Origin of the sequence: Achromobacter sp. NPDC008082, from assembly GCF_042957345.1 — a bacterium.
In the GTDB taxonomy this organism is placed as follows: domain Bacteria; phylum Pseudomonadota; class Gammaproteobacteria; order Burkholderiales; family Burkholderiaceae_B; genus Achromobacter; species Achromobacter kerstersii_A.
This window is the reverse complement of record NZ_JBIBIB010000004.1, coordinates 57,672-112,740: the sequence shown is the minus strand read 5'-3', so window position 1 is coordinate 112,740 and position 55,069 is coordinate 57,672. Positions and strand designations below refer to the sequence as shown.

The 55,069-nt window shown below is 65.1% G+C and carries 55 protein-coding genes and 1 riboswitch (2 of these 56 only partly in view); of the genes, 18 read left to right on the top strand and 37 right to left on the bottom strand.

Features of this window, described 5'->3' with window-relative positions; genetic code table 11:
* The 4 genes in view from ACFZAI_RS16740 to ACFZAI_RS16725 are tightly spaced (at most 40 nt apart) and all read left to right on the top strand, a layout consistent with a single transcriptional unit that may run on beyond the window.
* Positions 1 to 608: the 3' portion of an ABC transporter substrate-binding protein gene (locus ACFZAI_RS16740; RefSeq protein ID WP_391567966.1), read on the top strand. It extends 451 nt beyond the left edge of the window; only the last 608 of its 1,059 coding nucleotides appear in the window; its start codon lies beyond the left edge, outside the window; its stop codon occupies positions 606 to 608.
* On the top strand, positions 608 to 1,378 hold the full coding sequence (locus ACFZAI_RS16735) for an ABC transporter ATP-binding protein (protein ID WP_391567964.1): 771 nt from the start codon (positions 608 to 610) through the stop codon (positions 1,376 to 1,378). Before ACFZAI_RS16740 ends, ACFZAI_RS16735 begins: the two co-directional genes overlap by 1 nt.
* A gap of 13 nt (positions 1,379 to 1,391) precedes the next feature.
* Positions 1,392 to 2,246, top strand: a complete 855-nt coding sequence (locus ACFZAI_RS16730) for an ABC transporter permease (protein ID WP_391567963.1) — start codon at positions 1,392 to 1,394, stop codon at positions 2,244 to 2,246.
* 40 nt (positions 2,247 to 2,286) lie between these two features.
* Positions 2,287 to 3,066, top strand: coding sequence for an SDR family oxidoreductase (locus ACFZAI_RS16725; RefSeq protein WP_391567962.1), 780 nt, complete (start codon positions 2,287 to 2,289; stop codon positions 3,064 to 3,066).
* 8 nt (positions 3,067 to 3,074) lie between these two features.
* Here the strand turns inward: ACFZAI_RS16725 and ilvB are convergent, their stop codons facing one another.
* Positions 3,075 to 4,901: a biosynthetic-type acetolactate synthase large subunit gene (ilvB, locus tag ACFZAI_RS16720; RefSeq protein ID WP_391568528.1), complete on the bottom strand. Its 1,827-nt coding sequence runs from the start codon at positions 4,899 to 4,901 to the stop codon at positions 3,075 to 3,077.
* A 93-nt stretch (positions 4,902 to 4,994) separates the two neighbouring features.
* On the opposite strand from ilvB, the gene ACFZAI_RS16715 reads away from it, so the two are divergent.
* On the top strand, positions 4,995 to 5,465 hold the full coding sequence (locus ACFZAI_RS16715; RefSeq protein ID WP_006227770.1) for an Lrp/AsnC family transcriptional regulator: 471 nt from the start codon (positions 4,995 to 4,997) through the stop codon (positions 5,463 to 5,465).
* Positions 5,466 to 5,559: 94 nt separating this feature from the next.
* On the opposite strand, the gene ACFZAI_RS16710 is transcribed toward ACFZAI_RS16715, so the two are convergent.
* The gene (locus ACFZAI_RS16710) at positions 5,560 to 6,480 is read right to left on the bottom strand and encodes a bestrophin family protein (RefSeq protein WP_391567961.1); all 921 of its coding nucleotides are present in this window, start codon (positions 6,478 to 6,480) and stop codon (positions 5,560 to 5,562) included.
* 127 nt (positions 6,481 to 6,607) lie between these two features.
* Here ACFZAI_RS16710 and ACFZAI_RS16705 point away from each other — a divergent pair, with 127 nt between their 5' ends.
* The 3 genes from ACFZAI_RS16705 to ACFZAI_RS16695 all read left to right on the top strand — a co-directional run bounded on the left by ACFZAI_RS16705 (position 6,608) and on the right by ACFZAI_RS16695 (position 9,697).
* A complete protein-coding gene (locus ACFZAI_RS16705) occupies positions 6,608 to 7,267 on the top strand; it encodes an SET domain-containing protein (protein WP_391567959.1) in 660 nt (219 codons plus the stop codon).
* Between the two features lie 470 nt (positions 7,268 to 7,737).
* Positions 7,738 to 7,890, top strand: a riboswitch (FMN riboswitch).
* 116 nt (positions 7,891 to 8,006) lie between these two features.
* Positions 8,007 to 8,720, top strand: coding sequence for a 3,4-dihydroxy-2-butanone-4-phosphate synthase (gene ribB, locus ACFZAI_RS16700; RefSeq protein ID WP_391567958.1), 714 nt, complete (start codon positions 8,007 to 8,009; stop codon positions 8,718 to 8,720).
* A 308-nt stretch (positions 8,721 to 9,028) separates the two neighbouring features.
* Positions 9,029 to 9,697 (top strand): TetR/AcrR family transcriptional regulator, encoded by a 669-nt coding sequence (locus ACFZAI_RS16695; protein WP_391567957.1) that lies wholly within the window; start codon positions 9,029 to 9,031, stop codon positions 9,695 to 9,697.
* Between the two features lie 30 nt (positions 9,698 to 9,727).
* Here the strand turns inward: ACFZAI_RS16695 and ACFZAI_RS16690 are convergent, their stop codons facing one another.
* The 6 genes from ACFZAI_RS16690 to ACFZAI_RS16665 all read right to left on the bottom strand — a co-directional run bounded on the left by ACFZAI_RS16690 (position 9,728) and on the right by ACFZAI_RS16665 (position 14,091).
* The gene (locus tag ACFZAI_RS16690; RefSeq protein ID WP_391567956.1) at positions 9,728 to 10,237 is read right to left on the bottom strand and encodes a nucleoside 2-deoxyribosyltransferase; all 510 of its coding nucleotides are present in this window, start codon (positions 10,235 to 10,237) and stop codon (positions 9,728 to 9,730) included.
* 5 nt (positions 10,238 to 10,242) lie between these two features.
* On the bottom strand, positions 10,243 to 10,812 hold the full coding sequence (locus ACFZAI_RS16685; RefSeq protein WP_391567955.1) for a flavin reductase family protein: 570 nt from the start codon (positions 10,810 to 10,812) through the stop codon (positions 10,243 to 10,245).
* 9 nt (positions 10,813 to 10,821) lie between these two features.
* The gene (locus ACFZAI_RS16680) at positions 10,822 to 11,280 is read right to left on the bottom strand and encodes a nuclear transport factor 2 family protein (RefSeq protein WP_391567954.1); all 459 of its coding nucleotides are present in this window, start codon (positions 11,278 to 11,280) and stop codon (positions 10,822 to 10,824) included.
* A gap of 137 nt (positions 11,281 to 11,417) precedes the next feature.
* Complete coding sequence (locus tag ACFZAI_RS16675) at positions 11,418 to 12,029, bottom strand: NAD(P)-dependent oxidoreductase (RefSeq protein WP_391567953.1); 612 nt, start codon at positions 12,027 to 12,029, stop codon at positions 11,418 to 11,420.
* A gap of 156 nt (positions 12,030 to 12,185) precedes the next feature.
* Positions 12,186 to 13,112, bottom strand: a complete 927-nt coding sequence (panE, locus tag ACFZAI_RS16670) for a 2-dehydropantoate 2-reductase (RefSeq protein ID WP_391567952.1) — start codon at positions 13,110 to 13,112, stop codon at positions 12,186 to 12,188.
* 46 nt (positions 13,113 to 13,158) lie between these two features.
* Complete coding sequence (locus ACFZAI_RS16665; RefSeq protein WP_391567951.1) at positions 13,159 to 14,091, bottom strand: DedA family protein/thiosulfate sulfurtransferase GlpE; 933 nt, start codon at positions 14,089 to 14,091, stop codon at positions 13,159 to 13,161.
* A 430-nt stretch (positions 14,092 to 14,521) separates the two neighbouring features.
* On the opposite strand from ACFZAI_RS16665, the gene ACFZAI_RS16660 reads away from it, so the two are divergent.
* From ACFZAI_RS16660 to ACFZAI_RS16640, 5 genes are all read left to right on the top strand, one after another.
* Positions 14,522 to 15,556: a BMP family protein gene (locus ACFZAI_RS16660; protein ID WP_391567950.1), complete on the top strand. Its 1,035-nt coding sequence runs from the start codon at positions 14,522 to 14,524 to the stop codon at positions 15,554 to 15,556.
* Positions 15,553 to 17,082, top strand: a complete 1,530-nt coding sequence (locus ACFZAI_RS16655) for an ABC transporter ATP-binding protein (protein ID WP_391567949.1) — start codon at positions 15,553 to 15,555, stop codon at positions 17,080 to 17,082. Before ACFZAI_RS16660 ends, ACFZAI_RS16655 begins: the two co-directional genes overlap by 4 nt.
* 70 nt (positions 17,083 to 17,152) lie before the next feature.
* Entirely contained in the window at positions 17,153 to 18,226 is a 1,074-nt protein-coding gene (locus ACFZAI_RS16650; protein WP_391567948.1) for an ABC transporter permease, read from the top strand.
* 10 nt (positions 18,227 to 18,236) lie between these two features.
* Complete coding sequence (locus tag ACFZAI_RS16645; RefSeq protein ID WP_391567947.1) at positions 18,237 to 19,187, top strand: ABC transporter permease; 951 nt, start codon at positions 18,237 to 18,239, stop codon at positions 19,185 to 19,187.
* 142 nt (positions 19,188 to 19,329) lie between these two features.
* The gene (locus ACFZAI_RS16640; RefSeq protein ID WP_391567946.1) at positions 19,330 to 20,610 is read left to right on the top strand and encodes an amidohydrolase family protein; all 1,281 of its coding nucleotides are present in this window, start codon (positions 19,330 to 19,332) and stop codon (positions 20,608 to 20,610) included.
* Here ACFZAI_RS16640 and ACFZAI_RS16635 read toward each other — a convergent pair.
* Genes ACFZAI_RS16635 through ACFZAI_RS16595 form a run of 9 tightly spaced genes read right to left on the bottom strand, consistent with a single transcriptional unit; the run spans position 20,585 to position 28,839 of the window.
* Positions 20,585 to 20,974: a RidA family protein gene (locus ACFZAI_RS16635; protein ID WP_391567945.1), complete on the bottom strand. Its 390-nt coding sequence runs from the start codon at positions 20,972 to 20,974 to the stop codon at positions 20,585 to 20,587. The genes ACFZAI_RS16640 and ACFZAI_RS16635 overlap by 26 nt on opposite strands.
* The gene (locus ACFZAI_RS16630) at positions 20,971 to 22,134 is read right to left on the bottom strand and encodes an NAD(P)/FAD-dependent oxidoreductase (protein WP_391567944.1); all 1,164 of its coding nucleotides are present in this window, start codon (positions 22,132 to 22,134) and stop codon (positions 20,971 to 20,973) included. Before ACFZAI_RS16630 ends, ACFZAI_RS16635 begins: the two co-directional genes overlap by 4 nt.
* Positions 22,135 to 22,138: 4 nt before the next feature.
* Positions 22,139 to 23,581 carry an NAD(P)/FAD-dependent oxidoreductase gene (locus tag ACFZAI_RS16625; RefSeq protein WP_391567943.1) on the bottom strand — a complete coding sequence of 481 codons (1,443 nt, stop codon included), beginning with the start codon at positions 23,579 to 23,581 and terminating at the stop codon, positions 22,139 to 22,141.
* A complete protein-coding gene (locus ACFZAI_RS16620; RefSeq protein WP_046804012.1) occupies positions 23,578 to 23,886 on the bottom strand; it encodes a (2Fe-2S)-binding protein in 309 nt (102 codons plus the stop codon). Before ACFZAI_RS16620 ends, ACFZAI_RS16625 begins: the two co-directional genes overlap by 4 nt.
* A complete protein-coding gene (locus tag ACFZAI_RS16615) occupies positions 23,870 to 25,027 on the bottom strand; it encodes an NAD(P)/FAD-dependent oxidoreductase (RefSeq protein WP_391567941.1) in 1,158 nt (385 codons plus the stop codon). The genes ACFZAI_RS16620 and ACFZAI_RS16615 overlap by 17 nt, the downstream gene beginning before the upstream one ends.
* The gene (locus tag ACFZAI_RS16610; protein WP_391567940.1) at positions 25,027 to 25,827 is read right to left on the bottom strand and encodes an ABC transporter permease; all 801 of its coding nucleotides are present in this window, start codon (positions 25,825 to 25,827) and stop codon (positions 25,027 to 25,029) included. The genes ACFZAI_RS16615 and ACFZAI_RS16610 overlap by 1 nt, the downstream gene beginning before the upstream one ends.
* A gap of 1 nt (position 25,828) precedes the next feature.
* Positions 25,829 to 26,695: an ABC transporter permease gene (locus tag ACFZAI_RS16605; RefSeq protein ID WP_391567939.1), complete on the bottom strand. Its 867-nt coding sequence runs from the start codon at positions 26,693 to 26,695 to the stop codon at positions 25,829 to 25,831.
* The gene (locus ACFZAI_RS16600) at positions 26,692 to 27,753 is read right to left on the bottom strand and encodes an ABC transporter ATP-binding protein (protein WP_391567938.1); all 1,062 of its coding nucleotides are present in this window, start codon (positions 27,751 to 27,753) and stop codon (positions 26,692 to 26,694) included. Before ACFZAI_RS16600 ends, ACFZAI_RS16605 begins: the two co-directional genes overlap by 4 nt.
* A 54-nt stretch (positions 27,754 to 27,807) precedes the next feature.
* Positions 27,808 to 28,839 (bottom strand): ABC transporter substrate-binding protein, encoded by a 1,032-nt coding sequence (locus tag ACFZAI_RS16595; protein ID WP_391567937.1) that lies wholly within the window; start codon positions 28,837 to 28,839, stop codon positions 27,808 to 27,810.
* A gap of 131 nt (positions 28,840 to 28,970) precedes the next feature.
* Between ACFZAI_RS16595 and ACFZAI_RS16590 the strand changes: the two genes are divergently transcribed.
* Entirely contained in the window at positions 28,971 to 29,774 is an 804-nt protein-coding gene (locus tag ACFZAI_RS16590) for a GntR family transcriptional regulator (protein WP_391567936.1), read from the top strand.
* On the opposite strand, the gene ACFZAI_RS16585 is transcribed toward ACFZAI_RS16590, so the two are convergent.
* The 3 genes from ACFZAI_RS16585 to ACFZAI_RS16575 are packed head-to-tail and all read right to left on the bottom strand — an operon-like array spanning position 29,761 to position 34,550.
* On the bottom strand, positions 29,761 to 31,482 hold the full coding sequence (locus ACFZAI_RS16585) for a hydantoinase B/oxoprolinase family protein (protein WP_391567934.1): 1,722 nt from the start codon (positions 31,480 to 31,482) through the stop codon (positions 29,761 to 29,763). The two genes, ACFZAI_RS16590 and ACFZAI_RS16585, sit on opposite strands and share 14 nt — an antisense overlap.
* Positions 31,475 to 33,532, bottom strand: coding sequence for a hydantoinase/oxoprolinase family protein (locus ACFZAI_RS16580; protein WP_391567933.1), 2,058 nt, complete (start codon positions 33,530 to 33,532; stop codon positions 31,475 to 31,477). Before ACFZAI_RS16580 ends, ACFZAI_RS16585 begins: the two co-directional genes overlap by 8 nt.
* Before the next feature lie 37 nt (positions 33,533 to 33,569).
* Entirely contained in the window at positions 33,570 to 34,550 is a 981-nt protein-coding gene (locus ACFZAI_RS16575; protein WP_391567931.1) for a Bug family tripartite tricarboxylate transporter substrate binding protein, read from the bottom strand.
* 159 nt (positions 34,551 to 34,709) lie between these two features.
* Here ACFZAI_RS16575 and ACFZAI_RS16570 point away from each other — a divergent pair, with 159 nt between their 5' ends.
* Positions 34,710 to 35,606 (top strand): LysR family transcriptional regulator, encoded by an 897-nt coding sequence (locus ACFZAI_RS16570; protein ID WP_245636238.1) that lies wholly within the window; start codon positions 34,710 to 34,712, stop codon positions 35,604 to 35,606.
* Positions 35,607 to 35,621: 15 nt separating this feature from the next.
* Here ACFZAI_RS16570 and ACFZAI_RS16565 read toward each other — a convergent pair whose 3' ends face one another.
* From ACFZAI_RS16565 to ACFZAI_RS16525, 9 genes are all read right to left on the bottom strand, one after another.
* Complete coding sequence (locus ACFZAI_RS16565; RefSeq protein WP_391567930.1) at positions 35,622 to 36,455, bottom strand: GyrI-like domain-containing protein; 834 nt, start codon at positions 36,453 to 36,455, stop codon at positions 35,622 to 35,624.
* A gap of 553 nt (positions 36,456 to 37,008) precedes the next feature.
* Positions 37,009 to 37,944, bottom strand: coding sequence for a 2-hydroxyacid dehydrogenase (locus ACFZAI_RS16560; RefSeq protein ID WP_391567929.1), 936 nt, complete (start codon positions 37,942 to 37,944; stop codon positions 37,009 to 37,011).
* Positions 37,945 to 38,091: 147 nt separating this feature from the next.
* Positions 38,092 to 39,162, bottom strand: a complete 1,071-nt coding sequence (locus tag ACFZAI_RS16555; protein ID WP_391567928.1) for an ABC transporter substrate-binding protein — start codon at positions 39,160 to 39,162, stop codon at positions 38,092 to 38,094.
* Positions 39,159 to 40,328 carry an NAD(P)/FAD-dependent oxidoreductase gene (locus tag ACFZAI_RS16550; protein WP_391567927.1) on the bottom strand — a complete coding sequence of 390 codons (1,170 nt, stop codon included), beginning with the start codon at positions 40,326 to 40,328 and terminating at the stop codon, positions 39,159 to 39,161. The genes ACFZAI_RS16555 and ACFZAI_RS16550 overlap by 4 nt, the downstream gene beginning before the upstream one ends.
* A complete protein-coding gene (locus ACFZAI_RS16545) occupies positions 40,325 to 41,710 on the bottom strand; it encodes an FAD-dependent oxidoreductase (protein WP_391567926.1) in 1,386 nt (461 codons plus the stop codon). The genes ACFZAI_RS16550 and ACFZAI_RS16545 overlap by 4 nt, the downstream gene beginning before the upstream one ends.
* Positions 41,707 to 42,048, bottom strand: a complete 342-nt coding sequence (locus ACFZAI_RS16540; RefSeq protein ID WP_391567925.1) for a (2Fe-2S)-binding protein — start codon at positions 42,046 to 42,048, stop codon at positions 41,707 to 41,709. The genes ACFZAI_RS16545 and ACFZAI_RS16540 overlap by 4 nt, the downstream gene beginning before the upstream one ends.
* Before the next feature lie 37 nt (positions 42,049 to 42,085).
* Complete coding sequence (locus tag ACFZAI_RS16535) at positions 42,086 to 42,880, bottom strand: ABC transporter permease (RefSeq protein ID WP_391567923.1); 795 nt, start codon at positions 42,878 to 42,880, stop codon at positions 42,086 to 42,088.
* A gap of 18 nt (positions 42,881 to 42,898) precedes the next feature.
* A complete protein-coding gene (locus ACFZAI_RS16530) occupies positions 42,899 to 43,780 on the bottom strand; it encodes an ABC transporter permease (protein ID WP_391567921.1) in 882 nt (293 codons plus the stop codon).
* A 1-nt stretch (position 43,781) separates the two neighbouring features.
* A complete protein-coding gene (locus ACFZAI_RS16525) occupies positions 43,782 to 44,852 on the bottom strand; it encodes an ABC transporter ATP-binding protein (RefSeq protein WP_391567920.1) in 1,071 nt (356 codons plus the stop codon).
* Positions 44,853 to 45,044: 192 nt separating this feature from the next.
* On the opposite strand from ACFZAI_RS16525, the gene ACFZAI_RS16520 reads away from it, so the two are divergent.
* The gene (locus ACFZAI_RS16520; RefSeq protein WP_391567919.1) at positions 45,045 to 45,887 is read left to right on the top strand and encodes an IclR family transcriptional regulator; all 843 of its coding nucleotides are present in this window, start codon (positions 45,045 to 45,047) and stop codon (positions 45,885 to 45,887) included.
* A gap of 62 nt (positions 45,888 to 45,949) precedes the next feature.
* On the opposite strand, the gene ACFZAI_RS16515 is transcribed toward ACFZAI_RS16520, so the two are convergent.
* Both ACFZAI_RS16515 and ACFZAI_RS16510 read right to left on the bottom strand, forming a co-directional pair.
* A complete protein-coding gene (locus ACFZAI_RS16515) occupies positions 45,950 to 47,113 on the bottom strand; it encodes an alpha-hydroxy acid oxidase (protein ID WP_054420912.1) in 1,164 nt (387 codons plus the stop codon).
* A 207-nt stretch (positions 47,114 to 47,320) separates the two neighbouring features.
* Positions 47,321 to 48,217 carry a phytanoyl-CoA dioxygenase family protein gene (locus ACFZAI_RS16510; RefSeq protein ID WP_391567917.1) on the bottom strand — a complete coding sequence of 299 codons (897 nt, stop codon included), beginning with the start codon at positions 48,215 to 48,217 and terminating at the stop codon, positions 47,321 to 47,323.
* Positions 48,218 to 48,378: 161 nt separating this feature from the next.
* Here ACFZAI_RS16510 and ACFZAI_RS16505 point away from each other — a divergent pair, with 161 nt between their 5' ends.
* Positions 48,379 to 48,687: an acylphosphatase gene (locus tag ACFZAI_RS16505; RefSeq protein WP_054420910.1), complete on the top strand. Its 309-nt coding sequence runs from the start codon at positions 48,379 to 48,381 to the stop codon at positions 48,685 to 48,687.
* 84 nt (positions 48,688 to 48,771) lie between these two features.
* On the opposite strand, the gene ACFZAI_RS16500 is transcribed toward ACFZAI_RS16505, so the two are convergent.
* The 6 genes from ACFZAI_RS16500 to ACFZAI_RS16475 form a co-directional block, all read right to left on the bottom strand.
* Entirely contained in the window at positions 48,772 to 49,680 is a 909-nt protein-coding gene (locus ACFZAI_RS16500) for an EamA family transporter (RefSeq protein WP_391567916.1), read from the bottom strand.
* Between the two features lie 41 nt (positions 49,681 to 49,721).
* Positions 49,722 to 50,780, bottom strand: coding sequence for a threonine aldolase family protein (locus ACFZAI_RS16495; protein ID WP_391567915.1), 1,059 nt, complete (start codon positions 50,778 to 50,780; stop codon positions 49,722 to 49,724).
* A 5-nt stretch (positions 50,781 to 50,785) separates the two neighbouring features.
* Positions 50,786 to 51,520, bottom strand: a complete 735-nt coding sequence (locus ACFZAI_RS16490; protein ID WP_391568527.1) for an amino acid ABC transporter ATP-binding protein — start codon at positions 51,518 to 51,520, stop codon at positions 50,786 to 50,788.
* A 33-nt stretch (positions 51,521 to 51,553) separates the two neighbouring features.
* A complete protein-coding gene (locus tag ACFZAI_RS16485) occupies positions 51,554 to 52,243 on the bottom strand; it encodes an amino acid ABC transporter permease (protein WP_054420907.1) in 690 nt (229 codons plus the stop codon).
* A 9-nt stretch (positions 52,244 to 52,252) separates the two neighbouring features.
* The gene (locus ACFZAI_RS16480) at positions 52,253 to 53,002 is read right to left on the bottom strand and encodes an amino acid ABC transporter permease (protein WP_391567914.1); all 750 of its coding nucleotides are present in this window, start codon (positions 53,000 to 53,002) and stop codon (positions 52,253 to 52,255) included.
* An 86-nt stretch (positions 53,003 to 53,088) separates the two neighbouring features.
* Complete coding sequence (locus ACFZAI_RS16475) at positions 53,089 to 54,000, bottom strand: amino acid ABC transporter substrate-binding protein (protein WP_391567913.1); 912 nt, start codon at positions 53,998 to 54,000, stop codon at positions 53,089 to 53,091.
* Between the two features lie 171 nt (positions 54,001 to 54,171).
* Between ACFZAI_RS16475 and ACFZAI_RS16470 the strand changes: the two genes are divergently transcribed.
* Positions 54,172 to 55,069: the 5' portion of a LysR substrate-binding domain-containing protein gene (locus tag ACFZAI_RS16470; protein WP_175170450.1), read on the top strand. The gene runs 35 nt beyond the window's last position; 898 of the gene's 933 nt are visible here — the first part of the coding sequence; its start codon is at positions 54,172 to 54,174; its stop codon lies beyond the right edge, outside the window.

The window sequence follows — 55,069 nt, the reverse complement described above, 5'->3', positions numbered from 1 at the left end:
CCCAGCCGCAGTCCAGCACCTGGCTGATGGCGGTGTACCTGATGCAGAAGGCGGGTGTGGCCGACAAGGTCGACATCCGTCCGCTGGGCGACCTGGCCACGATGCTGGGCGCGCTGAAGACGGGTTCGGTGTCGGCCAGCATGGCCACCATGTCCATGATGGAACAGGCCCGCCAAGAGGGCTGGGGCGTGCCGATTTTCGACGCCACCACCGAAGCCTCGTGGAATGAATTCATGGGCGGCGACGTGCCCGGCATCGCGGCGCTGACGCTGGAAGACACCATCCAGAAGCGCCCTGAAGTGGTGCAGGCGTTTGTGACCGCCATGGTCAAGGCGCAGGACTTCATCACCGCCAACAGCGCGGCCGGCATCACGGATGTGATCTACGACGACTACCTGAGCGCCTTCCCGCGCGCCGCCATCGAGAAGACGTTGGGCGTCTACAAAGACACGGTGTTCCTGAAAGACAACCTGATCACCGAAGACGCCTACAACCGCATGACGGCCATCATGGGCGACGGCCGCCAGTTCTCGAACGACGAAATCAAGACCGTGCCCTATGCCCGATGCGTAAACATGAGCTTCGTGCGTAAAGCCCGGGGCCTTTGATGATCACGCTGGACAAGGTCGGCAAGGCGTACCAGTCGCGCCAAGGCACGACGCATGCGGTGGGCGACGTCAGCCTTGCGATCGAACAAGGGGAATTCGTTTCCATCGTCGGCCCGTCGGGTTGCGGCAAGAGCACGCTCTTGAACATGATCGCGGGCTTTCTGCGGCCCACCACCGGCACGATCCGCGTGGACGGCAACGTGGTCGACGGGCAGGTGCCGCCCGCGCTGGGCTACATCTTTCAGAAAGACACGCTGCTGCCCTGGTTCAGCGTCAGGAAGAACGTGGCTTTGGGCCTGAAGTTTCAGGGCGTGGCCGCCGACAAGATCGAACGCCGCGTGGCCGAACTGCTGGAGCTCGGCCATCTCAGCGCCTTTGCCGACGCGTATCCGCATCAGTTGTCGGGCGGCATGCGGCGGCGCGTGGCGTTGCTGATGAGCCTGGCCGTTGAGCCCCGCATCCTGTTGCTGGACGAGCCCTTCGGCGCGCTGGACACGCACACCAAAACGCACCTGCACCGCGAGCTGATGGAGATCTGGCGCAAGCTGGGCCAGACCATCGTCATGGTCACGCATGACCTGGACGAAGCCATCCTGCTCTCGGACCGGGTGGTGGTGCTGTCTGGCCCGCCCAGCCGCGTGCTGCTGGATGAACGCATCCAGATTCCGCATCCGCGCGATGTCTTCACGCTGCGCGAAACGCCGCAATTCGTGGCGCACGTGCAAAGCCTGTGGAGCGTGCTGGGCCAGCAGTTCCGCGCCGCCGCCTGACCCATTTCGCACCATGATCCCGACCGAAACATCCGATTCCCTGCAGGACCAGCTGCGGCTGGACCGCCGCGCCAGCGTCGCCCGGCGCGTGCGCATCACGCTGTGGCAAGTGCTGATCCTTGCCCTCATCCTGGGCTCCTGGGAGACGCTCACGCGCATCCCGTGGTTCACGCAGAACACGCTGTTCGACCCCTTCTTCATCAGCCAGCCATCGCGCGTGGCGGTGCGGCTGTGGGAATGGCTGCAACCCGGGCCGCGCTCGGTCTGGCCCCACTTGTGGCTGACCCTGCAAGCCACGCTCGTGGGGCTGGTGGTGGGGGTAGGCAGCGGCTTCATCGTCGGCATGACGCTTAGCCGCAGCCGCTTTCTGGCCGACGTCTTCAACCCCTTCATCGTGGCGTTCAACTCCATGCCGCGCATTGCGTTCGTGCCGCTCATCACCATGTTCTTCGGCCTGGGGCTGGCGTCCAAGGTGGTGACTTCGTGGTTCGTCGTGTTCTTCCTCGTGTTCTTCAACACCTACAAGGGCGGGCGCAGCGTCGAGCGCGAACTGGTCGACTTCTGCCGCACGCTGGGCGGGTCACCGCGCCAGATCCTGTGGCGCGTACGCATCCCGACGGCCGCGGCCTGGACGTTCGCCGCCTTGCCCAACGCCATCAGCTTTGCGCTGATCGGCGTGGTGCTGGCCGAATTTGTCGGGTCCACCACTGGCATGGGGTATCTGATGATCACCGCGCTGGCCACGCTGAACGCCACCGACATGTTCGCCGCCGTGACATTGTTGTCCATCGTTGGCATCGCACTGGTTTATTGTGTGACCTGGCTGGAACGGCGGCTGCTGCATTGGGCGCCGGAGTTCCGGGAATAAGCGCTCAGGAAACATGACGGCAACAAGCGGGATAGCACCCATGACGACACTACCTTATCTGCGCAACTTCGATCTGACCGGCCAGGTCGCCCTGGTGACCGGCTCCGCGCGCGGGCTGGGCTTTTGCATTGCGCGCGCGCTGGCCGGTTGCGGCGCACGCGTGCTGATCAACGGCCGCAACGCCGCGGCGGTAGACGCCGCCGTGGCCGAGCTGGCCAACGCCGGCCTGGACGCGCACCCCTTGCCATTCGACGTCAGCGACGATGCCGACATGGAACGCGCCTTCCAGCGCATCGACGACGAGCACGGCCGGCTGGACGTGCTGGTGAACAACGTGGGCGCGCGCAACCGCAAGACCTTGCGCGACACCAGCCCCGCTGAAATCCGCGACCTTATCGATACGGATCTTGTCGCCGGCATGCTGCTGGCGAAGTTCTCCGCCGAGCGCATGGTGCGCCAGGGCGGCGGGCGTTTGATCGCCATCACGTCGGTAGTGGGTGAGCTGGCCCGCGCGGGCGATGCCGTGTATCCCGCAGCCAAGCAGGGCCTGACCGGGATGGTGCGCGCGTTGGCGGCGGAATTCGGCGGCCACCACATCACCAGCAACGCGATCGCGCCGGGTACGTTCGCTACGGAAACCAACGCCGGCATGGTGGCGGACCCGAATGTCGGCCCGCGCATCGCGGCGCGCAACCCGACCGGGCGTTGGGGCGAACCGGAAGAAATCGCCGGCGCCGCCGTGTTCTTGGCCTCACCGGCCGCGTCGTATGTGAACGGACACGTGCTGGTGGTGGACGGCGGCTTGTCGATTCAGTTCTAGCGCCCGGCTCAGGTCGTCTCGTCCTGATACCAGACGCCTTCGGCCAGCATCATCTTCTGATGCCCATGCCCGGCCGGCATCATCGGGAAGCAGTTCTCTTGCGACGTCACCGCCACGTCCAGGAAGTACGGCCCGTCATGCGCCAGGCATTCGGCCAAGGCGGCATCCAGCTTCGCCGGATCATCCACGCGCGCCGCGCCCCAGCCGAACGCACGCGCCAGCGCCACGAAGTCGGGCAATGACGCGTTGTAGCTGTGGCTGTAGCGGCCGCCGTGAATCAATTCCTGCCACTGGCGCACCATGCCCATGTAGCCGTTGTTGCATAGCACGACCTTCACAGGCGTCTCGTGTTGCATGGCGGTGGACAATTCCTGGATGTTCATCAGCACCGACGCATCGCCGCTGACGCACACCACCGTCTTGTCCGGATGCGCCACCTGCGCGCCAATCGCGGCCGGCACGCCGTAACCCATCGTGCCCGCACCGCCCGACGTCAACCAGCGATGCGGCTTGTCGAAACGCAGATACTGCGCGGCCCACATCTGATGCTGGCCCACGTCGGTTGAAACAATCGCGTCGCGATCAGCCAGCGCGGCGTTCAGGCTCGACATCAGATGTTGCGGCAAGATCGCATCGGCCGCGGGCGTGAAGCCCAGGCAGTCCTGGCGGCGCCACGTGTCGATACGCTGGAACCACGGCGCCAGCCGCGCCGCGTCCATCGGCGCATCGCCCAGCTCGGCGCGCAGCGCGCGCACCAGCGGCAGGCAATCGCCCACCAGCGCCACGTCCACGCGCACCACCTTGTTGATCGACGCCGGATCAATGTCGATATGGATCTTGCGCGCATGCGGGCAAAACTCCGACAGCTTGCCGGTGATGCGGTCATCAAAACGCGCGCCAATGCACACCACCAGGTCGGCGTTGTGCATGGCCAGATTGGCTTCGACCGTGCCGTGCATGCCCAGCATGCCGACGAATTGCGCATCAGACGCCGGGAACGCGCCCAGCCCCATCAGCGTCAACGTGCACGGCGCGCCGGTGTGGCGGACCAGGTCGGTGAAGGCCTCGCAGGCCTCGGGGCCGGCGTTCACCAGCCCGCCGCCGCCGTAGAAAATAGGGCGCTTGGCCTGCGCGATCAGCGCGGCGGCGCGGCGCACGGCCGACTGCGGCAGCTTCGGCGCCAGCTTGCCCGCCTGACGGCGCGCCCGCAGCGCGGCCAGCTTCTGCTGCGACGGCAGGCCCGGCACATCATCGTCCGCGTCGCGCGGCACCGCCAACTGCACGTCTTTCGGAAAATCCACCAGCACGGGGCCGGGGCGGCCCTGGCGGGTCAGCTCGAACGCCCGCGACACCACATTGCCCACGTCGTCCACGGCGCGGATCTGCGTATTCCACTTGGTCACGGAACGCGAGATGCCGATGGCGTCACATTCCTGGAAGGCGTCGGTGCCGATTGCGGCAGTGGCCACCTGGCCGCTGATGCACAGCACCGGGATCGAATCGCACATGGCGTCCAACAGACCCGACGTGGTGTTGGCCATACCGGGGCCGGACGTCACAAACACCACCCCCGTGCGGCCAGTGGTGCGGGCATAGCCTTCCGCGGCGTGCACGGCGGCCTGCTCATGGCGCACCAGCACATGGCGCAAGCGCGGCTCGGCGTACAGCGCATCGTAGAGCGGCAACACGGCGCCCCCGGGATACCCGAACACGGTATCGACACCGTGCGCAATCAGCGTATCGAGCAGAATTTTCGCCCCGTTTTCAACGGGGCGATCAGTGGCGGCAAGCGCGGCGGCGGCGGTGGGGTGCAGGCGATCGTTCATGCTATCTATCTTATTCGTAGCTTCGAAGAATTTTTATCTTCTTTTCCACGAATACCGGCCGTTCGGAGTAAATTTATCTTCGATTTGGAGGAATCAAAGAAAATGAACCTGGACAAGTTTGATCTGGCCATTCTGAAGGTGCTGCAAGAGAACGCGCGCGCCAGCCTGAACGACATCGGCGCGGCGGTGGGATTGTCATCCACGCCTTGCTGGAACCGCATCAAGCGCATGGAAAGCGCCGGGGTGATCCGCGGCTACACGGTCGACATCGACCCGGCCAGCCTGGGCTTCATGGACACGGTGATCGTGCACGTCACGCTGGAAAGCCACAGCGAGGAAACGCTCTATGAATTCGGCCGCGCACTGGCGGCCATTCCTGAAGTGCTGGAAGCGTTCCTGGTGTCGGGCGACTACGACTATTACATCCGCATCGCCGTGCGCGACACCCGCGACTACGAACGCCTGCTGCGCGAACAGCTCTACCGCATCCCCGGCATCCGCCACAGCAAATCCTGCTTCGTGCTGCGCCGTCTGAAGGAAACCATGCTGCCGCTGACAGGTCCGGCAGGCTAAGGGGAAGCGAAACCGGAACAGGCCAGGGCAGGGCCGGGCAGGAATACGGCCAAGGGAACAGGCTGCGCGGAAGGCGGAGCCGGCTCCCCCCATGTCATCGCAACACGAAATCCTCGGGCACCACTGCCTCGGGCAACGGGCGCACGCCCAAGCCTTCCAGCAGATCAATTTCAATCACCCGCGCCAGCGCCGACAACGGCAGGTCGTTTTCTTCCAAACCGAACGGGTCTTCAAGCTCGTCGCCTAACGCGTCCAGCCCGAAGAACGTATACGCAATGATGATGACCGCCACCGGCGTCAGATACTCCAGCGTTCCCACCAGCCCAAACGGCAGCAGCAGACAGAACAGCCATGCCGTGCGATGCAGCAGCAGCGAATACGCGAAAGGACAGGGCGTGAACTTGATGCGCTCACAGGCCGCCTGAATCGCCGCGCACTGCGCCACGCGCTGGGTCAGCCCCTGATAAAGAATGTCGCTCAACTCACCGCGCCGCAAACACGCCGCCAGATCGCGGTTGATCGCCATCAGCAGCGCATCCGGCACATTGCGAACCCCGGCCAACGTATCCAGCTCATCCTGCTGCACCCACGGACGCACGGCGTCCACCATGTCTTGCCCACGCAAGCGCGCCGCCAAGCCATAGCCAAAACCAATACAGCGCCGCACCAGCCGTTCCTGCACCGGATTCGCCGTACTGGCCGCCAACAGCACCGCGCTTTCACGCGCCAGGCTGCGCGCCTGCACAATCAAATCGCCCCATTGCTTGCGAGCTTCCCACCAGCGGTCATAGCAAACGTTATTGCGAAAGCCCATGAAGACCGACAGGGCCAGCCCGAACAGCGAAAACGGCACCGCCGTCAGATGCGCCGGCGAAAACAGCTGGCGGTGATACATCCACACCACCACACAGGACAACAACGTAATGACGATGAGCCTGGCGAGAATGCGCGGGATGATGGAGCCGCGCAACACAAAGAACAAAGCCAGCGCAGAGGGACGCGGACGGACGATCATGATAAATATCAACGAGGAACAAGGCGGCGCTCACTATACGCCTGTCATCCTGTCAAAGACGCGTCGATATAATTCTGTTTCGTCTGTTCGCCTTCTTATCGCCTAAACCCGCCTCCCACACGCCTCCATGACCACCGAAGCCACCCCGATCAAGCCCTGGCACGTTGTGCGCCGCTCCAAGCTTCACGGCACCGGCGTCTTCGCCGCCCGCAAGATCCCCGCCGGCACGCGCATCATCGAGTACGGCGGTGAACGCATCAGCGCCAAAGAAGCCGACCGCCGCCACCCCACCAACCCGGACGATCCCTTCCACACCTTCTTCTTCGCGCTCAGCTCCGGCCGCGTGATCGACGGCGGTGACAACGGCAACGACGCACGCTGGATCAACCATTCCTGTGAGCCCAACTGCGAGGCGCAGGAAGGCAAGCACGGCAAGCGCGTCTACATCGTCGCCCTGCAAGACATCCCGCGCGGCACGGAACTGTCGTACGACTACGGCCTGGTCCTGGACGGCCGCATCACGAAGGCACTGAAGGAAGGCTACCGCTGCCTCTGCGGCACCCCGCCGTGCCGCGGCACGATGCTGGCCCTGCCTAAGAAGAAGACGAAGGCAAAAAAAGAAGCCTCGGCCGAAGCGGAAGCGAAGGCAACAGAAGCCGCCGAAGAAACAAAAACTGCAAAAGTAGAAAAAGCAGCAAAGGGCGCAAAAGCGGCAAAGGGAGCAAAAGCGAAAAAAGCAGCGGATGTAAAAACCAACGCAGAAGCGACAGCCACCCCCAAAGGCTAAATAGCCCGCGAGCGAAGCGACGCGCCCCCGCGCGCAGCGTCATCACCGCCCGCAAGACACCTCAACGCCAAAAAAGGTCGCCTGCGCGACCGGCTTTGGCGACCCCGCAAGCTCTTCCCCCATCAAGCCGCTTGCCAGAAAAAGGCCAAGCAAACCACCCGCCCCGGCCCCTGTAAAGTTTCCCGCAGCGCAGTCAGGCGTGTGGGCGGGCCGGGGTGCGCGGGGCGTCGATAAGCCCGAGGGAATCTGAAGGAACCCGCCTTCGGCGGGTGACGAAGATGACGAAGGGGAAGTCCGGAGCGAAGGCTCCGGACCGCCATCGTTGCCCCGCGCACCCCGGCCCGCCCACACGCCTGACGTCAAAAGAACCCACATCCCGTCCCCGACACAAAACCCCACCCACATAACGCCCATTCCTCCCAACACCCCAGACAGGCGTACAATCCGCAAAGTCGTTAACACGACATGCAGTACGTCTTCAGGGCGGGGTGCAATTCCCCACCGGCGGTATGCCATGCAATGTGGTGAGCCCGCGAGCGCCCGGCGTCCTTCGGACATCGGGGTCAGCAGATCTGGTGAAATGCCAGAGCCGACGGTCATAGTCCGGATGAGAGAAGATGTGCCGACACAACCCCGCTTATCCGGGCGCCACACGCGCCCGGCAAGCCGTATTGCGTTCGGCTGTCGATTAGCCCTGAAACGTTTTTCGCCCCCTTAAATTTGCGAGAGCGTTTCAACCATGTCCAACCTCAATACCCCGCAGTCCCTTCCCAGCCTGGCTTCACAACCGTTCGCCGCCCGCCTGCAGCGCGCCTTGCATCATCTGCGCCTGGGCCGCCCCGTCATCCTCATGGATGATTTCGATCGCGAAAACGAAGCCGACCTGATCGTCGCCGCCGACAAGCTCACCGTGCCCGTCATGGCTCAGCTGATCCGTGATGGCAGCGGCATCGTCTGCCTGTGCCTGCCCGGCAAAACGCTAGACCGCCTGGAACTCCCCCCCATGGTCCAGCGCAACCAAAGCCGCTTCGCCACCGCCTTCACCGTCTCCATCGAAGCACGCGAAGGCGTCAGCACCGGCGTGTCCGCCGTTGACCGCGTCACCACCATCCGCGCCGCCATCTCGCCGTCGGCGCAAAGCGAAGACATCGTCAGCCCCGGCCACGTGTTCCCGTTGCGCGCCCAACCCGGCGGCGTCCTCACCCGCCGCGGCCACACTGAAGGCTCGGTCGACCTGGCCGTGCTGGCCGGCCTGCGCCCCGCAGGCGTCCTGTGCGAACTGATGAACGCCGACGGCACCATGATGCGCGGCGCCTCGCTCGAACGTTACGCCGCCCAACATGGCCTGGTCGCCCTGACCATCGCCGAACTCGCCGACCATCTGCAAAAGCTGAAAGACGGGGAAGCCACCCCCGTCGACGACGAAGTCCTGGAAATGGCCGCCACGGTCTAAGCAAGATTCGCGTCACGGACTAAGCCAGATTCGCGTAATAGGCGACATAAGCATCACGTTCGCCCCAACACGCAGCGGGGCGGCGATCGGGACCCCCCGCCATCCGCCGCCCCCGATGCCGCCCCCGATGCCACATAAGTGCGGCATCAGTGCGGCATGACAAATCCTTGAAAGGGTCATGACAATCCGAAACCATCGCGGAGAATTCACCGATGGCATAATCCGCGCTTGCGGGTGACAACTCGGATTGCCTGCTGCAAATTTTATGAGCCATTGCTCAGGTTTGATACCCGCCTTTCAACGCATCCATGACCGCCATCCCCCAGCCCCGGAAATCCCCGCGCCAACTCCGGTCCCAGCACACTGTCGACACCATTCTGCAAGCCACGGCTAGCGTTTTGGCCACGCACGGCTATGCAGGCACCAACACCAACCTGATCGCTGAAACCGCAGGGGTCAGCGTCGGCTCCCTGTATCAGTACTTTCCGAACAAGAACGCGTTGATCGCCGCGCTGCATCAGCGCCACGACAACCAGATGCTGGATGTCATTGACGACGTCCTGAACAGCAACCCCGCCGCCACGCTGACAGAGCGCGTCGCCGCCATCGTCCAGGCCATGCTGCACGCGCACCTGCTGGAGCCCGCGCTGCACCGCGTGCTGGAACGTGAATTCCCGCTATTCGATACGCCGCGTGAACACAGCCTGGCCGATCAGGACATCCACCGCCGCATGCGGCACCTGCTGGAATTGCACCGCGCCGAAATCGCGCAACAAGACCGGGACTTGGCGACCTACGTCGTGCTGCGCATCATGGAATCCCTGGTGCACGCGATGGCGCTGGAACCGCCCGCGGGTTTCGACGCCAAGCAGCTTGAACAAGCCGTGGTCGATGCGGTGATGGGGTATCTGGCGACGCCGGGCGGTGCCGCGCCACGCAAGACGAAGAAAACGCCGCGCCGCAAAACGGGCGCCTAAAAAACCGCCCGGATAAGACCGCCCCCTGATCTATCGCGCGGCGTCTTGCGCCATGCGGGCCAGGCAATCGGATGCCTTGCCCACGACGATGCGGGCGCTGCATGCCAGCATCAGGTTCAAGTTCAAGCCGAAGTCTTCCACCGTGTAGCCTTCGGCATCCACCATGCGCGATGCGCCGTCGTCCGCCGCCGCGCCCACGGCCACCTGGTCGATCAGCGATCCGGCGTGGCTGGTATAGCCCCACACCGGCTTGCCGCAGGCCACGGCATAACCGACTTCAAAGGCTGTGCCCGAATCGGGCTCGGCGCCGCGAAACGGGTTCAGGTTAGCCATCACCATGTCGGCGCGGCGAATCAACGCTACGTTTTCGCGATAGATCCATTGCGCCAGCGCCTGGCCCGCCAAGTCCTTCGGAGCCATGTTGTCCAACGGAAACAAGCCGTCAAACCCATACGTGGCGCAAAGCGCCTTGAGCCGCTGGCCATACGCCACGGCATCGGGCAGGAATACATCGAAACCCGCGAGATACACGCTGCGCATCGGGGCTACTCCGGTTCTGAAACGTTGAAGGCCTCGCCGGTGGCGAAGAACGAACCGCCGGCCAGATAGTGGACCGAACGCCGGTCGTCTTGCGGGAAGTGCCAGCGGTTCTGCGAGAACACATCCGGCGCGGCCCAAGCGGCCACGACTTCGCCGATGAACAAATCATAAGCCTGCTGGTTGTGCGGCTCGGGCACCACCTTGCATTCCAGCCAGCCCAGGCAGTCCGCCACCAACGGCGCGCCGATCTTGCTGGCCGGAAACGTGGCCAGGCCGCTGGCCTGAAACTTGTCTTCATCGCGGCCAGACTCCGACCCCACCTTCAACGTGGCGGCGGCCTGCGCGCGCGACGGAATGCACAGCGCGAATTCGCCCGATGCTTCGATGAGCTCGCGCGTGTAGGTGTGCTTGTCCACCACCACCAGCATCTTGGGCGGGCTGAAATCCAAGGGCATCGCCCACGCTGCGGCCATGACGTTTTGCGCGTCGCCATGGGCGCTGGTGACCAGCACCGTCGGGCCGTGGTTTAACAGCAGATACGCGCGGGCCAGTTCCACCGGTTCAATGTTGGGCATGGCTCGCTCTTAGAACATGCCGTTCTGGTTGGCGGGGTTCTCGGGAATTTCCTGGCTGACGTCCCAGTGCTCGACGATCTTGCCTTTTTCAACGCGGAAAATATCCACCACCGCCTGGCCACGGTCTTCCGGCGAATCGCGCCATTGGTTGTGAATCACCACCAGATCGCCCTCGGCGATCACACGCTTGATGTCGACGATGGCTTGCGGATGCTGATCGAAATAGGGCGGAAAGAAATCCACCATCGGGCCGACGCCATCGCGCATGTACGGGTTGTGCTGCACGTAGTTAGGGCTGACGTACAGGCGCACCGCCTCGTCGACCTCGCGGTCTTGGAACATCATGCGAAAGAACGCGACGACGATCTCCTTGTTCGACTGGGGCGCAGCCGCAAGCGCCGGCGCAACCGCCAGGCAGTTGGACGCGGCCAGCACACAGGCGGCCAAGGATTTCCACTTCATACGCATACAAACAACTCAGGGTGACGCCGGTTGGCGGTCTGCCAGTTTACAAACAAAAGCGCTAAATCCGGCCCAAGCGCACAATGAAAAAAGGAGCCCTTGACGGACTCCCCGGGCTCCTTTTTCCTTGCACCGCCTGCTGCTTAGTACCCGACGGTGAAGCGGCGGCGCGAATGCTTCGGCGTTTCCAGTTCATCGGCCAGGGCGATGGCGTAGTCTTCCATCGAGATCCAGCTCTTGCCTTCGTCGTCGGCCAGCAGGTAGTCATCGCCCACGCGGAACGTGCCCGTGCGCTCACCCGGTTCGAACAATGCCGACGGCGAAATGAACGTCCAGTTCAGCACTTTTTCCTGACGCAGCGTGTCCAGGAACACGACGCCCGCGCGCGCTTCGGGCTTGTAGGCGTCGGGGAATTCGGGGGTGTCGATCAACAGCTTGCCGGGCGCCACCAAGAGGCTGCCCGCGCCGCCCACCACCAGCAGACGCGGCACGCCCGCGTTCTTCACGGCGGCCAACAGCGGCTTGGCGTCGGTCGAGACAAAACGCGTGGCGCTGATGACGGCGTCGTGGCCGGTCAAGAGCGGGGTCAGGCCTTCGGGGTCGGTGGCGTCGCCTTGCTGGACGGTCAGGCCGGGCTGGGCGTTAACGTCGGCCGGATTGCGGGCAATGCCCGTGACTTGATGGCCGCGCTTGAGCAGTTCGTCCGCAACGCGGGAACCGACGCGGCCGGTAATGCCGATCAATGCAATTTTCATGGTCTTGCTCCTAGGGAGGAAGAACCGGAGCGGGCGGCGCAACATGCGCCACAACACGCCCCGGTTCAGGCAAATCCATACTATTCGGTCAAATCCGAACAAAAAACCCAGAAAATCGGAAGAGTTTTTTGCAAGTTATGCATCAATCGACCGAACTCAAGCCGCTGCGCGCTGCGCCTGATAAACCTGCAAATGCGAATACGCCACGCGCAGATACGTCGCGTCCACGCCCAACGCGCGGGCGCGGTGAACCATGTCGCCCACGATATGGTCGGCCTCGACCGGCAGCCCTTGGCGCAGATCGCGGAACATGGACGCCGTCATCGGTTGCGTGCGGTCGGTCATCAGCTTTTGCGCGGCGGCATCCGCTTCCGGACGTACGGCATGGCCGGACGCGGCGGCGACCGCTTGCGTTTCTTTCAGCAGGCCAAGCAGGATGCTGATGCCATCATCGGTAGAGGCAATCTGCCCGACCGTGCCACGCATCATGCAGGTGGCGGCGGCCAGCGTCGTCAGCATGACGTACTTTTCCCAGATGTCCTGGTGGATGTCCAGGCTAAGGCGGCTGACGTATTCGCCGCCCGCCAAGGCCTGCTCCAGCGCCACGCAACGCTCGCTGCGCGGCGCGCCGGTGCGTTCGCCAAAGACGATGTTGGCGTGCTTGCCCAGATGCACCACTTCGCCTTCAGGGCCGAGCGTGGCGTTGATCTGGCACAGCCCGCCCAGCACGCGTTGCGGTCCGAATTCGCGGTCCAGCACGTCATACTGCAACACACCGTTCATGATGGGCAGCACCGCCGTGTCAGGCCCCACGGCCGGGCGGATGGCGTCGATGGCGCTGGCCAGGTCATACGCCTTGCAGCTGAGCACGACGACGTCGTAGTGGCCTTGCAAGGTCTGCTGCGTGACCAGCTTCGGGTGCAGCGTCACGTCGCCCAGCGGGCTTTGAATGCGCAAGCCTTGCTCGCTGATGCGCGCCGCGCGCGGCTCACGCACCAGAAACGTCACGTCCGCGCCCGCCTGGGCGGCGCGTCCGCCGAAATAACCGCCCGTGCCGCCGGCACCCAAAAACAACAACCGCATTCGTCTCTCCTGTTGCCGCCCGCCTGTCTTGCGGGCTGATGTGAAATTATGCGCTTGGCGCAGCGGGCGGCGCGTGATTCTGTTCCGCCCACGCTTCAAAACCGCCACGCAGCGCCCAGGTCTTGGGATACCCCGCCGCGCGCAGGCGCGAGGCCAGCAGCGCTGCCGAGACCTCGTTCGGGCAGGCGCAATAGACCACGATGTCGGAGTCCAGCGCGTGCGCATCCAGCGCAGGCAAGGGCGCCTTCAAGTCCACGGCGATGGCGCCGGGGATGCGCGCGGCGTCGCGCTGCGCTTCGGGGCGCACGTCAAAGACCAGCGGGTTACGGCCGTTTTGCCGCCACTGCATCAGCTCGTCGACGGACACGCGGGGAATGATGCGCAGGCTGCGCAGCAGAATGCGGCGGCGCAAAAAACGCGTCAGGATATACAGCGCCAACACCGCGGCCAGCACGCCCAGCCCCATCGCGCCGTAGGTGCCCAGAATTTCGATCACGTCGTTGACGACGCTGTGGAACAGCCCGCCCAGCAGCAGCGCGGAACCGGCCCAGATCATCGCGCCCACCAGGTCGTACAGCAGAAAGCGCCGGTAGGCGGTGCCGGTCAGGCCCGCCATGACGGTGGACAACGCGCCCGCGCCCGGCAGGAACTTGCACACCAGCAAGGCCCGCACACCGATGCGCAGGTACAGGCGTTGCGTCTGGCGGATGCAGGAATCCTGCGACAAGGACATCTTGCAGATCACGCCCAGCAGCCGCGAGCCGTAGCGCCGGCCGGCCACATACCAAAGCGAGTCTGCCAGCAGGCACGCCACCGTGGCGGCGAACCACGGCACAAGCCACCCCGCCGCGCCGCCCAGCGCGCCGGCTGCAATCAGCATCGGGTAAGCCGGCACGGGCAGGCCCGCCTGTTCGACGAGCACGTTGGCGAACACCAGCCACCCGCCGTATTGCTCGAGCAGCAATTGAATGTCTTGCATGGAGTTTCCAGCTTGCCGCGCCCCGCGCGGCTTATGGCGGGATTTTAAGTGCGGCGGGCGGCGCACCAGCGGATACGCACAACGTTGACGCGGGAACTCACTGTTTCGCAGCAAGGATGTCCACGCTTTGGGACAACCCGCACCACCTTGGTGCCACGAATCCCCGCCAGGGTGCCTATAATCCTGCCCGTCCATCAGGTTTCCCCGACTTGTCGCAGGAATGCCCCATGGCATACAACTTGCTTCGCCAGGACTGGCTGCGAACCCGACCATTCGGGTGGGACGCGCCTCCCGGCGCCCCCATCCGATGACCGATCCCTCGCCTACGTTTCCGCCCGTTCGCCCCGGCACGCCTGCCGGCGACCGCGATTTTCAAACGTCTGGCCGCCATTCCCATTCTGTTTCCATCCCCCGCGAAGGAGTCACCCGCATGAAATCCTTGTCCACCCCGTCCGCCGGCGGCATCGCCCGCCGCGGCCTGCTCAAGCTGGCGGCCGCCGCCGCTGCCGGCGCGCTGCTGTTCTCGGGCGCCGTGCAAGCCCAAGCCCCCGCCAAGACCAAGGTTGCCGCCATCTACACGGTGCCGGTCGAGCAGCAATGGGTGTCGCGCATTCACAAGGCGCTGACGGCTGCTCGCGACCGTGGCGAGATCGAATACACCTTCTCGGAAAACGTCACCAACGCCGACTACGAACGCGTCATGCGCCAGTACGCGGAGCAGGGCAACAAGCTGGTGGTGGGTGAAGCCTTCGCCGTGGAAGCCGCCGCCCGCAAGGTGGCCAAGGACTATCCGCAGACCGCCTTCCTGATGGGTTCTTCGGGCAAGCCGCAGCAGCCCAACTTCTCGGTGTTCGACAACTACATTCAGGAACCGGCCTACCTGACCGGCATGATCGCGGGCGGCATGAGCAAGACGGGCAAGATCGGCCTGGTGGGCGGCTACCCCATCCCCGAAGTGAACCGCCTGATGCAGGCCTTCATCGAAGGCGCCAAGGAAGTGAACCCGAAGGCTGAATTCACCGTGACCTTCATCGGTTCGTGGTTCGATCCCCCGAAGGCCAAGGAAGCCGCCTTCGCCATGATCGACAAGGGCGCAGACGTGCTGTACGCCGAACGCTTTGGCGTGTCGGATGCCGCCAAGGAACGCGGCAAGCTGGCCATCGGCAACGTCATCGACACGCAGCCGCAGTACCCCGAAACCGTGGTGGCCTCCGCGCTGTGGAGCATGGAGCCCACCATCGACGAGGCGCTCAAGCAGGTCAAGGCGGGCACGTTCAAGGCTGATGACTACGGCCAGTACTCGCTGATGAAGCACAAGGGCTCGTCGCTCGCGCCCTTGGGCACCTTCGAAAAGAAGATTCCCGCCGAGCTGATCGCCCAGGTCGAAGCCAAGCAAAAAGCCATTCTGGACGGCAGCTTCACCGTCAAGGTCAACGACAAAGAACCCAAGTCCTCGGCACGATGAATCAAGCGCCTCTCGCCCTGCAACTGACAGGGATCACCAAGCGTTTCGGCAGCCTGACGGCCAATGACGATATCTCGCTGACGCTGCGGCAAGGCGAAGTCTTGGCCTTGCTGGGCGAGAACGGCGCCGGCAAATCGACCCTGGTGTCGATTCTGTTTGGCCACTACGTGGCCGATGCCGGCAGTATCGACGTCTTCGGCAAACCCTTGCCCCCCGGCCGGCCCGACGCCGCGCTGGCGGCGGGGGTGGGCATGGTGCATCAGCACTTCACCCTGGCCGACAACCTGACCGTGCTGGACAACATCATGGTCGGCACGGAATCGCTGTGGAAGCTGGCGTCCGGCCGCGCCAAAGCGCGCCGCCGCCTGGTTGAACTGGGCCAGCGCTTCGGCCTGGGCGTAGACCCGGACGCGCGTGTGGGCGGCCTGTCCGTCGGCGAAAAGCAGCGCGTGGAAATCCTGAAGGCGCTGTACCGCGGCGCGCGCGTGCTGATCCTGGACGAGCCCACCGCGGTGCTCACGCCGCAGGAAGTGCAGGACCTGTTCGCGACCCTGCGCGGTTTTGTTGACGAAGGCCTGGCCGTCATCTTCATCTCGCACAAGCTGGACGAAGTGATGGCCGTGTCGCGCCGCGTGGCCGTGCTGCGCCAGGGCAAGCTGGTGGCCGAACGCGACACCGCCGGCACCAGCCCCGCCGAACTGGCGGAGTTGATGGTGGGCCGCAAGGTCGTCATGCCGCGCGCCGAAGCCGTGGCCGCCGCTGAACAGGCCGCGCCCGTGGTGACCTTGTCGCAAGTGACGGTGCGCGACAGCCGCGATGGCGCCCCGCGCCTGGACAGCCTGGACCTGACCGTCCACAAACATGAAATCGTGGCGATCGCGGGCGTGGCCGGCAATGGCCAGCAGGCGCTGGTGTCGGTGTTGACCGGCCTGCGCCAGCCCAGCGACGGCACGATCCGGCTGGGCGCCGAACACGCGGCCGCGCCCACGACTCCCGCCGGTTGGACCGCCGCGCGCGTCGGCCGCATTCCCGAAGACCGTCACGGCGAAGGCATGATCGGCGACAGCCCGCTGTGGGAAAACGCCATCGTTGAAGACTTGAAGGACAAGCGCTTTGCGCGCTACGGCCTGATCCGCGCACGCGCCGGCCGCGCTTACGCGGCGTCGCTGGCCAAGCAGTTCGACGTGCGCGCGGCCTCGCTGGATGTGCGCACGCGCAGCCTGTCGGGCGGCAACATGCAGAAGCTGATCCTGGGCCGCACGCTCGCCCGCGAGCCGCGCTTCATCGTGGCCGACCAGCCGACCTGGGGCCTGGACATTGGCGCGGTCGCCTACGTGCGCGAGCAGTTGCTGGCCGCCCGCGCCCGCGGGGCTGGCGTGCTGCTGGTGTCTGAAGACCTGGAAGAAATCTTCGCCTTGGCCGACCGCATCGCCGTGCTGTGCGGCGGCAAGCTCGTCGCCGTCAAGCCGGTGGCCGAATGGACGCCCGCCACCGTGGGCCTGGCCATGACGGGAACGCGCGCATGAGGGCCAACCCCGGGCCACCCCGGGGCCGTTCCCTCCCACGCTGCTTCCCCCTCTATTGAGCATCACTCGCATGAAACTGATTCTGGAACGCCGCCCCGAGCCCAGCCGCATGGCGCTGGCCTTGGCCCCGATTGCGGCCATCCTCTTCACCCTGGCGGTCTGCACCTTGCTTGTCGCCTGGGCCGGCGCGCCGGTTGGCCGCACCTACGCGCTGCTGTTCGAAGGCGCATTCGGCTCGCGCTTCGCCTTGTCTGAAACGCTGACCCGCGCCACCCCCCTGATGCTGACCGGCCTGGCCTGTGCCGTGGCGTTTCGCGCGCGCTTCTACAACATCGGCGCCGAAGGCCAGCTGTATCTGGGCGCGCTGGCGGCCGTCGCCATCGGCGGCCTGCATGACGGCACGGGCTTTGACCTGCCGGCGCCGGTGCTGTTCGGCGGCATGATGCTGGCGGCGGCGCTTGCCGGCGCCTTGCTGCTGCTGATTCCCGCGCTGTTGAAAACCCGTCTGGGTGTGGACGAAGTGGTCACCACCTTGCTGGGCAACTTCATCGTGCTGCTGTTCGTGTCCATGATGCTGGACGGCCCCATGAAAGACCCGATGGCGATGGGCTGGCCGCAATCCGTGGCGCTCAATGGCGACCTGGAACTGGGCAAGCTGATCGAACGCACGCGCGCCCACACCGGCCTCTTGTGGGCGGCCGGTTTGGCGCTGGGCTTGTGGCTGTTGAACCGCTACACCGTGTTCGGCTTCCAGATGCGCGCCGTGGGCGCCAACGCGCACGCCTCGCGCTTTCTGGGGCTGCCGGTCAACCGCGTGATGCTCGGCACGGCGATGCTGTCCGGCGCGCTGGCGGGCCTGGCGGGCGCCATCGAAGTGGCGGGCCGCACTGGTTACGTCACGCTGGATATGTCGCCGGGCTACGGCTACACGGGTGTCGTGGTCGCCATGCTGGCTGGCCTGCATCCGCTGGGCGTGATCCTGGCCAGCATCTTTGTGGCCGGCATGCTGGTGGGCGCCGACAGCATGAGCCGCGCCATCGCCGTGCCGAACTACATCGCCGACGTCATCGTCGCCACCTCGTTGCTTGCCATGCTGGTCGCGACGCTATTTGCGCAGTACCGCCTGCGCCGCAACCGGGCTTGAGGAGCACGCCATGGAATGGATGGATCTGTTGAGTTCCTCGGCCTTCTGGGTCGCCGTGCTGCGTCTGGCGACGCCGCTGATTCTGGGCACCTTGGGCGTGCTGCTGTGCGAACGCGCGGGCGTCTTGAACCTGGGCATTGAAGGCATCATGGCGGCCGGCGCCTTCACTGGCTGGCTCGTCGTGTATCTGGGCGCGCCGCTGTATGTGGGCGTGCTGGCGGCGGCGCTGGCCGGCGCCATCTTCGGCCTGCTGCACGCGGTGCTGACGGTGCCGCTGGGCTTGTCGCAACACGTGTCGGGGCTAGGCGTAACGCTGCTGGCGACGAGCCTGTCGTATTTCGCATACCGCGTTACTTTCCCCAGCGTGAACACGCCGCCTACGATCACGCCGTTTGCCGAAATGAAATTCCTGGACGGCATTCCGCTGATCGGGCCGGTGCTGGCCGGGCAGACGCCCATGACGCTGATTGCGCTGGCCGCCGTGCCCATTCTGGCCTGGGTGCTGAACCGCACGCCGGTCGGCCTGGCGATCCGCATGGTGGGCGAAAACCCCGCCGCCGCCGAAGGCCAGGGCCTGTCGGTCACGCGCCTGCGCATCGGCGCCATCGTGGCGGGTTCGGCGCTGATGGGCGTGGCCGGCAGCTTCCTGACGCTGGCCGCGTTCAATGCGTTCTTCTTCAACATGGTCAACGGCCGTGGCTGGGTCTGCGTGGCGCTGGTCGTGTTCGCGTCCTGGCGGCCAGGCAAGGCGCTGCTGGGCGCGCTGATCTTCGCCTTTTTCGACGCGCTGCAACTGCGTCTGCAACAGGGCGGGGCCGCCTTGCCCGGCCTGCCCGAGTTACCGTATCAGGTGTACCTGATGCTGCCGTACATCCTGTCCATCCTGGCCCTGGTGGTGATGGCGCGCCGCGCTGCCTACCCGCAAGCCTTGATGAAGCCCTACCGCAAGGGCGAACGCTAGAGGGGGGCCACCCCCGAAGCGCTGCGCGCTCCCCCCTCAAGGGGGCGTCGCGACGGACCGGCAAAGCCGGCTCCGTGCGACCGCAACGAAGGCGCGCCAGTTGCTGCACCATGAACTTAGGACTTACCGAGAGGCGCTTTCCATGCTCGATCTGATTATCAAGAATTGCACGCTGGCCGATGGCCGCACGAACATCGACATCGGCGTGGCGCAAGGCCGCATCACGGCGGTGGAACCGGCGCTGAAGGCCGAGGCCGGCCAGGTGATCGATGCCGCCGGCCAGCTGGTGAGCTCGCCCTTCGTGGACGCGCACTTCCACATGGACTCGACCTTGTCGTTTGGCCTGCCGCGCGTAAACCAGTCTGGCACCTTGCTGGAAGGCATCGCGCTGTGGGGCGAACTGAAGCCGCTGTTGACGCAAGAAGCGCTGGTCGAACGCGCGCTGGCGTATTGCGATTGGGCGGTGGCGCGCGGCCTGCTGGCGATTCGTTCGCACGTGGACGTCTGCGACCCGCGCCTCTTGGCGACCGAAGCGCTGCTGCACGTGCGCGAGAAGGTCAAACCCTATCTGGACCTGCAACTGGTCGCCTTCCCGCAAGACGGCGTGCTGCGCGCGCCGGGCGCGATGGACAACCTGAAGCGCGCGCTCGACATGGGCGTGGATGTAGTGGGCGGCATTCCGCACTTTGAACGCACCATGCAGGACGGCGCCGAGTCCGTGCGCATCCTGTGCGAACTGGCGGCCGATCGCGGCCTGCGCGTGGACATGCATTGCGATGAAAGCGACGACCCCTTGTCGCGCCACATCGAAACGCTGGCCTACCACACGCAGCGCCTGGGCCTGCATGGCCGCGTCACCGGTTCGCACCTGACGTCCATGCATTCCATGGACAACTACTACGTGTCCAAGCTGATTCCGCTGATGCGCGAAGCGGGCGTTGCCGCCATCGCCAACCCGCTGATCAACATCACGCTGCAAGGCCGCCACGATACCTATCCGAAGCGCCGCGGCATGACGCGCGTGCCGGAACTGCTGGCCGCGGGCGTGCCGGTCGCCTTCGGCCACGATTGCGTGATGGACCCCTGGTACAGCCTGGGTTCGGGCGACATGCTGGAAGTGGCGCACATGGGCCTGCACGTGGCCCAGATGACGGGCCAGGACGCCATGCGCGCCTGTTTCGAAGCCGTGACGACCACGCCCGCAAAAATTCTTGGCCTGGACGAAACGGGCATCGCGGCCGGCAAGCGCGCCGACCTCGTGCTGCTGCAAGCGCGCGACCCCGTCGAAGCGCTACGCTTGCGTGCGACCCGTCTGATGGTGCTGCGCGCGGGCAAGGTGATTGCCACCACGCCGCCCGCCACCGCCACCTTGAACCTGCCGGGCCGCGCCGGCCAGGTCAGCTTTCAGACACCGGCCCGCTGACATACGCCGGCCGCTTGGCGGCCGTCACGATGATCTCCACCAGCAGCTCCGGCGCGGCCAGCTTGGCCTCGCAGGTGGCGCGGGTGGGCATCGCGTTGGGCAGCGCCCACTCGGCCCACACGCTGTTCATGCCGGCGAAGTCGCGGTCGATGTCCTTCAGCCAGATCTGCACCGACAAGAGCCGCGACTTATCGGTGCCGGCCTGCGCCAGATAGCCGTCGATCTTCGCCAACGCGTCGCGCGTTTGCGCCGCGATGCCGCCTTCCGCCGCAGACGTCACGCCCGCCACGTACACCGTATCGCCATGGATCACGATGCGGCTCAGGCGCTGGTTGGTTTCCTTGCGCACGATATCGTCATTCATTCGTCTTGCTCCTTTTTTGATAGGGAGGACGCGGTGGCCGCGTCCGAAAAACGGTCAATCCGGAATGGCGCGATCGGCATGTCCGTCGCGCCGGTCGTGATCAGATCAGCCATGATGCGGCCCACAATCGGGCCCAGCTCAAAGCCATGCGCCGAAAAGCCGAACGCGTGAAACGCGGTCTCGTGACGGCTGCTGCGTCCGATGACAGGAATCTCATCCGGCATGGCCGCCTCGATACCCGCCCAGCCCCGGTTCACGATCGCATCACGCATGTGCGGGAACAGATCACAGACCGTGCGCGCGCCTTCGGCCAGCGAGCGGAAATCCAGCTCGGTCCATTCGGCGTCGCGATCCACCCAGGCGCGCCGCCCGCCGCCGATCAGCACCGTGCCATTTGAGCGCTGCTTGAACGACAATGCGCGGCCCGTGCCCAGCACGACAGGGTCCAGAAAGTGATCCATGCGCAAGGTCACCAGCATCATCGGGCTGATGGCCAGAAGCGGCACCGGCTCGCCCCATTGCGCCGCGATGCGGTCGGCCCACGCGCCCGCGCAGTTCAACACTTGCGGCGCGGTGTAGGCGCCCGCATCGGTGTCCACGCGCCATTGGCCGTCCACGCGCGCAACGCCCTGCACGCGCACGCCTTCCAGAAAGCGCGCGCCCAGGCTTGCGGCTTTGGTGCGGAACGCCAGCGTCGTGCGATACGGATCGGCCGCCGCGTCCTCGCGTGCAATCAGGCCGCCCTGGATGGTGGGCGCAAGCGCCGGAATCATGTCCAACAAATCCTCGGCGCTGATCCATTGCTCGTGCGTGTAGCCGTGCGCGGTCATCGTCTGTAAGCGCGTCTGCAATGCGTCTACGTCGGCGGCGTTTTCGGCCACGCGCACCTGGCCGTGCTGCTCGAAACCGCAATCGTCATCCACCAGATCACCGATGCGATACCAGAGCTCGCGCGAGGCCAGCGCCAGCGGCACCTCTGCCAGATGCCGCGACAAGGTGCGCACGCCGCCCGCATTCACGCCGGACGCGTGACGGCCCACGTAGTTCTTTTCGATCACCAGGGCAGACACGCCTGCACGCGCCAGATGCAGCGCCGCCGAGCTGCCGTGCAGGCCTCCCCCGATGATGATGACTTCTGCCGACCGCGTTGCACCGGTCATGGCATTACTTTTTCAAGCGGACCACGGCCTGGCGGGAATCGTCTGTCTGCGGCAGCGACGCGAGTTCTCCCAGGGTCAGCGGCTTGGTCGGAAAGCGCAGCCGGTAGTAGCCCACTTCCTGCGTCGGCACGCCCCGTTCCTCGGCGATGATCTCGGCCACGGTCAGCCCACAGAAGCGCCCTTGGCACGGCCCCATGCCGCAACGCAGAAACGCCTTCATCTGGTTCGGGCCGGTGCAGCCCAGCTTGACCGTGTCGCGCACCTGGGCGGCGGTGACTTCCTCGCAGCGGCACACGATGGTGTCACCGGTTGGGCGTCTGAACGCGTCAGGCGCCTTGTAGAGCACGTCGAAGAACTCGCGGCCTCTCACGGCACGGGCAAGCGCAGCGCGCGGCGCCACGGCCTCGCTATCGCGTTTGGCGGCATCGATGCGGCCCAACAGATGCGCGGCTTGCAGTGCGGCCAGCCGGCCACGGTGTTCCGCCGCCAACGCGCCCGCGATGCCAGCACCATCGCCCGCCATGCCAATGCCGTCCACCGACGTCAGCCCCCATGCATCGACCTGGGGTTCCCAGCAGTCCAGCGCCTCATTCCAGCGGTGTTCCGCACCCACCGCGCGCGACAGGTTCACGTTGGGCACCACGCCCTGATGCAGCATCAGTTGCTCGGCGGGCAAGGTCTTGGTGACGCCGCCTGCCGTGTAGCGCACGCTTTGCAGCTTGCCGTCGCCCAGCGCTTCCAGTGCCGTCACGCCGCGCGTGATCGGCACCGCGGCCTTCACCGCGCGCAGCAGCTTCAACCCCTTGCCCAGATACGGCGAACGCAGAAAGCCCCACACCTTGGGCAGCGCCTGGCTCATGCGGCCGGGCGGCGTGGTTTCCAGCAGCGCGTCAAGCTTCACGCCCGCGTTCAGGTATTGCCACGCCACCAGATACAGCAGCGGGCCGCTGCCGGCCAGCACCGTGCGGTCCGCCGGCACCACGCCCGACGACTTCAGCAGAATCTGCGCCGCGCCGGCGGTGATGACGCCGGGCAGCGTCCAACCCGGAATGGGGAAGGGGCGCTCTTGCGCACCGGTTGCCAAGAGCAGCCGGCGCGCATGCACGATGCGCGCTTCGCCCGCCACCGAGTACGCCACCTCGAACCCTTTCTCGGGATGCGGCGCGGTGCGCTCGGCCACGGCCCAGACGGTGGCGCCCGGCACATAGCGCGCGCCCGACTGCTTGAACGGCCCGACAAGCGCCGCGCCATGCCAATAATCTTCGCCCAGAATGCTGCGGTCGGTGACGGGCGTGGTGGTGATGGCGCGATAGATCTGTCCGCCCGGCGCCGCCTGCTCATCCAGCAGCACCGTGTCCACGCCCAACTTGGCCGCCAGCGTCGCCGCCGCCAATCCTGCCGGGCCTGCGCCCACCACCAGCAAATCACATTGCGTCGTATCGATCATGCCTGCACCTTGCGCGCGCCCAGCTGGCGCTCGATCTTCATGCCTTCGCGCACGGCCGTCATGCAGCCTTGCTGATTCGCCTGGCCATCAATGGTGACCAGGCAGTCGTAGCACACGCCCATCATGCAATAAGGCCCGCGCGGCACTTCATTGACCGCCGTGTCGCGACAGGCCGACACGCCGCCCGCAAACAACGCCGCCGCCACGCTGTCGCCTTGGCGGCATTGCAGCTCGGCCCCGTTGACCGTCACGCGCACGGGCGCGCCTTGCGCCTGGCGCTGCGCCTCGTCAAGCCTCTTGAACATGGAACCTCCGGGTCGAGAAGGGCGCCATGTCGTCGGCAAGCTTGCCGGCCACGATCATGGGCGCCAGATTGAGAGCGTGCGCGGCGGCCAGCGTCACGCCGCTGTGACAGGTGGCGACGAAGGCGCCGGGGCACGTTTCAGATTGCTGATAAATCGGAAAGCCATCCTTGGACATCACGCGCAGCGCGGCCCAGCTGCGCACCACGCGCACGTCGCGCAAGGCAGGCAGCGTGCGCACCGCGCGATCCGCCAGCGTGCCCAGAATCGGCAGGCCCACCAGGTTGTCCACATAGCCGGCTTCTTCTTGCGAATCGCCGATCAGCCACGTGCCTTCATCGGTTTGGCGCAGGGTGGATAGCGGGGTTTCCAGCATGCGGCGCGTGCGTTCCAGCACCACGATCTGGCCGCGTTGCGGGCGCACCGGCACGTCCAGTCCAACTTGCGCGCCCAGGTCCTTGTTCGACAAGCCCGACGCCAGCACGACCTTGCGCGCACGCACGGTGCCGGACGGCGTGGCGATCTCGAACACGCCGTCACGCTGCTTGATGCTTTGCGCCGGCCGGCGCGGCAAGTAATCCACCACCCGCTGTGCAAAACTCATGTGCAGCGCGCGCAGCAGCTTCAGCGGATTGGCGATGCCATCCACCGGCGTCCACGTGGCGCCGCGCACCTCGGGGCCAATGCCCGGCACCAAGTCCGCCACCTCGGCGCGGTCCAGCAGCTTCCAGTCGTACTGCGCCATGCCGGGTTGCGCCAGCAAGGTCTGCATGAACTTGCCGCGCGCTTCCACCTCTTCGTCACTCAACAACGCGTGCAGTCCGCCGCGCTGCTCCAGGTGTACGTCCACGCCGGTCTCTTCCCGCAATTGCGCGGCCAGCCGGGGCCAGCCGGACGCGGACGTCATCGTCCACACGCCGTAGCGCGGCAACCCCATGCCCTTGCTCTGCACCCACACCAGCCCGAAGTTTCCGCGCGACGCGCGATACGCCACGTCGCCTTCGTCCAGCACGGCCACATGGTCCAGCTCGCGCCGCAAGCCATAGGCAATGGCCGACCCCACCAGCCCGCCGCCGATCACCGCGGCGTCATAAATGCCGCGATGCACGGGCGCGCGGGGCGCCAGTTCTTTCTCGTCCGTCATTAGCGTCCCTTTCCTACAAACAGCTTTTCCAGGCCGACCACGCGGTCCAGAATGAAGATGGCGATGATCGTTACGTAGATCAGCACGGCCGACACGGCGGTCACGAGCGGGTCGATGGTGTCTTCGATATGCAGGAAGATACGCACCGGCAGCGTCGTCGTGGACGGCGAGGCGATGAAGATCGACATGGTCAATTCATCAAAGCTTGTGATGAAGGCGATGACCCAGCCGCTGACCACCCCCGGCAGCAGCAACGGCAGTACCACGCGCCGGAATGCCGTCCAGTTGGAGGCGCCCAACGATTGCGCGGCGCGCTCAAGCGCGGGGTCGATCCCCGTGGCGGAAGCCAGCACCAGACGCAACGCATACGGCATCACCAAAATCACGTGCGCGACCACCAGCCCCACATAGGTGCCGGCCAGGTCCACGGTGGTGAAGAACTTCAGGAACGCCAGGCCCAGCACCACATGCGGAATCATCAGCGGCGACAAAAAGAACGCCACCAACGCCTCGCGGCCACGGAAGCGGTTGCGCGCCAGCGCCAGCGCGCTGGGCACGGCCAGCGCAATGGCCAATGTGGCCGACAGCGTGCCCAGGCCCAGGCTGAACCAGAACGCTTCCACAAAGCGCGGGTTGTCCAGAATGGCGCGGAACCAGCGCAGCGACAGCCCGCCCGTTGGCAACGAGATAAAGCCTTCCGACGTGAACGCCACCGCGCACACCATCACGATGGGCGCCAGAATGAAGAGGATGAACAGCGTGTGGAACAGCAGGCCGATGGGGCCGTTTCGGAATTGCATCTCAGCCTCCGGCCTGGTTGAAGACGGCGCCGTATTTGCGCTCGATGATCCGGTTGGCCGATAGCAGCACCACCACAGTCGCCAGCAGCAGCACAACCGCCAGCGCCGCGCCCAGCGGCCAGTTCAGCGTGTTCAGGAATTCGTCGTAGGCCGCGGTGGCCACGTTCTTCAAGCGGCGTCCGCCGATGATGGCCGGCGTGGCGAACGAACTTGCCGCCATCGCAAACACCATGATCGCGCCCGACAAAATGCCCGGCATGACTTGCGGCACGATCACGCGGCGAATCACCGTGAATTGCGAGGCGCCCAGCGACAATGCCGCGGCTTCCGTCGACGGATTGATCCGCTGCAACGACGCCCATACCGAGATCACCATGAATGGCACCAGCACGTGCGTAAGCGCAATCGCCACGCCCAGATTGCTGTACATCAGGTCCACCGGCGTTGAGATAAGGCCAATCCCCATCAACGCCTTGTTGATCAAGCCAGTCGAACCAAACAGCAGCGCCCAGCCCAAGGTACGCACCACCACCGAAATCAGCAGCGGCCCCAGCACCACCATCAGGAACAGGCCTTTCCACGGATTGGCCATGCGCGACAGCACATAGGCCTCGGCCGTGCCCAGCACCAGGCAGGCCAGCGTCACGGCGGCGGCAACGCCGAACGTGCGGGCGTAGATCTCGTAGTAGTAGCCGTCCGTCAGGATCTCGATGTAGTTCTTCCACGTAAACGTGGCCTGCATGCCGCCGTAGAACTGGAAGTCAAAGAAACTGATCAGGAACACCAGCGCCATCGGCACCACCAGGAAGGTGGCGTACACCACCAGCGCTGGCGCGCTCAGCACCCAGGGGTTGGCGCGCGCGCTCATGACGCGCGGCCTTGTGGCGTGGCCGCCACCGCGCACATGTCCTGCGCGCGCCAGCGCAGGTGCACGGTCTCGCCTTCGGCTGGCACCGGCACGCCATCGTTCTGGCGAATCACCATCACCTCGCCCACCGACGTTTCCACCTGGCACAGCCAGTGGTTGCCCTGGAACACGCGCGTCTTCATGCGGCCGGGCAGGGCACAGGCGGCGGGCTCGGAAAACAGGATCTTCTCGGGCCGCACAATCACCGCGCCTTGCGGAACGGGCGCGCCGTCCATCGAGATATGCGCTTCGCCCACGCGGGCGCGCGTTTCGTCGTTGTATTGCTCGGACTGCGGCGTGAACACATTCGCCTTGCCCAAAAAGCCGCCCACAAAATGACTGGCCGGCCCTTCGTAGGCCTGAAACGGTTCCGCCACCTGTTCCACGCGGCCCTGGTTCATCACCACGATGCGGTCCGACAAGGCCAGCGCTTCGGACTGATCGTGCGTCACCAGAATCGTAGTGGTGCCGATGGTGCGTTGAATGCTGCGCAGCTCCAGCTGCATTTCCTCGCGCAACTTGGCATCCAGGTTCGACAGCGGCTCATCCAGCAACAGCACGCTGGGGCGGATGACCAGCGCACGCGCCAACGCCACGCGCTGCTGCTGCCCGCCCGACATGCGCGCCGGGTGGCGGTCAGCCAGATGCGACAGGCCCACCAGCTTCAACGCTTCCGCCACGCGCGCTTCGCGCTCGTCCTTCTTCACCCGCTGCATCTCCAGGCCGAACGACACGTTTTCGGCCGCCGTCATATGCGGGAACAACGCGTAGTTCTGAAACACCAGGCCCAGGCCGCGCTTGTTGGCCGGCACGCGGCTGACGTCGCGGCCATCCAGCACGATGCTGCCGCCCGTGGGTTCGACAAAGCCCGCAATCATTTGCAGCGTGGTGGTCTTGCCGCAGCCGGAAGGCCCCAGCAGCGAAATGAATTCGCCCCGGTTCACCGACAGGCTCAACTCTTCGACGGCGGTCGTGTCGCCATAGCGCTTGCTCAGGCGGTTCAACACTAGATAGGTCATGAAAGCTCCCGTGGGCGGCGCGCCGCGCCGCCCCGTTTCACTGCCGGCTGCGCGTCAGCGCTCGATTTCCCGCGTCCAGCGCTTGTTCCAGTCGTCGCGATTCTGGTTCACCGTGTCCCAATCGATGACGATCAGGTCCGCAGCACGCTTGCCAATCGGCAGCGGCACGCGCGGGTCATCCTCAATCTTGGCTTTCTTGTTGACGGGGCCGTATCCATAGGCCGACGCCAGCTTCTGTTGCACCTCGGGCGTCACCAGGTACTGCACGAAGGCTTGCGCAACGGGGTTGGGGCTGGCCTTGGCGATGGGACACACCGACGACAGCAGGGCGTAAGCGCCTTCCTGCGGATACACGAAGCCCACCGGGAAGCCGGTGTCGGCAAACGCCTTGGCGCGGCCGCTGCCCCAGACGGAAATCACGGCCTGCCCGCTTGAGAACAGCTCGGTCATCTTGCCGGGCGACGGTTCATACACCAGCACGTTGGGGCCAACTTCGTTCTTGAACGTGGTGAAGCCGGCGTCGATCTTCTTTTCGCCGCCGCCGCCTTCGCGGGCGTACTCCACCAGGGCGTGCAAGCCGTAGGTGTTGTTCAGCGGCGGCACCACCAGCTGCTTCTTGTACTTGGGGTCCTTCAAGTCTTTCCACGACGTGGGCGGGGCCCATTTCTTTTCGTCAAAGACTTTCTTGTTGTACATGATGCCGGTGGCCACGATGCCGATGGCGACGGCCTTGTCGTCCTTGTAGCGCGCGGTGCTGTAGATGTCGTCGGCGGGCAGGCCCGTGATCGGCGCGCAGAAGCCCAGGGCGATGGCCTGATACATGGGGCCGTCGTCAATGATGGCCACGTCGATCTGCTGATTGCTTTTCTGCGCTTGCAGGCGCGCCACCGTGTTGGTGGAGTTGCCCGCCACATAGTCCAGCTCGACGCCATGCTGCTTGGCGAAGGGCGGGAAGATCTCTTTACGCATGATGTCTTCGAACGAGCCGCCGTAGCCGGCGACCACCAACTTCTGCTGCGCTGCTGCATTGGCGCTGAGTCCGGCTGCCACCGTCGCCGCCACGATCACTGCAAGTACCTTGCCCATGAGAACCCCCGAATTGTTGGTACACTTTGTCCGTACATGAATGTCCGGACAAATAATGAATCCCGCAAGACACTGCTGTCAATCGGTTATTGTCCGTACAAACCCCATATAACAATTCAAGGAGCCTCCCGATGACCCGATCCTCCGAGCGCGCGGCGGGCCCTGGCGGAGCACGGCAGGCGCGCGGAAAACCGGAATCGCACGCGCCGGAAGCTGACGCCGGCGGCCCCCGTTACAAGAGCATCTTCCAGACGCTGTCCCAAGACATCAGCGCCGGCCGCTACCCGGTCATGACGCTGCTGCCCACCGAACACGAGCTCTGCGATCAGTTCAACGCCAGCCGCCACACCATTCGCGAAGCCATCCGCATGCTGACCGTGGCCGGCATGGTGTCGCGCCGCCCCGGTGTCGGCACGCGCGTGGAAACCGCGCGCGCCAGCACGCGCTTCACGCAGCGCATTTCGCAGTTCCCCGACCTGCTGCAATACGCGCGCAACGCCGCGCTGCTGGTGCAAGAGGTGCGCACCATCAAACTGCCCAAACGGCTGGCCGAAGCGCTGGGCTGCTCGGCCGATAAAACCTGGCTGCACATCAACTCCATCAAGACCCTTGACGACCCGGACACCGCGGCCGCCAGCACGCTGATCTACGCCGACCCCGAACACTCGGATGTGCGCGTCGAGGTCAAGTCGCGCATCTCGCTCTTGCGCCTGATCGAAGACCACTTTGGCGACCGCATCACCGAGGTCAACCAGGAGTTCTCGGCAACTCCCATCAACGCGACGATCGCCAAGCAACTCAAGGTTGAACCCAAGACGGCGGGCTTCGTCATCACCCGCCGCTACTACGGCGAAGGCGGCCTGCTGCTGCTTGCCACCATCACCACGTTCCCGCACGACAAGATGAAGTACTCGATGACGCTTAACGTGGGGTAACCGCGCGGGCGCCGTAGTCCTTTCTCGCGGCCTCGGCGCTGATCTTTCCATCCGCCAGATCTTGCTCGATACGTGCGCGCGGCCGCTCGGCGGGCGCGCCGTAGCCGCCACCGCCTGGCGTTTCGATGCGCACGCTCTCACCCGGCGCCAACGCAATGTTGGCCGTCTTGGAAAACAGTTCTTCCGCGTCAGGCGTGCCGAAGTTGCGGATCAGGCGCGCACGGCGCCCGTCGCCGCCTCCGTCCACGCCGGACGCAACGCCTACCGTATGGCTGTCGGAGCGCGCCGAAAACACGATGCCCGGCCCCACCGCGCGAATCTGCTTGGCAATCGCCAACCCGCCGCGCGTGCGGCCCGCACCGCCCGAATCCGGAATCATCGCGTACTCGTCCATCATCAGCGGGTACTCGTTTTCCAGCGCTTCCACCGGCAGGTTCGACGTGTTGGTCATGTGCACATGCACCGCGTCCATGCCATCGGCATCAAAGCGCGCGCCCGCGCCGCCGCCCAACGTTTCCAGATACACAAAGTGCCCGGCGCGTTCGCGCCAGCGGCCTGAAAACACAATGGCGGGGCAGCAGTCGTTGCTGGACGCCATGGTCTTTTCCGGCGGCAGCAAGCCACGAAACGCACCAAAGATGGCGCCGGCCACTTTCTGCGCCGTAATCGACCGCGCACCCACCGCCGCCGGATGTTCCGGGTTCGTAATCGTGCCCACCGGCGCCGACACCGAGATGGGATCGAACAAGCCCGCATTTGGCGCAAGATCGGGGTCAAGCAACGCCTTCACGGCGTAGTACACGCAAGCGCGCAAGGCGTTGAACGGCAGATTCATTGCGCCACGCGCCTGCTTGCCCGAGCCTTCGAAATCGAAGTGCAGATTGTCGGGCTTCACGGTCAGCGTCACTTGTATCGGCACCGGGTCGCCACCCATGCCGTCGTCGTCCAGATCGCTGCGGAACGTATAGCTGCCTTGCTGCAATTCGGCGATACGGTTGAGCAGGCGGCGGCGCGTGTACGCGATGACGTCGTCAACCGAACGCAGCACCGCGTCCAGCCCCATCTGGCGGATCAGGCCTTGCACAGCGGCCGCACCCCGGCGGTTGGTGGCCATCTGCACGCGCAAGTCCAGCACGCGTTCTTCGGGGTCGCGGGTGTTGGCGCAGATCAAGCGCAGCATGTCTTCGTCGGTATCGCCGTGCTTGGCGATGCGGCACGCGGGGATGCGTATGCCTTCTTCAAAAATGGATTTCAAACCGCCGGCGATCGACCCCGGCACCGCGCCGCCCACATCCGAATGGTGCGCAATGTTGGCCGCGAAAAAGCGCAGCACGCCGTCCCAGAACACAGGCGTGACGATGTTGATGTCGGGCAGATGGCTGCCATCCGCCAGGTACGGGTCGTTGCAGATAAAGACGTCGCCTTCGCGGATGTCTTCGGCTTTGAACGTGCGCAGAATTGCGCCCATCGCGCCATCGAGCGACCCCAGGTGCAACGGAATCTGCGTGCCTTGCGCCACCAGCCGGCCGGCTGCGTCAAACAGCGCAACGGAGCAGTCCTTGCGTTCTTTGATGTTGGTGGAGAACGACGCGCGCACAAGCGTGTTGTTCATGTCTTCGGTGATGGACAGCAGGCGGTTGCAGAACACTTCCATACCGATGGGGTCGGCCAGCGCCGCGCCGGCGTCGAGCGGGTTGGGCTTAGTCATTCAAGCCTCCTTGCAAACGGATGATCAGGTTGCCGTATTCGTCCACGCTGACGTGCTGGCCCACGCCCACCACCGTGGTCGAGCTCATTTCTTCCAGCAGCGCGGGGCCGGTGAAGCGGGCGCCGGTTGGCACGCGGTCGCGGTCATACACCGGGGTTTCGCGCCAGCCGTGTTCGGCGCCGAAGTACGCCTTGCGCACGCCCAGCTTGGCGTCTTCCAGCACCCCGCCGACATGGCGCGGCGCAAGCGGCGCTTTCACGACTTGGCCCACGGCCTGCATGCGGCAGTTGATGATTTGCACGTTGCGGTCGTCGACGGTGTAGCCGTATTCGCGTTCGTGTGCTTCTGCGAAGCGGCGCGCGAATTCGGCGTAGCCGCCCGCGCCCGTGTCGTCCAAGCTGACCTGCACTTCAAAGTTCTGGCCTTCGTAGCGCGCGTCGATGGCGCTGTGGCAGATTCGCAATGCGGGGTCCACACGCTCGTCGTCCAGCCAGTTCTGGGCTTGCGTGCGCAGCCCGTCAAAGAGCGCCGAGATTGCAGGCCAGGCCGCTTCGCTTGCCAAGGAGATTTCGCTTTGCACGAAGTCAAATGAGATGTCGCTGAGCAAGATGCCGCGCGCGCACATCGTGCCGGGTTCCTGCGGCACGATGACGACAGGAATGCCGCATTCCTCGGCCACTTCCACGGCGTGCAACGGCCCCGCGCCGCCGTAGGCGTAGAGCGCGAAGCGCGACAGGTCGTAGCCGCGTTCGGTCGACACGGCGCGAATCGCACGGCTCATATTCGCCGCCGCGATGCGCAGAATGCCTTCGGCCGCCGCTTCGCGGTCCAGGCCCAATGGTTCGGCTACGCGATGTTCAATCACACGGCGCGCCGCGTCCGCGTGTACGGGCATGCGGCCGTTCAACAGCGCAACCGGGTTCAGCCGTTGCAGCGCGATCTCGGCGTCGGTAATCGTCGGCTCCTGGCCGCCGCGGCCATAGCCCACCGGCCCTGGGACCGCGCCCGCGCTGTGCGGGCCTACCTTCAGTGCGCCGGCGTCATCCAGCCACGCAATGCTGCCGCCGCCCGCGCCAATCACATGAATATCCACCATCGGCGTCTTCACCGGGTAGCCCGCCACATGACGATGCGAGGTGAACAACGGCCGCCCGTCGCACACCAACGACACATCGGTGCTGGTGCCGCCCACGTCGAAGGTGACAAGATTCAAGCTGCCGATGGCGCGCCCCACGGCCGCCGCGCCCACCACGCCCGCCGCCGGCCCGGACAAGCACGTCCGCACCGGGTATTGGCGCACGGTGGCGATCGACATCAGGCCGCCGTTGGAATGGATGGTGTGCGGTTCGTGGCCGATATCCAGCTCGCGCACCCGTTGCAGGAAGCGTTCCAGATAGCGCGCCATCTTCGGGCCAACAGCCGCGTTCAGTACCGTGGTGGACAGGCGTTCGTATTCGCGGAATTCCGGCAGCACATCCGACGACTGGCTGATGTAGGCCTCCGGCATGACTTCGGCCACGATGCGCGCCGCGCGGCGCTCATGTTCAGGATTGCGGTAGGCATGCAGAAAGCAGATCGTGACGGCTTCGATACCGGCGGCGGCAAACTGCTGCGCAGCCGCCAGCACTTGCGCGTCATCCAGCGGCGTCACCACATCGCCCGCGGCGTTCACGCGCTCATCGACTTCCACGCGAAATTCGCGCGGCACGGCAACGGGCGGCTTGCCCACGCTGTAGTCATACAGATGCGGGCGCGTCTGCCGGCCAATCTCGAGCACGTCGCGAAAGCCGCGCGTGGTGATCAGCCCAACACGCGCGCCCTTGCGTTCAATGATGAGGTTGGTGGCCACCGTGGTGCCATGCCCCACGTGCGACACCTGCGAAGGCGCTACGCCGTGGTCCGAGAGCATCTGGCCGATACCGGTGGCGATGGCTTCCGAGGGGTCGTGCGGCGTGGAAGGCACTTTGTGAAAGTGCACCACGCCGGCGTCCTCGTCGATCATCGTGAAATCGGTAAATGTGCCTCCGACGTCTATCCCTATGCGATACATATCGTTCTTCCAATAAAAATGTTGTGGCGCGGGACGATCAATCCAGGCGGATGTCGGCCTTCTTGACCACTTGGCACCACTTGCTGATTTCGTCTTTGATCATCGTGCCGAACGCGGGGCCGGCGACGTCTGAGACCTGCGCGCCTTGCTGCTCCAGATAGGCTTTCATGGCGGGCGCATGCAGGGTTTGCACCAGGCCGTCAGTGAGCTTTTCGCGCAGCGGCTCGGGCATGTTGGCGGGCGCCAGCATGCCGAACCACACCATGGCCTCGTAGCCGGGGTAGCCGGATTCCGCCACGGTAGGCACATCGGGAAGCATGGCCGAGCGTTGCGGCGAGGTCACCGCCAGCGCGCGGAGCTTGCCGTCCTTGATGTAGGGGTAGGACGTCATCACCACGTCCATCATCATGTTGATCTGGCCGCCCACGAGGTCGATCAGCGCGGGGCCGGAGCCGCGATACGGCACGTGCACCATCGACACGCCGGCGGTGGTCTTGAACAGTTCGGCCGCCAGGTGGTTCGACGTGCCTTGGCCGTTGGAGGCGAAGGAATACTTCTCGGGGTCCTTCTTCAACAGCGCCACGAACTCTTGCAGGGTGTTGGCGGGCACCGATTGATTCACCGACATCACGTTGGGAATCGTGGCCACTACCGTCAGCGGGGTGAAGTCTTTGACGGCGTCGTAGGGCAGTTTGGAATACACGCATGGGGCGCTACCGTGCGTGCTGACCGAGCCCATCAGAATGGTGTAGCCGTCGGCCGGCTGGCGGGCGACGTATTCGGTGCCGACGGTGCCGCCCGCGCCGGGTCGGTTTTCGACGATGACGTTGGCGGACAGGCGCTGGCCCAATCCTTCGGCCACCTTGCGCGCAATCAGGTCGGTGGACCCGCCTGCCGCGAATGGCACGACGATGCGGATCACTTTATCCGGCCAGGCGGCGCTGGCGGAACCCGCGGCCGCAAACAACGCGACCCCGGCGGCAATGCGACAGCAACTGCGTATCAGCCCTTGGTTCATGGCTTGGTTTCCCCTTGTTGATAGAACTTCCTTGTGGCCGGATCATGCGTGTCTGGCCTTGGTTCGCTGCAACAACGGGTCCATCCTAGGCCTGCGCATGGAATGACAGCAGTCCTACAGGTTTATATTTGTATAACTGCCATTTATAGGTGCGCGGCCGTGAAGAATCCGGACCTGAATCTGCTTCTGCATTTCGATGCCTTGATGGCGTGCCGCAATGTGTCGCGCGCGGCCGAGCAGCTGAACATCAGCCAGCCCGCGATGAGCGCGGCGATGAACCGGCTGCGGCAATTGTTTGGCGACCCCTTGTTGGTGCGTGAAAGCGGGGCATGGCAACCGACGGTGCGGGCGCTGGAGCTGCATCAGAATTTCAAGCCGCTGTTGGAAGGGTGGCATCGCGCAACGCGCACGCGCGAGGCCTTCGACCCGGCGCATTCTTCGCGCACGCTGTCGTTGTATGCAACGGACTATGTGCAGTACACGCTGCTGCCCAAGCTGATTCCCCGGCTGGCGGTGGATGCGCCGCACTTTCAGCTACAGATCGTGCCGGCGCGGCCGCAGCATGGCTTGAGCATGCTGGACACGAATCATGTGGAGTTGATTGCGGGCTATTTTCCGGACCCGGCGCCGGATCTGCGCACGCGGTTTCTGTATCAGGAACCTGCGGTGTGCATCGTGCGCGAGGGCCATCCCTGTTTGCGCAAGCGCTGGAATCTGGATGCGTACCTGAGCTACGGCCATTTGGATCTGGCGGCGCATACGCGGTACTTCAGTACGGCGATTGACCGCATCCTGATGGGGCAGAACCGCAGCCGCAAGATTGTTGCGACGCTGTCGAGTTATCTGGTGTGCCCGTTCATTGTTGAAGGCTCAGATTTGATTGCGACGATGCCGGTCAGCATTGCGAAGGCGATGACGGGTGCGGCGCGGATTGTGACGCAGAAGGTGCCGCTGACGTTGCCGCCGATTGCGGTGTCGCTGTATTGGCACGAGCGCTATCAGGACGACCCCGCGCACGCCTGGCTCAGGCAGTATCTGGCGGGCGTGCTGGGGTAGTCTTTTTGCGGGGCGCTATTTCAGCGGCAGGCAGATGCGGGTTTGTAGTTGCGCGGGCGGGGTGGTGCGGGGGTCGTTCAGGTATTGCTCGAACATGGGGAAGTCGGCGGGCGTCATGCCGCTTGCGGGCAGCCATTCCGAGAACATCCAGTTGTAGGGTTTGCTCATTTCGTTGTAGGGGCCGGTGTAGGTCAGGATGGCGCAGCGGCCGGCGGGAATTTCAAAGCGTTCGAGTTCGCTGCCCAGGTCGGCGTCGGGGGCCACGGACATGCCGGCCAGGGATCGCAGCTGGCTTTCCGGGACTTGTTCGGGGTCATCGAAGTAGACGCCGAAGCCGATGGATTCGGGCGCGGCGATGCCGCGGCTGGCGGCCAGCATGAAGGCGCGGGTGAAGGTGGCGCCGATGTCCTGGTAGCTGCCGCGATGGGGCAGGACGGCGAGGGTGGCGCCGGGGAAGGTTTCGATGTCGATGGGGTACATGGCTTGCTCCTTGGGGGTGAAGGGTTGGGAGCGGGCGGCCCGATACCGGCCCGGAGAGATGCCAAATACGTTCCCGAATGCACGGTTGAACGCGGCGTCGGAGTCGTAGCCGGCGCGTTGCGCAACGTTGCGTAGCGGGTCCTGCGTGCCAGCCAGGGCAATTGCTGCGCGATGCATGCGAAGACGCTGGACGGTGGCGTTGACGGTTTCGCCCATCATGGCGCGGTAGACCCGGTGAAAGTGATACGGCGACAGGCAGGCCAAATCGGCAAGCTGGTGCAGGTCGGGGTCGGCGTCAGGGTGGGCGGCTAGCCAGTGCAGGACGGGGGTTAGACGCTGGGCGTAATGGGTTCGGGTTTCGGGCTTCATGCTGGCTCCTTGGAGGAGCAATGTAGCGTTGGGCGGTTTGCAGATTTTGCGGTTTTTTTTTTGTTGCTGTTGCTGTTGCTGTTGCTGTTGTTGATGCTGTTGTTGTTGCTGTTGTTGTTGCTGTTGTTTTTGTGTTCTTTTGACGCGTGGGGTGACTGGGGCCGGTGGGGCGCGGGTCAACGATTGCGGTCCGGAGCCTTCGCTCCGGACTGCCCCGTCGTCATCTTCGTCAGCGCCTGCGGCGCCTCCTTCAGATTCCCTCGGGCTTATCGACTCCCCGCACCCCACCAGCCCCAGTCACCCCACGCTCCGTCAATGGAAATTTCACGTCAGCTGGGGCGAGTCGTTTGCTTGGGGTTCTGGCCAACGGCGGGGTGTGATGGAAGATCTTGCAGGGCCCGCCCCAGGCCGGCCGCGCGGGCGGCCTTTTGGGGCTTACGCGTTGGGATGGTTGGGCGACTTTTGGGGCTTACGCGTGGTGATCGCCGGACGATTTTTTGGGGTGTCGCGTTGCGTTCGAAATGGGGGGTGCGCGGCCCATTATCGGCGTGACTCAGTATCCGCGTACCGGGTCGAAGATATTTGGCAGGGCTTCGCCGCGCTCATTCGCTTCAATCAACCACGCCGTATGACGCGCGCGCTCTTTGCGATCGGGGATCGCCGCGCAATGCGGCGTGATGATGATGCCGGGGTGCGTCCACAACGGGGAATCTTCGGGCAACGGCTCTTGCTCAAACACGTCAAGAACCGCCTGGTGCAGGTGGCCGCTGTCCAACGCGTTGATGACGTCTTGCGTCACCATGTGCGAGCCGCGGCCGGCGTTGATCAGGCTGGCGCCGCGGGGTAGTTGCGATAGCGTGGCGGCGTTCAGGATGCCTTTGGTCGCGTCGGTGGCGGGAAGCAGGCAGACGAGCAGGTCGGTGTTGGAGAGGAACTCGCCGAACTGGTCTTGGCCGGCGTAGGAGGGCAGGCCGTCGAGTTTGCTGGCGCCGCGTGACCAGCCGCTGACGGGGAAGCCAACGCGTGACAGCAATTGCGCGCTGGACACGCCCAGGTGGCCCAGGCCCATGATGCCGACGCGCACGTCGGCGGCGACGCGCAGGGAGTCGAACAGTTCCCAGTGGCGGCGCGACTGGTTGTCGACGACGCGCTTGATGTCGCGGGTGAGCATCAGCGCAGAGGTCAGCACGAACTCGGCCATTTCGGTCTGGGTGCGGCGGGTGACCATGCGGGCGATGGACAGGTGGCGCGGCAGTTGCGGGTCGGCCAGGATGTGGTCGACGCCGGCGCCTGCGCTGATGATGAGTTTCAGGTTGGGGAAGGTGGCCAGCCGGCCGGCGTCGGGGGCCCAGACCAGCGCGTAGTCGACGCTGGCCGGGTCGACGTTTTCGTGCCAGCCCACCACGTCCAGCGCCGGGGCGAAGGTGCGGAATTGTGCGCGCCATTCGTCTATGGCTTGGGGGCCGCCGGAGTTGATGATGAGCCGCATGGTGGTGGTTCCCTTTTTCCCTGGGTGTGGGCGTCGGCGCGCCCGGAGCGTGTTGCGCGGTGCGCGCCTGCGGTTTATCCACAGGCGGCGCGCCGCAAGATCTTAGCAACGTTTTCGGTGTCGCCGTGCCAGATCTTGATCCGCTATTTAACGTTCCACCGTGCGGTTCCAGCGGGCGTTGAAGGCGGGGCGTGCGGTGTTGATCTGGTCCCAGTCCAGGATCTTGGCGTTTTCCATGTAGCCCTGGAAGCGCTTGAGGGCTTCGGCGTTGTCGGCGGGGGCCTTCACGTTTTTGTTCGACGGGAAGTGGCCGCCCATTTCCAGCGCCTTGGCTTGCGCGCTGGCCGACAACAGGTACAGCGCCAGCTTCTGCGAGAGCTCGGGTTCGCTGTTCTTGGCGATGACGCATTCACCCACCATCAGAATCACCGAGCCCTCTTTGGGCTGCGCGTATTCCACGGGGATGTCGCGCTTCTTCAAGCGGGCGATGGCGGTGGGGGTCAGCGGGAAGATGGCGGCTTCGTTGGACTGGATCATCTCGGCCAGCTTGGCCGAGTTGGGGATGTATTCCAGTACGTTGGGGCCGATGGTGTCGGGCCACTTCTTGAAGCCCGGTTCGTAGTTCTTGTCGTCGCCGCCCTGGATGCGGTTGAACATCAGGAAGCCGTGCAGGCCGAAGGTGCTGCCCGATGCCGACTGGAACACCACCTTGCCCTTGTATTTCGGGTCGGCCAAGTCCATCCATGACGTGGGCGGCGCCCAGCCCTTGTCGGCGAACATCTTGGTGTTGTAGCCCAGGCCCGTCATGCCGATGTCGATGCCGGCCGCCATGCGGTCTTTCATCACGGCGGTGGGGTAGAGCTCTTTCAGCACGGGGTCGTCGTTCAACTGTTCGCACAGGCCCATCGAAATCGCGCGCGCCATGATGCCGTCGTCCAGGAACATGACGTGCATCTGCGGTTTGTCTTTGTAGGCTTGCGCCTTGGCCAGCACGTCGGTGGACGTGCCGGGCACCACAACGATCTTTACGTTGTTGGCCTTTTCGAAGTCCGGGAACACGTACTGCGTGAAGGCGCGTTCCATGTCGCCGCCGTTCATGCCGACGTACAACGTCTTCTGCTGCGCCACGGCGCCTGCGGACAGCAACGTCATCATCGCCGCGCCCAGCAGCCACTTCCCCTTGCTCAGGCGCGATGCGCCCTGTTTCTTATCCATCATGGTGACTCCAGCGTTTGCTCACGAACACTCTCAGGCCGAGCCGCGGCGCCGTGAGCGGCCACCGCGTATCGTTCAATGCGGAAGGCATCGATAGGAATGGAGGACTGGCCGCGCACGACCAATTCGGACAGCACTTCGCCCACGGCGGGGCCGATCTGAAAGCCCGCGCCCGACAGGCCGAAGGCGTGGAACAGGCCTGGCACGGTGGCGCTGGGACCCAGCACCGGGTTGTGGTCGGGCATATTGCCTTCCACGCCGGTCCAGAAGCGGATGACCTGGGCGCCGCGCAACACGGGCAGCAGCTTCGTGGCGTTCGCCATCAGCGTGCCCAGGCCGGCGCGTCCGGGCCGTGCGAAGTCGGGGTCTGACGACACGCCGCGTCCGCCGCCGATCACGCAGTTGCCGCGCGCAACCTGGCGGGCATAGATGCCGCCGCCTTGTATGCCTAAGCTGACGCTCGTGAATACGGGCAGCGGTTCGGTCACCATCATCAGCGGGTGGATGGAGGTCTCGGGCACCGGTTCGCCGAAGGCTTCGGCAAAGCGGCCGGCCCAGGCGCCCGCGCAATTGAGCAGGTAGCGCGCGCGCACTTCGATATCGCCCGTGCGCACGATGAAGCGCGAGCCGTCGTGTTCGGCGGAGGTGACGCGCGCACCTTCGCGCACATCCGCGCCCAAGGCGCGTGCGGCCCGGCCGAACGCCGGGGACACCAATCGCGGGTTGGCGTGGCCGTCTTCGGGGCAGAATGAACCGCCTGCAACGTCCTGGCCCAGCCAGCCGAAACGTTGCGCAAGCGTGCGGCGGTCCAGCATTTCCAGGTGCATGCCAAAGCCGCGCGTGCGTTCGCGATACGCTTCCAGCAGCACCATGTCGGCTTCCGAGGCGGCCAGTTTCAGATGGCCGGAACGCACGTATTCGCCATCAATGCCGATCAGCGATGGCAGTTGGCCCCAGAGTTCATGCGCGCGGCGAGTCAGCGGCATCTGTTCCAGCCCACGGCCTTGGCGGCGCACACCGCCATAGTTCACGCCGCTTGCGCGCGCGCCGCACAGCGCCGCTTCCAGCAGCACCACGGGCACGCCTAGCCGGCGCAGGAACAAGGCGGCGCTGCCGCCGACAATGCCGCCGCCGATGATGGCCACTTCCGTATCAATGCGCTGCGTCATGCCGACACCTGCTCTTGCCGTTCCAGGCACACCACGCGCACCGGCACGGGTTTGACGGGCGGCTGGTTGCGCAAGCGGCCAACCTCGGCGGGTGACCGGCCGCAGGCGTGCGCCAAGACTTCCGCCGCGGCCGCGCCGCACATGCGGCCCTGGCAGCGGCCCATGCCTACGCGCGTCAGGGCTTTGACGCGATTCAGTTCCTGCGCATCCGTGTCGCGTACGGCTTGCCGCAGCGTGCCGGCGGTGACTTCTTCGCAGCGGCACAGCACGGTGTCGTCCGCAATGCTGGCTGCCCAATCTTCGGGGAAGGGAAATGCGCGTTCCAGTGCGGTGCGCACGCGGCTATTGGCGGCGAGCTTTGCTTCCAGCACACGAGCGCGCTTTGCATCCTGCGCATGCCCCGTGTCTTCCAGCAAGGCCAGCGCGGCGCGTTCGCCGGCAAGTTCGGCGGCATCCGCGCCGCCGATGGCCGCGCCGTCGCCCGCCACGTAAACGCCCGGCACGCTGCTGCGTCCGGCGGCATCGCGCCGGGGCGTCCAGTTGCGGTCGCGGGCGTTGAATTCGAACGCGCAGCCCACCAGGCTGGCCAGCTGTGTTTCGGATCGCAAGGCCAAGCCATAGGCCACGGCGTCGCAATCAATGGTGTGCGTGCGCGAGCCCTGGCGATAGCTCAGCCCCGTCACGCGTGCGTCACCCTGCACGGCCACCGGCCGCACACCGGACCGCAGCGGCACGCCGTGCGCGCGTAGCCATGCCATGTAGTACAGGCCCTTGGCCAAGAGGCCAGGTGCGCGCATGAGGCCCGGCAAGGCTGCCAGCCGATCCGCGAAGCGCGAGGTATCCAGCACCGCCGCCACCTGTGCGCCGGCCTTGGCGTACTGATACGCCACCAGATACAGCAACGGCCCGGTGCCCATGAAGGCCACGCGCGAACCGATGGCGCAGCCCTGGAACTTCAGCGCCACCTGCGACCCGCCCAAGGTGTAGACGCCGGGCGTCAGCCAGCCGGGAAAGGGCAGCACGCGGTCCGTCGCGCCCGTGGCCAGGATCAAATGCGTGTACGGCACGGCCGTGCTGACGCCATCCTGCAAAACGTCCAGCGTCTTGCCTTCCACGTTCCACACCAGGCTGCCGGGGCGGTAATCCACCTGCGGCAGTATGTCGGCCATGGCGCGATGCACGGCATCGGCCTTGCGGTGTTCGAACCCATAGAGCTCGGATTTTGCGCGTTGGAATCCGGGGGGCGGCTGGCGGTAGATCTGGCCACCGGCGCGCGGCGCTTCGTCCAGGATGACGGGGCGCAGGCCTTGCGCCACCAGCGCTTGGGCTGCGCGCACGCCAGCGGGGCCGGCGCCCACAATCACAGGCATCATCATGCTCATGCTGCGTCGTCCTCTGGCCATGCTGCGGCCGATAGCGAACCCGGCACGGCGGCAGGCGCAAGCGGCGTGCTTTGCAGGCGCATGCCCGGCTCGATGAAGGTGGAACAGGCGCGCACGCGCGAGCCGTCTTCCAGCTGCATCCAGCAGTCCTGGCAGGCGCCCATCATGCAGAAGCCCGCGCGTGGGCCGCCGCCAAATTCAGAGTGACGCACGCGGTCGGCTTGGGTCAGCACGGCGGTCAGCACGGTGTCGCCGGCCAAGGCGTGGCAGGCTTGCCCGTCAAGCGTGAACGTCACCGCAGGCCGGCCCGTTTCGGCCAGGCGTTTCAGAATTGCCATAATGCCGGCGCCTCTCTTGTTGCAAATGGCGGTGTGATCATTTCTGGCCCACCAGAACGCGGTCCAGTCCGTAGACGCGGTCCAGCAGCAGCATGGTGACGGCGGTCAGGCCGATGACCAGCGCAGACACGGCGGCCATCATCGGGTCGATGGATTCGGTGGCGTACATGTACATGCGCACGGGCAGCGTGATGGTGGACGGCGCGGTGATGAACACCGACATCGTCAGCTCGTCAAAGCTGTTGATGAAGGCCAGCAGCCAGCCGCCCGACACGCCGGGAATGATCAGCGGCAGCGTCACTTGAAAGAACACGGTGGCGCGGCTGGCGCCCAGCGACAGCGCGGCGTGTTCGATGGAGCGGTCAAAGCCGACCAACGCGCCTATCACCAGCCGCATCACATACGGCGTGATGACGACCACGTGCGCGGCCACCAGCCACGGGAAACTTCCCGCCATGCCCATCAGGGCAAAGAAGCGCAGCAGCGCCACGCCCAGCACCAGATGCGGGATCATCAGCGGCGACAGGAACAAACCGTTCAACACGTCGCGGCCCGGAAAGCGGTAACGCGTGATGGCGATGGCCGCCGGCACCGCCAGGCACACTGCGATGGTGGCCGACAGAAAGGCCAGCCACAGGCTGTTCTGAAAGGCCTGCATGAAGTTGGGATGGTCGAACACGGCGCGGAACCAGCGCAGCGAAAAGCTTGAGGTGGGCACCGTCAATGTGGTGTCTGGCGTGAACGCGACGAGGCACACGATGACCAGCGGCGCCAGCACGAACGCCACCACCAGGAAGTTGAACGCCAGCGCGAAAGGACCGTTCTTCTGCATGTTGGATTCCTTTGCGGGCTAGCCGAGGCTGCGGCGGTAAGAGCGTTCAACGACGCGGTTGTACGCCATCATGATGATCACGTTGACCACCAGCAGCACGATCGCGATGGCCGCGCCCAGCGGCCAATTCAGTTCGGTCAGGAACTCGTCGTACACGACGGTGGCCACCATCTTCAGACGGCGTCCGCCCAGCAGCGCGGGAATGGCGAACGAGCTGGCCGACAGGCCGAACACGATCAGGCTGCCCGACAAGATGCCCGGCATTGCCTGCGGCAGCACGATGCGCGTCAGCGTCTGAAAGCGCGAGGCGTTCAGCGACAGCGCGGCATGTTCAACGGTGGGGTCGAGCTTTTGCAGCGAGGTCCAGACCGGGATCACCATGAAAGGCAGCATCACATGCACTAGGCCGATGATGACGGCGGTGGGCGTGTACAGCAGCGGCCCCATTCCCAACGCCGCAGCCGCCTTGCCAATGGCGCCGCCCGGGCCCAGCAGCATGCTCCAGCCAAAGGCGCGCACCACCAACGAGATCAGCAACGGCGACAGCACGACCAGCAGGAAGATGGAGCGCCAGGGCTTGCCCATGCGCGACAGGATGTAGGCTTCAGGCGCGCCGATCAGCACGCAGATCAGCGTGGTGACGCCCGCGATCCAGAACGTGCGCCAGAAGATTTCCAGGAAATAGCTGTCGGTGACCACCGCCAGATAGTGTTCGAACGTGTGGCCCGGCAAGATGCCCGCACCGTAGTCGAAGGGGCGGAACGACAGCACGAAGGTCAGCGCCAGCGGCGTCAGCACCAGCGTCAAAAACACAATGGCCAGCGGCAGCGAACCCAGGATGGCGAGCGTGCCGTCGTTGCGCGGCTTGGGGCCGGCGGCGGCTTGAGTCAGGGTCGCCATGTCACGCGGCCTCTTGCGCGAGGGGCGCGCGCAGCACGCGCAACACGCCTTCGGCCCAGTCCAGGCCGATGGTTTCGCCGTCGTCGTGCGGACGGCGGCCGTCGTTGGGCGTCAGGATCGTCAGCGCCCCCACGGGCGAATCCAGGTCGTACATCCACTGGCTGCCCAGGAAATAGCGCGTGTTGACCACACAGGCCAGCTTGCCCTGGCCGGCCGGCACGGGCACGAGCTTTTCCGGGCGCAGCGACAACTGCACGGTGTCGCCATGGCGCAAGCCTTCGCCGTCCACCACGACGCGCAGCGCGCCGGTTTCGATTTCGGCCTGCGCGCCGCAACGCGTCACGCGGCCCGGCAGCAGATTGGTCTTGCCCACAAAGCGCGAGATGAATTCGGTTTGCGGATGTTCGTACATGCGAAACGGCGCATCGACCTGGGTCGCGCGGCCATCCTGCATGACCACGACGCGGTCGCTGATGGACAGCGCTTCGGCCTGGTCATGCGTGACCATGACGGTGGTGGTGCCGATCTTCTTCTGGATGCTGCGCAGCTCGAACTGCATGTCTTCGCGCAGCTTGGCGTCCAGGTTGGACAGCGGCTCGTCCAGCAGCAGCACGGGCGGGCGGATGACCAGCGCGCGCGACAGCGCCACGCGTTGGCGCTGCCCGCCAGAGAGTTCACGTGGAAAGCGGTCGGCGTGCTTGTCCAGCTTCACCAGCGCCAGCGCTTCCCGCACGCGCTCCTGGCGTTCCGCTCGGTCCACCTTGCGCATCTTCAGCCCGAAGGCCACGTTGTCGGCAACCGTCAGGTGCGGAAACAGCGCATAGCTCTGGAACACGATGCCCAGCCCGCGCGTGTTGGGTTTGGCGTGGGTGATGTCGCGCCCATCCAGCGTGATGGTGCCGCGGGTAACGTCGGCAAAGCCGGCAATCATCTGCAAGGTGGTGGTCTTGCCGCAACCGGATGGCCCCAGCAGCGAGACGAACTCGCCTTGCTCCACAGTCAGGCTCAGATCGGAAACGACGCGCAGGTCGCCGTAGTTCTTGGAGACGTTGTCCAGCCGCAGAAATGACATTTTCCAAACCCCGTCGCCCGGTGCGGGCGTTGCGCCGCGCGGAGCGGCTTATTGATGGGGCAGTCTAGGATTTGCCAAAAGCCGGGGTCAATTAGGGTTTTCCGAAGAATCGAATTTTTTAAGTATTAATTCCATCTAGCTGAATTTCCTGATAAAAATACATCCAACAATTTTGATTATCGGAACCAAAGAATGAAGAAATCAGAAACGGCAGAAGATTCCGGCGGCCAGGGCGTGTTGCAGCGGGCCTTTGCCGTGCTGCGCGTGCTGGCGGACGCAAAGGGAGAAAAGCTGCGCCTGACCGATATCGCCGCGCGCACCGGCCAGGCGCAAGCCACGGTGCACCGGGTGCTGCAAGGGCTGATGCAGGAAGGCGTGGTCGAGCAGCCCGCGCAAAGCAAGGGCTACCAATTAAGCGTGGCGTTCTTCTCGCTGGCGGCGGCGGCAGGCACGCATCAGTCGAGCCTGCGTTCGTTGTACCGGCCGGCCATGCTGCGTTTGTCAGGCATGTTGAACGACACGATTTTTCTGCTGGTGCGCAGCGGTTTCGATGCGGTGTGCGTGGACCGCGTGGACGGCGCATTTCCCGTGCGTTCGCATACGGGCGACATTGGCGGACGGGTGCCGTTGGGCATGGGCCAGGGCGGCCTGGTGCTGTTGGCCAGCCTGCCGGAAGCCGAACGCGAAGAGGTGATTCGCTTCAACATTCCGCGGCTGCATCATCTGGGTTTTGTCGACGAAATCTCGATGCGCGTGCGCATCAAGGAATGCCAGGAACTGCACTACGCGCGCAGCCAGGGGCAGGGCGTGTTCCCGAATATCGCGGGGCTAGCGGTGCCGGTGTATGACGCGAACGGCGTGACGGTGGCGGCGCTAAGCGTCGCCGCCCCCATCGAACGCATCAACGACGAACGCCTGCCGCTCATCGTGGAAATGCTGCGCCGCGAGGCCGATGCGGTCGGCGCGCAGATCAACCCGTTTGACCCGGCGTTGCGGCGGCCGAGCCAGTATTTAGGGGCGGGCAACGGCGGCTGAACAGACCGCGCGGTCTTTGCTACGCCCCCGTTGTTGTTGCCCCCGCGACGAGGGCGCACGCATCAGTTCGGATACGTGCCCGGCAGCAGGATGCTGCGGTCGCCCGGCTCGATCGAGCGGCGGCCGCACAGGGCCATCGTCGTGTCCATTTCCTTGTAGAGCAGCTCCAGCGCACGGGTCACGCCCGCCTGGCCGTAGGCGCCCAGGCCGTACAGGAAAGCGCGGCCGATCATCGTGCCGCGTGCGCCCAGCGCCACGGCCTTCAGGATGTCCTGGCCGGAACGGATGCCGCCGTCCATCCAGACTTCGATCTTCGAGCCCACCGCATCGGCAATCGACGGCAGCGCGGCAATTGACGACATGGCGCCGTCCAGCTGGCGCCCGCCGTGGTTGCTGACGATCAGCGCATCCGCGCCGCTATTGGCGGCCAGCTGCGCGTCTTCCACATCCAGGATGCCCTTGATGATGAGCTTGCCGCCCCAGCGCTGCTTGATCCATTCCACGTCGTCCCAGCTCAAGCGCGGGTCGAATTGTTCGGCCGTCCAGGCCGACAGCGACGACAGGTCGCTCACGCCCTTGGCGTGGCCGACGATGTTGCCGAAGGTGCGGCGCTTGGTGCCCAGCATGCCCATGCACCAGCGCGGCTTGGTCGCCAGGTTGATCAGGTTGCGGATGGTGGGTTTGGGCGGCGTCGACAGGCCGTTCTTGATGTCTTTGTGGCGTTGGCCCAGGATCTGCAAGTCCAGCGTCAACACCAGCGCGGTGCAGCCAGCAGCCTTGGCGCGGTCGATCAGGTTGGCGACGAATTCGCGGTCGCGCATCACGTAGAGCTGGAACCAGAACGGCTTCTTCGTGGCTTCGGCCACGTCTTCCAGCGAGCAGATGCTCATCGTCGACAGCGTGAACGGCACGCCGAAATCCGCCGCGGCCTTGGCCGCCAGGATCTCGCCATCCGCATGCTGCATGCCGGTAAGCCCGGTCGGCGAAATCGCCAGCGGCATCACCACGTCATGCCCCACCATGGTGGTGCGCAACGACCGGCCTTCCATGTTCACCGCCACGCGCTGACGCAGCTTGATCTTCTGGAAATCGCTTTCATTGGCGCGGTACGTGCCTTCCGTCCAGGCGCCGGAATCGGCGTAGTCGTAGAACATGCGCGGCACGCGCTTTTGCGCAACGGCGCGCAAATCTTCGATGCAGGTGATCGTAGAAAGGTTAGCGGTCATGGGAGGTCTGAGGAGTGATAGAGGTGCGCCAGCTGCGTTTCGTATTTTTAGAATCTGGAGCCGCCGGCTGCGGGCGGCTGTGCCGCAACGCCTGGGTGACAGACCCTGCGGCGCCGCCCAGTATACGCGCCGAGGCCGGCAAGCGCTGCTTGCCGGCCCCGTTCGCCCCCCCTCTGACCGGGGCTCTGCGGCCCCGGTCCACCCAAGCTATCGCGGCCAGACCTTGCTGACCGCGCGGATCGTCGCCCACGCCACCCAGCGCGGGCTGGTCAGCCGCGCGCCCGGCAAGCGGCGCATCACATCCACCGCCAGCCCGCCGCGCTTGTGCCACTGCTTTTTACGGGTCTGGCTATCCGTCCAGCGGCCTTCCAACCACGGGAACTCGCGGCGTCCCGGCTTGTAGACGGGCGGCGTGTTGTAGATCAGGATGTACGCCAGCCGCGGCGACGGCGACGTGTTCGGCCCCGTGAAGTGCAGCGTGCGGGCGTCGTGCACGGTGATGCCGCCCGGGTCCAGCGGTTCGGCCACCGCCTGGTCGCGCGCAAAATCGCCGCAGCATTCCAGCGGATGCAGGGTCTTGTCGCCGCCGGGCGAACGGTGCTCCAGCACGTCCCACTTGTTGGACCCCGGAATGAACTGCATGCAGCCGTTTTCGACGGTTGCCGGTTGCAGCGCCAGCCAGATGCTCAGCTCGTTGTAGACAAAGTCCGGCGAGCGGAACGCCTCGTCCTGGTGCCACGGCGTCTCGGGGCCGAAGGGGCCTGGCTTGAGCAGGGCGTGTTCGCCATACAGCGCGGCCTCTTCGCCCAACAGTTGGCGAGCCAGGTCCAGCGTGCGCTCGTGATAGGCCGTCTTCAACAGACCGGGGGCATAATGACGCGGATCGTGCAGGCTGGGAAACTTGGCCGGCTTGGACGGATCGTCCCGGCTGACAAAGTCGTACTGTGCGCCCTCGTTGTAGCCGGTCTTGTTCGCAAACAGGTCCAGCAACGTCCGCCGGATGTATCCCACTTCATCCTGCGGGCACATGTCCTTCAGGGCCAGGTACCCCTGCTCCCTGTAGCGCGCTGTCTCAGCTTCCGACAACAAACTGGTCTCTTCCATAATGGCTTCTCCAAGCTCTAGTAGCGGGTGTTCCCGTTGGCACGTTTTGACATGAGCTCTAACGTATCGCTTCGGTGCCATCGGGGCCTATAGACCATCCGCCGTAGCCATTACCGCCTACGCACATTGCGCCGGGCGGCGCTTCATCCGAAGGAAATTTCATGCAAGACCCTCAGCAAGCTCCGCAATCCGACACCCATTTCGAAACTGTCCTCGTCAGCATCAGCGGCACCGTGCAAGGCGTGGGATATCGCCACGCCACCGTCAGGCGCGCCCACATGCTGGGGGTGACGGGTTGGGTGCAGAACCTGCTGGACGGCACGGTCGAAGCCCTGGTGCAAGGCACGCCCGACCAGGTGGATCACATGCTGGAGTGGTTGCGGCGCGGCCCGCCGGGCGCATCGGTCACGGAAATCACGACGCGCCGGGAGTACACCGACAAGCGTTACATCCGCTTCGAACAGGTGTAGGCGGATGGGCCGCCCTCGGCAGGACGGTGTAATCCCGTCAGCCGAGCGAGGGGTGCGGGAGCGGGGCGGCCGCTACGGCAACGGTTAGCGGCTGCGCAGCCAGCGTCCGCCCACCTGATTGATGACCAGGCCGGCCAGCACGCAGGCGGCGCCCAGCCATTGCAAGGGCTGCAAACTTTCGCCAAACGCCGCCGACGCCGCCCACAGGCCCACCACCGGCACCAGCAACGAGAACGGCGCGATCTTCGCCGCGGGGTGGCGGGTCAGTAACTGGGTCCACAAAGTGTAGGCCAGGAGCGTCGCCAGCACCGCCAGGTACAGCACCGACAGCGCTTCGCCCCAGCCCATGCCCGTCACCATGCCCACGACCGGCTCCCAGCCGTCGATCAGCACGGCCAGCAGCAGGAAAGGCAGTACAGGCGCGGCGCTGCTCCAGGCGATGAAGGCGAAGGGGTCGTAGCCGGGCGCCTTGCGGCTGGCCAGCCGGACAATCAGGTTGGACACCGCCCACATGAACGCGCCGCCCAGTGTCAGCGCAAAGCCCAGCATCGTCATCTGGCCAGGGCCTTCGCCGCGTCCGCCGGCAATCACCGCCAGCCCCAACGCGGCCACGCCCAGCCCGATCCAATGATGGCGGCGCGCCCGTTCGCCCAGCACGGGCGCCGCCAATAACAAGGTGAAGAACGCCTGCGTCTGGATCACCAATGAAGCCATGCCGGCAGGCATGCCGAACTTCAACGCGGTGAACAGCAGGCCGAATTGGCCCAGCCCCTGCACCAGCCCGTAAGCGGCGATCCAGTGCCACGGCAGCTGTGGCCGTCGCACAAACAGGATCAGGGGAAAGGCCGCCAGCGCGAACCGGAGTGCGCCCAGCATCATGGGGGACAAGCCCCGCATGCCGACCTTCATGACAACAAAATTCAGGCCCCAGATGACCACCACCGCCAAGGCGCAGAAATAGTCTTTACGGGTGAGAGCGGTAGTCGTGGACATCCGGCATTATCGCATCGCCGGCCCCTGCCAGCGGCGATCACTCAACGCTTTTTCAGCACCGTGGCGAAGGCCTGCACGGCGATATCGATGTCCTCATCGTCGATGTGCCGATGGGTCACGCAGCGCAGCCGCGTGCGCCCCCACGGACGGGTCAACAGGCCTTCCGCTTGCAGCGCCGCCACCCACTGGGCGTTCGTCATGCCGGTGTCGGCCGTCTCGACCTGCACGATGTTGGTCTGCGGCACGGTCGCCGACAGCGCAGGCGCCAGGCCATTGATGCCGTCGCTCAAGCGGCGCGCACGGACGTGGTCTTCGACAAGCCGGTCGGTCATTGTCTGCACGCCTTCCAGGCCGGCCGCCGCCATGATGCCGGACTGGCGCTGCGTGCCGCCCAGCATGCGGCGCAAGGTGCGCGCGCGGGCCATCAAGGTCTTGCTGCCCGCCAGCACCGCGCCCACCGGCGCGCTCAGGCCCTTGGACAGGCACAAGGACACCGTGTCGGCGTACTGCGTGATCTCTACCGCTGGCACGCCCAGCGCCACCGCGGCGTTGAACAGGCGCGCGCCGTCCAGGTGCACCGGAATGCCGGCGGCATTGGCCATGCCGTACACGGCCTTCATGTGGTCCAGCGGCAAGACCGCGCCGCCCGCGTTGTTGTGCGACGTTTCCATCGCCACCAGCGACGTCTTCAGCCGATGGCCGCCCGACAAGAGCGCTTCGTCCAGCCGGTTCAGGTCCATCGCGCCATCGGTGCCGGACACGCCCTGGTAGAACAGGCCCGTGAAGGTGGCGGCGCCGCGTTCCGACGTGTACATGTGGGCGGACGATTCCAGCACCACCTGTTCATTGCGCTGCGTTTGCGCCAGCACGGCCAGCAGGTTGGCCATGGTGCAGCTGGGCACGAACAGCCCCGCTTCCTTGCCCAGACGGGCCGCAACATGGGCTTCCAGCGCGCGTACGGAAGGGTCGCCATCCAGGCCGTCGTCGCCAATGGGCGCCGTGCGCATGCGTTCGTACATCGCGGCGGTGGGATGGGTGACCGTATCGCTGCGCAGGTCGACAGGGCTGGTCGGGTGGTCGGCGGGAATCCGCTGGGTCATGGCGTTCAATGCTGCAAAATTTTGGAAAGAAATTGGCGCGTGCGGGCAGCACGTTCCTCTACATTGCCGAAGAACGCGTCTTTGTCGCAGTCTTCAACAATCTTGCCGCCGTCCATGAAGATCACACGGTCGGCGACGCGGCGGGCGAATCCCATTTCATGGGTCACCACCATCATCGTCATGCCCTCGCGAGCAAGGTCGGTCATCACGTCCAGCACCTCGTTGACCATCTCGGGGTCCAGCGCAGACGTGGGTTCGTCAAACAGCATCACCACCGGGTCCATCGATAACGCACGCGCAATCGCCACGCGCTGCTGCTGGCCGCCCGACAGCTCGCCGGGATGCTTGTCCTTGTGCGCGGACAGGCCCACGCGTTCCAGCAGCGCCAGCGCACGCGTGCGCGCCTCGTCCTTGCTGCGGCCCAGCACCTTGACCTGGCCCAGGCACAGGTTTTCGGTCACCGACAGATGCGGGAACAGCTCGAAGTGCTGGAACACCATGCCGGCTACCGCACGCAGCTTGGGCAGATTGGTGCGCGGGTCGCCCACCGAAATGCCGTTGACCACGATGTCGCCCTTCTGAAAAGGCTCCAGCGCGTTCACGGTCTTGATCAGGGTGGACTTGCCGGACCCGGACGGCCCGCACACCACCACGACCTCGCCCTTGCCGACGGTCGTCGTGCATTCATCCAGCACCTGAAAGGCGCCGTACCACTTGCTGACCTGCTTGATCTCGATCATCGGAGGCGTCGAAGAAAATTGCATCGTTAAACCCTATCGCAGCACACGGGTGCGCTTTTCCAGCAGTTTGACCAGGCGGGACGCCGTGAAGCAGATCACGAAATACACCACCGCCACAAAGAGGTAGAGCTCCACCAGCCGGCCATCGCGCTGGCCGATCTTGGAGGCCGCGCCCAGGAAGTCCGTCAGTGACAGCACGTAGACCAACGAGGTGTCCTGGAACAGGATGATCACGCGCGTCAGCAGCGCGGGCACCATGTTGCGAAACGCCTGCGGCAAAATCACGTAGCGCATGCCTTGCCACGGGCTCAGGCCAATCGCCATGCTGGCCGACACCTGACCGCGCGCTATCGACTGGATGCCCGCGCGCATGATTTCGCAGAAGTACGCGGCCTCGAACATCGTGAAGGTGATGACCGCCGAATTGAACGCCCCCACCCGCAAGGGCGTGGGCGACCCCACCACCCAGGCCGCGATGTACGGCACCAGGAAGTAGAACCAGAAGATCACCAGCAACAGCGGAATCGACCGCATCACGTTCACATAAATGCCCGCCGGCACCGACAGAATCTTGAAGCGCGACAAGCGCATCATCGCAAGCAGCGTGCCCAGCGCCAGACCCATCACGGCGGCCAGCACCGTCAGCGTCAGCGTGAACGTCATGCCCGTCTGAAACAGATAGGGCAGGGCGGTCCAGATGACATCGAAATCGAATTTACCCACGGCGTTCCCCTAGCGGCTCTTGCTGGCTGAACCGATCAGCCCGGGAACGGCGACATGGCGTTCAAGCAGGCGCATGCCCAGCACGACGATGCCGTTGAGGATCAGGTAAATCACCGTCGCGGCGGAGAACGCCTCGAAGATGTGGAAACTGAATTCCTGCATGGAGCGCGCCTGGCCGGTCAGTTCCAACAGGCCGATCGTCAGCGCCACCGAGGAATACTTGATGGTGCCCATGAACTCGGAAGTCAACGGCGGCAGCACGATGCGAAACGCTTCGGGCAGGATGATGTAGCGGTACACCTGCACCTCGGTCAGCCCCAACGCGGTGCCCGCCTGGAACTGGCCGCGCGGCAAGGACTGGATGCCGGCGCGCAATTGTTCGGCCACGCGGGCCGACCCGTAAAACCCCAGGCACAGCACGGCAGGCACGAATTGCCCCCACGGCTGCGGCATCTGCTTCATCGCCAGGCCCCAGGCGTGCGGCAGCAGCTCGGGCAGCACGAAGTACCACAGGAACATCTGCACCAGCAGCGGGATGTTGCGGAAGATCTCGACGTAGGTCGCGCCGATAACGTTCATCAGCCGGGACTGCGCCGTGCGCATCACGCCCAGCCACGACCCCAGCAGCAACGAGAAAACCCACGCCGTCAGCGCCAGCGCCAAGGTCCAGCCCACGCCGATCAGGAGCGTCTCCAGGAAGGTGTGCACGCCGTCTGGCGACATTTCCAGGAAGACGCCCCAACTCCAGTTGTAATTCATGCCTGTGCCTTAGATGGCGGCGCCGGCCACGGCGCCTTGCCCCAAAACCGCCGCGGGACGCACTAGGCGTCCCGCGGACTACCTGCTTACTCGTATACCTTGGGGTCACCCGAATCAGTCGGGTTCGCCAGCGCGCGCTTGAGCGCATCGCTCATCGGATACTTCAGGTTGATTTGCTTCGGGGGAATCGGCGAATTGAAGTACTTGTCGTAGATGGCCGCGACCTTGCCGGTCTTGATCAGGTCCACCACGGCGTCGTCCACCACCTTCTTGAAGGCGGGGTCGTCCTTGGGTTCCATGATGCCGTAGGGCGCCATTTCCAGGCCCTTCTTGCCGATCACGAATGCGTCCGGGTTCTTCGACGAGGCCACGGCGCCGTAGGCGATGCCGTCATCGTTGGCCGAACCGGCAGCGCGGCCCGATTCCACCATCAGGATGGTCTCGGCGGTATCCTTCGTCGGCGCCATCGTGATGCCCAGGTTGCCCTTGGCGTTCAGGCCCGAAATCAGGCGGAACGTCTGGCCGCCGGCTTGGGCGGCGATGGTCTTGCCGCGGAACGATTCCAGGTTGTTGGGATCAACGCCACCGTCCTTGCGCGCCACCAGCACCACTTGCGCCACGAAGGTCGTGGGCGCGAACGACACCAGCTTGTGGCGGTCCAGGTTGTTGGTGGTGTTGCCGCATTCCAGGTCGATCGTGCCGTTGGCCAGCAGCGGGATGCGCGTGGCGGAGGTCGTCGGGTTGTAGCGCACTTCCAGCTTGGGCAGCTTCAGCGCGGCCTTCACGTACTGTGCAACTTCCTGGCAGATCTCGACCGTGTACCCGACCGGCTTCTGGTTGCCATCAAGGTAGGCGAAGGGAACCGAGGTTTCAGGGTGACCGATGGTGATCACGCCCGTTTCGCGGATCTTGTCCAGGCGGCTGGGGCCTTCGGCGTGGGCGGTGGCGGCGCTGCCCAGCAAGGCGGCAGCAACCGGGATCGCGGCAAATGCTTTCATCTGAATCCCTTGGCGCCGTGCGTGCGGCGCGTGTTTGTAATGTCGATCAGCGGCGCCAGTTTTTTTGGCAACCGCCGCGTCCCGCGATGAGCCCCGCGGCTGGCAAAAAGTATCAACTAGCAGTATGGTTTTATCCAGTTCCAATCAGGTATTCCTCTATACGGATTTGATATGGCCATTCCACGGATGGGCTTAAGACACATCGAGGCCTTCCGAGCCGTCATGATGACCGGCTCGATGACGGCCGCCGCGCGGCGCGTGCATACCTCGCAGCCGCACGTTAGCCGCTTAATTGCGCAATTGGAAGCCATCACCCAGTTTCCCTTGTTCGACCGCAATGGCAGCCGCCTGAGCCCCACGCAAGACGGCTCGCGCTTCTTCCAAGAGGTGGAAAAGACCTTCATCGGCCTGGCCGGCCTGGAGTCCGCCGCAGCCAGCATCCGCTCATTCAGCGCCAGCCGCCTGAGCGTGGCCGCCATGCCCCGGTTGGCGGGCGGCATCCTGGCGCGCATCGTCGCGGCCTTCAAGACCGAGTACCCGGACGTGATGGTCTCCATCCACTCGGGCAACGCCAGCGCGGTGCATAACTGGATCAGCTCGGGGTTCTGCGACACGGGGCTGGCCATGCTGTCGGGCGACAGCCCCGGCATTCAGGTCGAACCCGTGTTGACGATGAGCTGCGTGGCGGTGCTGCCCAAAGGGCACCGCCTGACCAAACTGAAAAAGCTGAAGCCCGCCGACTTCGCCGGCGAACCGTTCATCGCCTTTCCCAGCGCCACGCCGCTGCGCGAAAAGATCGACGCCGTCTTCAAGGCGGCAAAGGTCGAACGCCAGACGGTGGCCGAAGCCGGGCTGGGCTCATCCGTGTGCGCGCTGGTGGGCGCGGGGCTGGGCGTGGCGCTGATCAACCCGCTGGCGGCGCGCGAAGAGTACGAGGCCAACGGCGTCGAGGTCCGCCCCTTCAGCCCGTCGGTGCCGGTGACAGTGGCGCTGCTGTATCCCCCGTATCACACACGCACGCGGCTGGTCAGCGTGTTCTCTCGCTACGCGCATCAGCTGATGAATGAAG

Bases quoted from the DNA above. Each gene is read 5' to 3' on its own strand.
- ACFZAI_RS16735 (WP_391567964.1), top strand. From the start codon at position 608: ATGATCACGCTGGACAAGGTCGGCAAGGCGTACCAGTCGCGCCAAGGC.
- ACFZAI_RS16730 (WP_391567963.1), top strand. From the start codon at position 1,392: ATGATCCCGACCGAAACATCCGATTCCCTGCAGGACCAGCTGCGGCTG.
- ACFZAI_RS16725 (WP_391567962.1), top strand. From the start codon at position 2,287: ATGACGACACTACCTTATCTGCGCAACTTCGATCTGACCGGCCAGGTC.
- ACFZAI_RS16715 (WP_006227770.1), top strand. From the start codon at position 4,995: ATGAACCTGGACAAGTTTGATCTGGCCATTCTGAAGGTGCTGCAAGAG.
- ACFZAI_RS16710 (WP_391567961.1), bottom strand. From the start codon at position 6,480: ATGATCGTCCGTCCGCGTCCCTCTGCGCTGGCTTTGTTCTTTGTGTTG.
- ACFZAI_RS16705 (WP_391567959.1), top strand. From the start codon at position 6,608: ATGACCACCGAAGCCACCCCGATCAAGCCCTGGCACGTTGTGCGCCGC.
- ribB (WP_391567958.1), top strand. From the start codon at position 8,007: ATGTCCAACCTCAATACCCCGCAGTCCCTTCCCAGCCTGGCTTCACAA.
- ACFZAI_RS16695 (WP_391567957.1), top strand. From the start codon at position 9,029: ATGACCGCCATCCCCCAGCCCCGGAAATCCCCGCGCCAACTCCGGTCC.
- ACFZAI_RS16690 (WP_391567956.1), bottom strand. From the start codon at position 10,237: ATGCGCAGCGTGTATCTCGCGGGTTTCGATGTATTCCTGCCCGATGCC.
- ACFZAI_RS16685 (WP_391567955.1), bottom strand. From the start codon at position 10,812: ATGCCCAACATTGAACCGGTGGAACTGGCCCGCGCGTATCTGCTGTTA.
- ACFZAI_RS16680 (WP_391567954.1), bottom strand. From the start codon at position 11,280: ATGCGTATGAAGTGGAAATCCTTGGCCGCCTGTGTGCTGGCCGCGTCC.
- ACFZAI_RS16675 (WP_391567953.1), bottom strand. From the start codon at position 12,029: ATGAAAATTGCATTGATCGGCATTACCGGCCGCGTCGGTTCCCGCGTT.
- panE (WP_391567952.1), bottom strand. From the start codon at position 13,112: ATGCGGTTGTTGTTTTTGGGTGCCGGCGGCACGGGCGGTTATTTCGGC.
- ACFZAI_RS16665 (WP_391567951.1), bottom strand. From the start codon at position 14,091: ATGCAAGACATTCAATTGCTGCTCGAGCAATACGGCGGGTGGCTGGTG.
- ACFZAI_RS16660 (WP_391567950.1), top strand. From the start codon at position 14,522: ATGAAATCCTTGTCCACCCCGTCCGCCGGCGGCATCGCCCGCCGCGGC.
- ACFZAI_RS16655 (WP_391567949.1), top strand. From the start codon at position 15,553: ATGAATCAAGCGCCTCTCGCCCTGCAACTGACAGGGATCACCAAGCGT.
- ACFZAI_RS16650 (WP_391567948.1), top strand. From the start codon at position 17,153: ATGAAACTGATTCTGGAACGCCGCCCCGAGCCCAGCCGCATGGCGCTG.
- ACFZAI_RS16645 (WP_391567947.1), top strand. From the start codon at position 18,237: ATGGAATGGATGGATCTGTTGAGTTCCTCGGCCTTCTGGGTCGCCGTG.
- ACFZAI_RS16640 (WP_391567946.1), top strand. From the start codon at position 19,330: ATGCTCGATCTGATTATCAAGAATTGCACGCTGGCCGATGGCCGCACG.
- ACFZAI_RS16635 (WP_391567945.1), bottom strand. From the start codon at position 20,974: ATGAATGACGATATCGTGCGCAAGGAAACCAACCAGCGCCTGAGCCGC.
- ACFZAI_RS16630 (WP_391567944.1), bottom strand. From the start codon at position 22,134: ATGACCGGTGCAACGCGGTCGGCAGAAGTCATCATCATCGGGGGAGGC.
- ACFZAI_RS16625 (WP_391567943.1), bottom strand. From the start codon at position 23,581: ATGATCGATACGACGCAATGTGATTTGCTGGTGGTGGGCGCAGGCCCG.
- ACFZAI_RS16620 (WP_046804012.1), bottom strand. From the start codon at position 23,886: ATGTTCAAGAGGCTTGACGAGGCGCAGCGCCAGGCGCAAGGCGCGCCC.
- ACFZAI_RS16615 (WP_391567941.1), bottom strand. From the start codon at position 25,027: ATGACGGACGAGAAAGAACTGGCGCCCCGCGCGCCCGTGCATCGCGGC.
- ACFZAI_RS16610 (WP_391567940.1), bottom strand. From the start codon at position 25,827: ATGCAATTCCGAAACGGCCCCATCGGCCTGCTGTTCCACACGCTGTTC.
- ACFZAI_RS16605 (WP_391567939.1), bottom strand. From the start codon at position 26,695: ATGAGCGCGCGCGCCAACCCCTGGGTGCTGAGCGCGCCAGCGCTGGTG.
- ACFZAI_RS16600 (WP_391567938.1), bottom strand. From the start codon at position 27,753: ATGACCTATCTAGTGTTGAACCGCCTGAGCAAGCGCTATGGCGACACG.
- ACFZAI_RS16595 (WP_391567937.1), bottom strand. From the start codon at position 28,839: ATGGGCAAGGTACTTGCAGTGATCGTGGCGGCGACGGTGGCAGCCGGA.
- ACFZAI_RS16590 (WP_391567936.1), top strand. From the start codon at position 28,971: ATGACCCGATCCTCCGAGCGCGCGGCGGGCCCTGGCGGAGCACGGCAG.
- ACFZAI_RS16585 (WP_391567934.1), bottom strand. From the start codon at position 31,482: ATGACTAAGCCCAACCCGCTCGACGCCGGCGCGGCGCTGGCCGACCCC.
- ACFZAI_RS16580 (WP_391567933.1), bottom strand. From the start codon at position 33,532: ATGTATCGCATAGGGATAGACGTCGGAGGCACATTTACCGATTTCACG.
- ACFZAI_RS16575 (WP_391567931.1), bottom strand. From the start codon at position 34,550: ATGAACCAAGGGCTGATACGCAGTTGCTGTCGCATTGCCGCCGGGGTC.
- ACFZAI_RS16565 (WP_391567930.1), bottom strand. From the start codon at position 36,455: ATGAAGCCCGAAACCCGAACCCATTACGCCCAGCGTCTAACCCCCGTC.
- ACFZAI_RS16560 (WP_391567929.1), bottom strand. From the start codon at position 37,944: ATGCGGCTCATCATCAACTCCGGCGGCCCCCAAGCCATAGACGAATGG.
- ACFZAI_RS16555 (WP_391567928.1), bottom strand. From the start codon at position 39,162: ATGATGGATAAGAAACAGGGCGCATCGCGCCTGAGCAAGGGGAAGTGG.
- ACFZAI_RS16550 (WP_391567927.1), bottom strand. From the start codon at position 40,328: ATGACGCAGCGCATTGATACGGAAGTGGCCATCATCGGCGGCGGCATT.
- ACFZAI_RS16545 (WP_391567926.1), bottom strand. From the start codon at position 41,710: ATGAGCATGATGATGCCTGTGATTGTGGGCGCCGGCCCCGCTGGCGTG.
- ACFZAI_RS16540 (WP_391567925.1), bottom strand. From the start codon at position 42,048: ATGGCAATTCTGAAACGCCTGGCCGAAACGGGCCGGCCTGCGGTGACG.
- ACFZAI_RS16535 (WP_391567923.1), bottom strand. From the start codon at position 42,880: ATGCAGAAGAACGGTCCTTTCGCGCTGGCGTTCAACTTCCTGGTGGTG.
- ACFZAI_RS16530 (WP_391567921.1), bottom strand. From the start codon at position 43,780: ATGGCGACCCTGACTCAAGCCGCCGCCGGCCCCAAGCCGCGCAACGAC.
- ACFZAI_RS16525 (WP_391567920.1), bottom strand. From the start codon at position 44,852: ATGTCATTTCTGCGGCTGGACAACGTCTCCAAGAACTACGGCGACCTG.
- ACFZAI_RS16520 (WP_391567919.1), top strand. From the start codon at position 45,045: ATGAAGAAATCAGAAACGGCAGAAGATTCCGGCGGCCAGGGCGTGTTG.
- ACFZAI_RS16515 (WP_054420912.1), bottom strand. From the start codon at position 47,113: ATGACCGCTAACCTTTCTACGATCACCTGCATCGAAGATTTGCGCGCC.
- ACFZAI_RS16510 (WP_391567917.1), bottom strand. From the start codon at position 48,217: ATGGAAGAGACCAGTTTGTTGTCGGAAGCTGAGACAGCGCGCTACAGG.
- ACFZAI_RS16505 (WP_054420910.1), top strand. From the start codon at position 48,379: ATGCAAGACCCTCAGCAAGCTCCGCAATCCGACACCCATTTCGAAACT.
- ACFZAI_RS16500 (WP_391567916.1), bottom strand. From the start codon at position 49,680: ATGTCCACGACTACCGCTCTCACCCGTAAAGACTATTTCTGCGCCTTG.
- ACFZAI_RS16495 (WP_391567915.1), bottom strand. From the start codon at position 50,780: ATGACCCAGCGGATTCCCGCCGACCACCCGACCAGCCCTGTCGACCTG.
- ACFZAI_RS16490 (WP_391568527.1), bottom strand. From the start codon at position 51,520: ATGATCGAGATCAAGCAGGTCAGCAAGTGGTACGGCGCCTTTCAGGTG.
- ACFZAI_RS16480 (WP_391567914.1), bottom strand. From the start codon at position 53,002: ATGAATTACAACTGGAGTTGGGGCGTCTTCCTGGAAATGTCGCCAGAC.
- ACFZAI_RS16475 (WP_391567913.1), bottom strand. From the start codon at position 54,000: ATGAAAGCATTTGCCGCGATCCCGGTTGCTGCCGCCTTGCTGGGCAGC.